Source organism: Undibacterium sp. GrIS 1.8 (genome assembly GCF_040544445.1).
Taxonomy (GTDB): Bacteria; Pseudomonadota; Gammaproteobacteria; order Burkholderiales; family Burkholderiaceae_D; genus Undibacterium.
The window spans coordinates 1-57,671 of sequence record NZ_JBEONQ010000016.1 but is presented as its reverse complement, the minus strand read 5'-3'; the positions used below and the strand labels follow the sequence as shown (position 1 = coordinate 57,671).

Annotated in this window: 46 protein-coding genes (1 of these 46 running past the window's edge); 12 read left to right on the top strand and 34 right to left on the bottom strand. The window is 45.5% G+C overall.

All coding sequences use genetic code 11. From position 1 onward, the window contains the following. Positions 1–364, top strand: partial view of a PhnE/PtxC family ABC transporter permease gene (locus AAKU64_RS09640; RefSeq protein ID WP_354330349.1) — the final stretch only. The gene continues 485 nt to the left of window position 1, outside the view; the window shows 364 of its 849 coding nt (coding positions 486–849); its start codon lies off the left edge, out of view; the stop codon is at positions 362–364. Between the two features lie 35 nt (positions 365–399). After that, the gene (gene phnE, locus AAKU64_RS09635; protein ID WP_503012584.1) at positions 400–1,209 is read left to right on the top strand and encodes a phosphonate ABC transporter, permease protein PhnE; all 810 of its coding nucleotides are present in this window, start codon (positions 400–402) and stop codon (positions 1,207–1,209) included. 121 nt (positions 1,210–1,330) lie between these two features. On the opposite strand, the gene AAKU64_RS09630 is transcribed toward phnE, so the two are convergent. From AAKU64_RS09630 to AAKU64_RS09610, 5 genes are all read right to left on the bottom strand, one after another. Then, a complete protein-coding gene (locus AAKU64_RS09630; protein ID WP_503012700.1) occupies positions 1,331–2,323 on the bottom strand; it encodes a YeiH family putative sulfate export transporter in 993 nt (330 codons plus the stop codon). A gap of 608 nt (positions 2,324–2,931) precedes the next feature. Continuing rightward, on the bottom strand, positions 2,932–4,131 hold the full coding sequence (locus AAKU64_RS09625) for an alginate O-acetyltransferase AlgX-related protein (protein WP_354330353.1): 1,200 nt from the start codon (positions 4,129–4,131) through the stop codon (positions 2,932–2,934). A gap of 11 nt (positions 4,132–4,142) precedes the next feature. Beyond that, on the bottom strand, positions 4,143–5,552 hold the full coding sequence (locus AAKU64_RS09620; RefSeq protein ID WP_354330355.1) for an MBOAT family O-acyltransferase: 1,410 nt from the start codon (positions 5,550–5,552) through the stop codon (positions 4,143–4,145). Between the two features lie 12 nt (positions 5,553–5,564). Further along, positions 5,565–6,239, bottom strand: coding sequence for an alginate O-acetyltransferase AlgF (locus AAKU64_RS09615; RefSeq protein ID WP_354330357.1), 675 nt, complete (start codon positions 6,237–6,239; stop codon positions 5,565–5,567). 126 nt (positions 6,240–6,365) lie between these two features. After that, positions 6,366–7,025: an SGNH/GDSL hydrolase family protein gene (locus AAKU64_RS09610; RefSeq protein ID WP_322119492.1), complete on the bottom strand. Its 660-nt coding sequence runs from the start codon at positions 7,023–7,025 to the stop codon at positions 6,366–6,368. 529 nt (positions 7,026–7,554) lie between these two features. Here AAKU64_RS09610 and argF point away from each other — a divergent pair. The 3 genes from argF to ppnP all read left to right on the top strand — a co-directional run bounded on the left by argF (position 7,555) and on the right by ppnP (position 10,249). Then, a complete protein-coding gene (gene argF, locus AAKU64_RS09605) occupies positions 7,555–8,478 on the top strand; it encodes an ornithine carbamoyltransferase (protein ID WP_354362057.1) in 924 nt (307 codons plus the stop codon). A gap of 108 nt (positions 8,479–8,586) precedes the next feature. Beyond that, a complete protein-coding gene (locus tag AAKU64_RS09600) occupies positions 8,587–9,819 on the top strand; it encodes an argininosuccinate synthase (protein WP_354330360.1) in 1,233 nt (410 codons plus the stop codon). Positions 9,820–9,934: 115 nt separating this feature from the next. Further along, the gene (ppnP, locus tag AAKU64_RS09595) at positions 9,935–10,249 is read left to right on the top strand and encodes a pyrimidine/purine nucleoside phosphorylase (RefSeq protein ID WP_354330362.1); all 315 of its coding nucleotides are present in this window, start codon (positions 9,935–9,937) and stop codon (positions 10,247–10,249) included. A gap of 173 nt (positions 10,250–10,422) precedes the next feature. Here the strand turns inward: ppnP and murB are convergent, their stop codons facing one another. After that, positions 10,423–11,451 carry a UDP-N-acetylmuramate dehydrogenase gene (gene murB / locus AAKU64_RS09590; protein WP_354362056.1) on the bottom strand — a complete coding sequence of 343 codons (1,029 nt, stop codon included), beginning with the start codon at positions 11,449–11,451 and terminating at the stop codon, positions 10,423–10,425. Between the two features lie 86 nt (positions 11,452–11,537). Between murB and AAKU64_RS09585 the strand changes: the two genes are divergently transcribed. Further along, complete coding sequence (locus tag AAKU64_RS09585; protein ID WP_322119497.1) at positions 11,538–12,029, top strand: YajQ family cyclic di-GMP-binding protein; 492 nt, start codon at positions 11,538–11,540, stop codon at positions 12,027–12,029. A gap of 96 nt (positions 12,030–12,125) precedes the next feature. Continuing rightward, positions 12,126–12,770 carry a retropepsin-like aspartic protease family protein gene (locus AAKU64_RS09580; protein ID WP_354362055.1) on the top strand — a complete coding sequence of 215 codons (645 nt, stop codon included), beginning with the start codon at positions 12,126–12,128 and terminating at the stop codon, positions 12,768–12,770. Between the two features lie 100 nt (positions 12,771–12,870). On the opposite strand, the gene aroG is transcribed toward AAKU64_RS09580, so the two are convergent. The 11 genes from aroG to AAKU64_RS09525 form a co-directional block, all read right to left on the bottom strand. Further along, positions 12,871–13,932, bottom strand: a complete 1,062-nt coding sequence (aroG, locus tag AAKU64_RS09575) for a 3-deoxy-7-phosphoheptulonate synthase AroG (RefSeq protein WP_354330368.1) — start codon at positions 13,930–13,932, stop codon at positions 12,871–12,873. A gap of 404 nt (positions 13,933–14,336) precedes the next feature. Next, on the bottom strand, positions 14,337–14,750 hold the full coding sequence (locus AAKU64_RS09570; RefSeq protein WP_354330370.1) for a tetratricopeptide repeat protein: 414 nt from the start codon (positions 14,748–14,750) through the stop codon (positions 14,337–14,339). A gap of 6 nt (positions 14,751–14,756) precedes the next feature. After that, positions 14,757–18,923, bottom strand: coding sequence for a cellulose biosynthesis protein BcsC (locus AAKU64_RS09565; RefSeq protein ID WP_354362054.1), 4,167 nt, complete (start codon positions 18,921–18,923; stop codon positions 14,757–14,759). Positions 18,924–19,190: 267 nt separating this feature from the next. Continuing rightward, the gene (gene bcsA / locus AAKU64_RS09560) at positions 19,191–23,588 is read right to left on the bottom strand and encodes a UDP-forming cellulose synthase catalytic subunit (RefSeq protein WP_503012699.1); all 4,398 of its coding nucleotides are present in this window, start codon (positions 23,586–23,588) and stop codon (positions 19,191–19,193) included. 122 nt (positions 23,589–23,710) lie between these two features. Continuing rightward, positions 23,711–24,478 (bottom strand): cellulose biosynthesis protein BcsQ, encoded by a 768-nt coding sequence (gene bcsQ, locus AAKU64_RS09555; RefSeq protein WP_354362053.1) that lies wholly within the window; start codon positions 24,476–24,478, stop codon positions 23,711–23,713. After that, positions 24,475–25,104 carry a BcsR/BcsP family cellulose biosynthesis protein gene (gene bcsR, locus AAKU64_RS09550; protein ID WP_354330378.1) on the bottom strand — a complete coding sequence of 210 codons (630 nt, stop codon included), beginning with the start codon at positions 25,102–25,104 and terminating at the stop codon, positions 24,475–24,477. Before bcsR ends, bcsQ (AAKU64_RS09555) begins: the two co-directional genes overlap by 4 nt. A gap of 39 nt (positions 25,105–25,143) precedes the next feature. Further along, entirely contained in the window at positions 25,144–25,641 is a 498-nt protein-coding gene (bcsD, locus tag AAKU64_RS09545; protein ID WP_354330380.1) for a cellulose biosynthesis protein BcsD, read from the bottom strand. Positions 25,642–26,080: 439 nt separating this feature from the next. Then, positions 26,081–26,860, bottom strand: coding sequence for a cellulose biosynthesis protein BcsQ (gene bcsQ, locus AAKU64_RS09540; protein WP_354362052.1), 780 nt, complete (start codon positions 26,858–26,860; stop codon positions 26,081–26,083). Positions 26,861–26,921: 61 nt separating this feature from the next. Continuing rightward, the gene (gene tldD, locus AAKU64_RS09535; protein ID WP_354330384.1) at positions 26,922–28,382 is read right to left on the bottom strand and encodes a metalloprotease TldD; all 1,461 of its coding nucleotides are present in this window, start codon (positions 28,380–28,382) and stop codon (positions 26,922–26,924) included. A gap of 154 nt (positions 28,383–28,536) precedes the next feature. Continuing rightward, entirely contained in the window at positions 28,537–29,349 is an 813-nt protein-coding gene (locus AAKU64_RS09530) for a carbon-nitrogen hydrolase family protein (RefSeq protein WP_354362051.1), read from the bottom strand. A 265-nt stretch (positions 29,350–29,614) separates the two neighbouring features. Continuing rightward, complete coding sequence (locus AAKU64_RS09525; RefSeq protein WP_354362050.1) at positions 29,615–33,979, bottom strand: YhdP family protein; 4,365 nt, start codon at positions 33,977–33,979, stop codon at positions 29,615–29,617. A gap of 445 nt (positions 33,980–34,424) precedes the next feature. Here AAKU64_RS09525 and glnE point away from each other — a divergent pair, with 445 nt between their 5' ends. Continuing rightward, positions 34,425–37,199 carry a bifunctional [glutamate--ammonia ligase]-adenylyl-L-tyrosine phosphorylase/[glutamate--ammonia-ligase] adenylyltransferase gene (gene glnE, locus AAKU64_RS09520; protein WP_354330390.1) on the top strand — a complete coding sequence of 925 codons (2,775 nt, stop codon included), beginning with the start codon at positions 34,425–34,427 and terminating at the stop codon, positions 37,197–37,199. A 128-nt stretch (positions 37,200–37,327) separates the two neighbouring features. On the opposite strand, the gene pbpG is transcribed toward glnE, so the two are convergent. The 3 genes from pbpG to AAKU64_RS09505 form a co-directional block, all read right to left on the bottom strand. Beyond that, the gene (gene pbpG / locus AAKU64_RS09515) at positions 37,328–38,332 is read right to left on the bottom strand and encodes a D-alanyl-D-alanine endopeptidase (protein ID WP_354330391.1); all 1,005 of its coding nucleotides are present in this window, start codon (positions 38,330–38,332) and stop codon (positions 37,328–37,330) included. 293 nt (positions 38,333–38,625) lie between these two features. Beyond that, positions 38,626–39,321, bottom strand: a complete 696-nt coding sequence (locus tag AAKU64_RS09510) for a nitroreductase (protein WP_354330392.1) — start codon at positions 39,319–39,321, stop codon at positions 38,626–38,628. 130 nt (positions 39,322–39,451) lie between these two features. Continuing rightward, positions 39,452–39,883 carry an acyl-CoA thioesterase gene (locus AAKU64_RS09505; protein WP_354330394.1) on the bottom strand — a complete coding sequence of 144 codons (432 nt, stop codon included), beginning with the start codon at positions 39,881–39,883 and terminating at the stop codon, positions 39,452–39,454. A gap of 439 nt (positions 39,884–40,322) precedes the next feature. Between AAKU64_RS09505 and AAKU64_RS09500 the strand changes: the two genes are divergently transcribed. Beyond that, positions 40,323–40,889 (top strand): phasin family protein, encoded by a 567-nt coding sequence (locus AAKU64_RS09500; protein ID WP_322119513.1) that lies wholly within the window; start codon positions 40,323–40,325, stop codon positions 40,887–40,889. Between the two features lie 99 nt (positions 40,890–40,988). Here the strand turns inward: AAKU64_RS09500 and AAKU64_RS09495 are convergent, their stop codons facing one another. From AAKU64_RS09495 to AAKU64_RS09470, 6 genes are all read right to left on the bottom strand, one after another. After that, entirely contained in the window at positions 40,989–41,711 is a 723-nt protein-coding gene (locus tag AAKU64_RS09495) for an ABC transporter ATP-binding protein (RefSeq protein WP_354330396.1), read from the bottom strand. Further along, positions 41,711–42,481, bottom strand: a complete 771-nt coding sequence (locus AAKU64_RS09490) for an ABC transporter ATP-binding protein (protein WP_322119515.1) — start codon at positions 42,479–42,481, stop codon at positions 41,711–41,713. The genes AAKU64_RS09495 and AAKU64_RS09490 overlap by 1 nt, the downstream gene beginning before the upstream one ends. Positions 42,482–42,492: 11 nt before the next feature. Continuing rightward, positions 42,493–43,689: an ABC transporter permease subunit gene (locus AAKU64_RS09485; RefSeq protein ID WP_354330398.1), complete on the bottom strand. Its 1,197-nt coding sequence runs from the start codon at positions 43,687–43,689 to the stop codon at positions 42,493–42,495. A 10-nt stretch (positions 43,690–43,699) separates the two neighbouring features. Next, positions 43,700–44,629 (bottom strand): branched-chain amino acid ABC transporter permease, encoded by a 930-nt coding sequence (locus tag AAKU64_RS09480; RefSeq protein WP_322119517.1) that lies wholly within the window; start codon positions 44,627–44,629, stop codon positions 43,700–43,702. Positions 44,630–45,167: 538 nt separating this feature from the next. After that, positions 45,168–46,103, bottom strand: a complete 936-nt coding sequence (ispH, locus tag AAKU64_RS09475; RefSeq protein WP_354330399.1) for a 4-hydroxy-3-methylbut-2-enyl diphosphate reductase — start codon at positions 46,101–46,103, stop codon at positions 45,168–45,170. Between the two features lie 8 nt (positions 46,104–46,111). After that, a complete protein-coding gene (locus tag AAKU64_RS09470) occupies positions 46,112–46,567 on the bottom strand; it encodes an FKBP-type peptidyl-prolyl cis-trans isomerase (RefSeq protein ID WP_354330401.1) in 456 nt (151 codons plus the stop codon). A gap of 504 nt (positions 46,568–47,071) precedes the next feature. On the opposite strand from AAKU64_RS09470, the gene radC reads away from it, so the two are divergent. From radC to rpmG, 3 genes are all read left to right on the top strand, one after another. After that, on the top strand, positions 47,072–47,746 hold the full coding sequence (radC, locus tag AAKU64_RS09465) for a RadC family protein (protein ID WP_322119521.1): 675 nt from the start codon (positions 47,072–47,074) through the stop codon (positions 47,744–47,746). A 159-nt stretch (positions 47,747–47,905) separates the two neighbouring features. Beyond that, a complete protein-coding gene (gene rpmB / locus AAKU64_RS09460; RefSeq protein WP_322119522.1) occupies positions 47,906–48,142 on the top strand; it encodes a 50S ribosomal protein L28 in 237 nt (78 codons plus the stop codon). 26 nt (positions 48,143–48,168) lie between these two features. Then, the gene (gene rpmG, locus AAKU64_RS09455; RefSeq protein WP_110257750.1) at positions 48,169–48,336 is read left to right on the top strand and encodes a 50S ribosomal protein L33; all 168 of its coding nucleotides are present in this window, start codon (positions 48,169–48,171) and stop codon (positions 48,334–48,336) included. A gap of 274 nt (positions 48,337–48,610) precedes the next feature. Here rpmG and AAKU64_RS09450 read toward each other — a convergent pair whose 3' ends face one another. The 8 genes from AAKU64_RS09450 to AAKU64_RS09415 form a co-directional block, all read right to left on the bottom strand. Then, positions 48,611–49,795, bottom strand: coding sequence for a DesA family fatty acid desaturase (locus AAKU64_RS09450; RefSeq protein ID WP_354330448.1), 1,185 nt, complete (start codon positions 49,793–49,795; stop codon positions 48,611–48,613). Between the two features lie 116 nt (positions 49,796–49,911). Continuing rightward, a complete protein-coding gene (locus AAKU64_RS09445) occupies positions 49,912–51,267 on the bottom strand; it encodes a mechanosensitive ion channel family protein (protein WP_354330404.1) in 1,356 nt (451 codons plus the stop codon). Between the two features lie 39 nt (positions 51,268–51,306). Beyond that, entirely contained in the window at positions 51,307–52,578 is a 1,272-nt protein-coding gene (locus tag AAKU64_RS09440; protein ID WP_354362049.1) for an RsmB/NOP family class I SAM-dependent RNA methyltransferase, read from the bottom strand. 111 nt (positions 52,579–52,689) lie between these two features. After that, positions 52,690–53,298: a phosphoribosylglycinamide formyltransferase gene (gene purN / locus AAKU64_RS09435; protein WP_354330408.1), complete on the bottom strand. Its 609-nt coding sequence runs from the start codon at positions 53,296–53,298 to the stop codon at positions 52,690–52,692. 169 nt (positions 53,299–53,467) lie between these two features. Continuing rightward, on the bottom strand, positions 53,468–53,866 hold the full coding sequence (locus tag AAKU64_RS09430) for a barstar family protein (protein ID WP_322121609.1): 399 nt from the start codon (positions 53,864–53,866) through the stop codon (positions 53,468–53,470). Positions 53,867–53,984: 118 nt separating this feature from the next. Continuing rightward, positions 53,985–54,407: a guanyl-specific ribonuclease gene (locus tag AAKU64_RS09425; RefSeq protein WP_503012583.1), complete on the bottom strand. Its 423-nt coding sequence runs from the start codon at positions 54,405–54,407 to the stop codon at positions 53,985–53,987. 391 nt (positions 54,408–54,798) lie between these two features. After that, positions 54,799–55,968: a patatin-like phospholipase family protein gene (locus tag AAKU64_RS09420; protein WP_322121610.1), complete on the bottom strand. Its 1,170-nt coding sequence runs from the start codon at positions 55,966–55,968 to the stop codon at positions 54,799–54,801. A 480-nt stretch (positions 55,969–56,448) separates the two neighbouring features. Beyond that, positions 56,449–57,207, bottom strand: coding sequence for a 3-hydroxyacyl-CoA dehydrogenase (locus AAKU64_RS09415; protein WP_354330410.1), 759 nt, complete (start codon positions 57,205–57,207; stop codon positions 56,449–56,451). Positions 57,208–57,671: the final 464 nt, after the last annotated feature.

Sequence of the window (57,671 nt, the reverse complement as noted above, 5' to 3'; positions counted from 1 at the left end):
AATTGCCCTCACCTATGCGGGCATGCTAGGAAAAGTGTATGCAGAAATTTTAGAAACCAGCGATCCGCTGGCAACCGATACCTTGCTGCAAAATGGGTGCAGCCGGCTCACCGCCTTCTTCTATGGCGCTTTGCCCAACGCTGCGGCAGAGCTGACTTCGTACACGATTTATCGATGGGAATGTGCGATCCGAGGCTCGGTCGTGATGGGTTTTGTAGGCGCGGGTGGCTTAGGGCAGCGCATGGATGAGTCGCTCAAAATGTTATCTGGCGCAGAAGTGTCGACCATGTTGCTGGTGTTTGTGGTGCTGGTCGCGATCGCCGATGGTGTCAGTAAATTATTCAGAAAAGGACTGGCGACATGAGTCACCCTGATCTGGATGTGAATGCGCTTGTAAATATGAATGCGGCCAAGTCAGCAGTCAATTTACCCAAAGTACCACCGATGATGCGCCCTGTCACCGCCATCACATTATTACTTTTGTTGGCGCTGGTGATTGCCAGTTTTATCAGCTTGCCGTCCAAATGGAATGAATTATTCACCGCAGACGCTGGTAGCAAAACAATCGAATTTCTACAAGGATTTGCACCGCCTGATCTCTCCACCGGCATGCTACACAAAGTGGGCATTGCCACGTTTGAGACCTTGGCGATGTCGGCTTTAGGCACCTTGATTGCGGCAATCTTAGGATTGCTACTGGCGCTACCCGCCAGCGGACGCTTTGGGATCATTGCCATGAGCACGACCCGCTTGTTTCTGAATGTCGCCCGTGCCATACCGGAACTGGTGTGGGCATCCATCATGCTAATCGCCGCAGGTCTAGGACCATTCGCCGGTACGATTGCCTTGGCCGCACATACCACCGGCGTGCTGGGACGATTATTTGCAGAGAGTTTAGAAAATACGTCGCCGCATGCAGAATCCACTTTACGCATCAACGGCGCCACCGCGATCAACGCATTTTTGTATGCCAAGCTACCGCAAGCCTTGCCGCAAATGCTGTCATACACCTTATACCGCTGGGAAAACAATATCCGCGCTGCCGCCATTTTGGGCGTAGTCGGCGCTGGAGGCTTGGGGCAAATGCTGAAGTATTTTTTATCCTTATTCCAAATGCAAAGCGCTGCCACAGTGATCATTGCAATGCTGATGTTAGTAGCAATGGTCGACTGGCTTAGCTTTGCTCTACGACGCTGGCTGGTGCATTAATTCGCCAGACTATTCACTTAAGCAGTTCCATATACTCCATCCATGTATATATTGACTGTCCATACATTCTTTGGGCAATAAGCTATTTTCTATAAAAATAATGGGGAGTATATGAAACTCTCTATAAAAACATACTGACAACGCAGTTAATCCCCAGCCCGCCTATCGTCAACCAAAGGAACAACACAGCGGCAAGCAATAAAGGTTTGACGCCAGCTTTACGAATCGCGGAAACATGTGTGGTCAAACCTAATGCGGCCATCGCCATGGCTAAGATCACAGTATCAACATCAATTGCGGCGGATACGACAGGATGCGGTAAAAAAGCTAAAGAGTTTATGCCAGCGACAACAACGAAGATCAGTGCGAACCAAGGAACGACGATCTTGCCTGGCTTGTTGCTGATCATTTGATCGGCAAGATCGTTGTCATGCGATGCGGATTTGCTACGGGATAGATACGCCGACAAGATGATTAAAAACGGTGCCAGCATCATCACTCTGACCATCTTGGCGATCACAGCAGTGTTTGCAGCATCTTCACTAATCGCATGGGCTGCGGCAACGACTTGGGCAACCTCGTGTACGGTGGAGCCAGTAAAAATACCATACGCAGTTGGGCTGACATTCAACCAATGCAGTTGTGTATTCAGGTGATACAGCGCTGGATATAGGAAGATTGCTACAGTGCCGAAGACCACCACAGTTGATACAGCGACCGTCACTTGGTCTGCCTTGCCTTTGATTACAGGCTCCGCCGCCATCACTGCCGTAGCGCCACAGATAGAACTACCGGCGCCAATCAGCATGGCAGTTTTTTGATCAAGCTTAAAGACCTTAGTACCGAGAAACCAGGCGAGGCAAAAAGTGCTGCTCAAAACCGCAGCATCAATCACAACTCCGCTGATACCGACCCGGGTAATGTCTTTAAACGTCAGCCGCAAGCCATACAAAATAATCCCGAGCCGGAGTAAATTCTGTTTAGTGAAAGTGACACCAGCACCGCTAGCCACGACGATACGTGGATAAATCGTATTACCAACCAGTATACCCAGCACAATCGCCAGCGTCAGCGCGCCAATACCGTTGGCTTGCAGGAGGGTGATTTTGCCCATCGCTATCGCAATACTGGCGATCAAAAGCGACAATGCGATGCCAGGCAAATAATGGGGTATTTTCGTGAAAAACCTATTTAAACGAAATGCATTTGAACTCAATAAGTTTGAACTAAAGCTGGCTGAATTAGTGGCAAAGCCGGAACCAGATTCTGTATCCGTCTTTATATCGTTGGTCTGTCTGAAAGCGGCTGTCGAAGTCATGTCCATCTTCTTGGGTCTATCTAGATCGGATTGGATCTAATTGGAATATGGCTTCACTTTAGCAGTCGATTAAATACCAGTAAAACGAATAATTTATGTATTTATTAGCTGTTTTTTGGGTTGATTATTTGAATAGATGAAATTCCGAGCCGTTGTTTGATTCACCGACGCCGGCGGATCGCGGCTAAAGACATGCGGAGATGGTAATGCCGACACAGTAATACCTCGACATTGCGAGTCTTTAGGAATTTACGATAAAGCGACGCGATACGTCCGAGTATGTTTTTTGAAATCCTCTTTCAGACGTCCAATAAAAATGCGGCTACTGGCATGATTTCACGCCAGTAGCCGCATTTTTATTGGACTTTAGTGGGAACTTCTAAAAAATTTTTGCACTATTTCATTTACTTCTGGTAATCGAGCCATTGTTTTTCGGCTGCACTCAAAGGCTTTTGTAGCATGCGCTCGGGCACTTCCCATAAGACGACTTTTGGAGGACTTTGCTGGAAAGTTTTCCCGCCTAAGTAGGCAAGAGCAGATCCTTCGAAATTACCTCCTTCTTTTGCAAAACTAGCGACGGGTGCACCTAGATAATGACCTAAAAATGGAACGAAATTCGCATTTCTGGAGAATGAGGTACCGATCAAGGCAACTGTCGGCAAACCGGTATCACCGAACAAATCATCGCTGGTGTTGGAGTTGATATCGGAGCTGGTATTGGAGCTGCTATTGGAGCTTGCACCAGAGTCTGGTGTAGCGCTGGCAACAATCGTCGTCAACTGGGTCTGTTCCGGCTTCGGGCGCAAAATAGCAGGTAAGCCTTGCAGATTGGATACCCGTAACAAATCACCATCTCGCGCTATTGTTGTACTGTGTAATGCTGCCTTGTCAGGAGCTACAGCTGGCATCACTTGCATTTTTTCTGCTTGCAAATAACTTGCGATAGCGGCAGCAGCGGCATTTGCGCCGTTTTCATTCCAGTGCGAATCAGTACGGTAATAACGCTCACCGGGAGTAGCGGCCAACACTGGCTCCAGATTAATCGTATTAATTTTTGATTGTTTGAGTAAGGCGACCCAGTTATCGATGCGTCCTGCAAAACTGGCGGGTCTGTGCAAACCGCACAAATGCGCTTGCTCTATGCGTGACTTGTCTGGCACAACGGCGATCACTAATTGTATGCCGCGCCCAGCCAGATTTTTCGCCAAAGCTTTGACAATATTGGCACGAGCTATTGCGGAATGATCAGGATCCGGGAAAGTTTCTAATTCATCACTAAGAAAAAACCAGTCTTTGCAACCAGTGCTGACTGCCGTACCAGTATCACCGGCGATGGTCCAGGTAACAGCGCGCTCAATTTGGCTGAATGGCTTACTGAGTAAAAAATGCTCGTTCAACTGCGCTGAAAACCGACGGGTAGATTCGCCACCGAATAATTGCTGTGGCTCGGTAATGCCTGTCCATGCGTTTTCAGGCACATCCCGCAAAGAGGCAATCGTCACGCCAAAACCAGCGACCAATACAATCACAAATGCGATTGCTGGTAAGAAGCCGATAATGTTGGCACGGCTGGTTTTTGATGTATTTGGAGTAAGTTCGCTCATGGTGATATTCCTTAAAACTGGAAGTACAGAAAAGGAATGGCTTTTTGCCCGGCCAACACAATGACGCCATAGACAAAAGTGAGTATCGGCCAGACTGCGCGCCACACACCACTCCAACCCACAGTAGCTAAACCGCCGCGCTTGGCAAAACTGCTGGCGGGATAAATCACGCACAACAAACCAATCGCAAAAATCAGTAGCAAGCTGGGTCGCAAAGCTAATCTGATCGCATCACCCATGGCAAAGCCATTGGCTCCGATTTGTCCAGCCAGCATGCCTAGGGCGGCATCAAAACTGCTAGAGCGAAACACCGTCCAAGCCAGCATCACCACCAACAAGGTCAAAGTGCGTGACGCGGCATTGGGCATGGAATAACCACGCATCGTAAACGCGCGGTCACAACACAATGCAGAACCTTGAATAATCCCCCAGATCAGAAAATTCCAGTTATCGCCACCATGCCACAAGCCGCCAATCGCCATCGTCAACATCAGGTTGACATAGGTGCGGATTGCGCCACCGCGATTGCCACCCAGAGCTATATATAAATAGTCACGTAGCCATGACGACAACGTCATATGCCAGCGTCGCCAAAAATCTTGGATTGATACTGCCAGATAAGGATTATTGAAATTTTCCTGAAAACGGAAACCGAGCATCAAGCCTAAACCAATCGCCATCGCACTGTAGCCGGCAAAATCAAAATAGAGTTGCAAGGTATAAGCAGCGCAGCCGGCCCAGGCATCCATAAAGGACGGTTGATGCAAGCCAAAAGCGATTGATACAAACGGCGACAAGGTATCGGCAATTAACACTTTCATCGAAAAGCCGACCATAAAACGACGCACGCCAGCAGCAAACTCTTCCGAGGAAAAAACCCGCTCACGCAGCTCTTTGTCGATGACTTTATAACGCACTATCGGCCCTGCAATCAGATGGCCAAACATCGCCATGTACGCACTAAAAGAAATGATGCTGTACTGCGCCGGAACAGTCTTACGACGGACATCGACCACATAAGAAATCGCATGCAATACCGTGAATGACAAGCCAATCGGCAACATCACGTTGACCCACGGAATGGCGGGCAAGTCATGTCCGGTAAAAAAAGTATTCAGGGATTGCACCACCATATTGGTATATTTATACCAGACCAAAGATGCCAGATTGAGGACGATGGTGGCCGCCATGATTCTGGTCTTAACGCGTTCATTCTGAGCTTTGTCGATCAAGATTGCGGCGCCCCACGCGAGAACGGTCAAGGCAATGATCAACAACAAAAATTTAGGTGTCCACCAGGCATAAAATAACCAGCTACCGACCAACAAGGTGTGGTTGCGAAAACGCTGTGGTGTAATTAAATAAAACGCAAAGAAAATAGGTAGGAAGATAGTTAAAAACTCAAGGGACGCGAATACCATAACTGCTTTCGCTTAAGAGTTATTATCGCGTACAAAAAACGCTATTCGTCCTACTTTGAGCGGCAGTACAAATACGCTGTATCGCTCGCCAGCCTGCAGTTGTGACATGTCTAGCGCTGTGCCGACGGACTTGCCATCGCAACTGGCCTGTACTGAGAGTTTTACAGGATTAATTAAACGACGTTGTACAGTCGCTGGTTTAACCGCTTCTAAAATTGCTGTATTTTTAGCGCCGCCAGATAAGGCAGCGCTAGCGCATTTTTCATCCAGATTAGACAACGATAAGGACGAGCGCATTGCGTTGAAATCTGTTGGTGATTCTCTGACGATCACGCTCTTGGCGGATGCATCTTTACCCACCACCGCAATCGTAATGAACTCACCAGGTTTAGCAGTAACTTCCACCGGTACTTTGTGACTACCGATTTGTACCGTCGCAGTTAATTTACTGCCCGCTTTGACAGGATAAAAACGGGAAACACGTGCATCACCCTGATTGCCCAAGGCAATTTTGGCCGCGCCATTGACTACGCTGGCTTTATCGTCACTTGCATTCAAAAAACGCACAAAGGATGAATCTTCACTGGGGCCGGTTTCATACAGTTGCGTGTCGGCATAGGCCGCAAGTGGATTGATGGCAGCCAGCGTTGCGAGCGTGGAAATGCATGCGACGAAAAGTTTTTTCATAATATTGGGCAAAGTAAAGAAAACGAATTACCTACGAATTCATAGTCAGGATTAGTGTGTAAGCGCAGTTCCGACGGTTGCCCTTTTACAAGGCAATCGTCAACAGTATTCACCGCTAACAACTAATTAATGCTTGATGGTTGCCAACACAGCTGGGGCAGCAATCGCATTACCAATCGCAGCACCCCAGGATTGGTAGCCCGAAGTCGTGAAATGCTGACCATCGATCGTGCTCCATTCACCTTGCTTGGACATTTTTTGAGAATCGATATAAGTACATGGTGCGACGATATCAGCAAGATAGGTCGACATCTCTTTAGCGCGGGCATAAGTCTTGTTAAATGGGCCGCCTTCGGTACCCCAGGCTGGACCTACCCAAACGCAACTAACACCATTATTTTTGATCCCCTTGGTCAAGCGAGATACTTGCTGCCAGATCCAGGTTTTTGGTAATTCTGGCTGGGTGTAAGCTGCCATCGTGTCAGCATTGACAACAACAACTAGATTAGGCTTGTAGGTTTTAATCAATTCATTGAAAGGACGTGTCGCAGCGTCAGGACCAGTTTTAACTTCGACCGGACCGTCTTTAATACGTACAGCACCACCGCATGAGGACTGAGTTTTAACCATCCACTCACCGGCAGCTACACCGCAGGCACCATACGAATATACGACCGCACCTTTGCTCATTAAATCGTCGTGCAAAGTGGTGATCAGATAATCCGGTGTGGACATGTGGCTGTCACCAATAATCAACACAGTTAAACCAGCAAGAAGTGCGCTCATAATTGATCCTTTTTAATGAATGAGATGAAGCTTGGATTATAAATTTGATGCACTCTTTAATTACAAATTTCTTAGAAGAATTACCTGAAATCATCAAAATAGTCTTCGTTGTGACACAAATTTACAAAACACAGGTGAGCAGACGATTCCACACGGAAACAAATTGCAATTAGAGTATCGAAAAAATCACGAACCCTAACGCGCGACGAATCACTTTGATTCACTTAAGACTTATTTGCCTGATTCAATTTTTTAGTGCGTCTACATTCATCACCGGCTCAATCAAAAATCAATACATCAGGACTTGCGCAAAATTGTCCCGACAAGGCCTGGTGACGACGACCGTACTTTAGGGCAGACAGGATGCCGCAGCGCAGCCAGGGCGATTTTTGTGTTAGCCCTATTCAACTAGAAAGTTGAAACAAAGAAGCATTTTCCACAATTTATATGGCTTAGATAACTAAATCCCTTATAATGAAGCAGTTATAACAAGCGGCGGCAGAATTTCCTCTTGCCGCCGATTTCATTTATGGCTATCAAACATTTCCTGCAGTTCTCTGATTTCACACTGGCTGAATTCAATTATGTGATGGAGCGCGCGCGCATTATTAAGCGCAAGTTTAAGCTCTATGACCCTTATCATCCCTTGCTAGATCGCACCTTAGTCATGGTGTTTGAGAAAAATTCTACGCGTACCCGTTTATCGTTTGAAGCTGGCATGCACCAGCTTGGCGGCGCTGCGATTTATCTTAATACGCGTGACAGCCAACTCGGTCGTGGCGAACCGGTCGAGGATGCTGGTCAAGTCATGTCACGTATGTGCGACATCATTATGATCCGCACCTTTGAACAAGAAATGATAGAGCGCTTTGCAGCCAATTCGCGCGTACCTGTCATCAATGGACTGACCAATCAACATCATCCCTGCCAGGTATTTGCTGATGTATTTACCTACATCGAACATCGCGGCTCTATTGAAGGCAAAACTGTAGCGTGGATAGGCGACGCCAACAACATGTTGTACTCATGGTTGCAAGCAGCAGAGATTTTCGATTTCCATCTTAATATTTCCACCCCAAAAGGGTATGAACTGGATTTGGCGCAAGTCACAGTGGATAGTCAGTTTTATACTTTATTTGATCCTCCATCAGATGCTTGCGAAGGCGTTGATCTGGTCAACACCGATGTGTGGACTAGCATGGGTTACGAAGAAGAAAATCAGGCACGCCTGAAAGCATTTGATGGCTGGATCGTAGACGAAGCCAAAATGGCTCGCGCCAAACCTGATGCCTTATTCATGCATTGTCTGCCGGCACATCGTGGTGAAGAAGTCTCAGCAGGTGTCATCGACGGCCCACAATCAGTCGTCTGGGATGAAGCAGAAAATCGTCTGCATATACAAAAAGCCTTGCTGGAATATCTGGTCGTTGGAACAATTGCCGAGGCAGTCTAATCGCCCAGCCGACATGAAGATCAGTTAAACCTCACTGAATTTTTAAAAATTGAAGCAAGTAAAGTTAGTCAAATTCAACATCGTAATAAAGTACACAGAGAGCACATCATGAGCGATATCAAAAAAGTAGTGTTGGCCTATTCCGGCGGCCTGGATACCTCAGTCATTCTGAAATGGCTGCAAGATAATTATCAATGCGAAGTCATCACCTTTACTGCCGATCTTGGTCAAGGTGAAGAGCTGGAACCAGCGCGTCAAAAAGCGATCAAATTTGGCATCAAGCCTGAGAATATTTATATCGATGATGTCCGTGAAGAATTCGTACGTGATTTCGTTTTCCCGATGTTTCGCGCCAACACGATTTATGAAGGTGAATACTTGCTGGGTACATCCATCGCCCGCCCCTTAATTGCTAAACGCCTGATTGATATTGCCAAGGCAACAGGTGCCGATGCGATCTCACACGGCGCGACCGGCAAAGGCAATGATCAGGTACGCTTTGAACTAGGTGCATACGCGTTGATGCCGGGCGTAAAAATCATCGCGCCATGGCGTGAATGGGATTTATTATCGCGTGAAAAATTGATGAAATATGCGGAAGATGCCGGCATTGAAATCGATCAAAAACATAAGAATGGCGGCGCGCCCTACTCCATGGATGCCAACCTGCTGCACATCAGTTTTGAAGGTCGCCATCTGGAAAACCCTAGTGCCGAAGCAGAAGAAAGTATGTGGCGCTGGACTGTCAGCCCAGAAGCGGCTCCCGACCAGGCCGAGTATCTGGATATTGAATTTGAGCATGGCGATATCGTCGCACTCAATGGCGTGCGTATGTCACCAGCAACTGTATTAACCGAGTTAAACCGCTTGGGTGGCAAGCACGGCATTGGCCGTCTGGACTTGGTAGAAAACCGTTATGTCGGCATGAAATCACGTGGCTGCTACGAAACACCAGGCGGTACCATTATGTTGCGCGCACATCGTGCAATTGAATCCATCACATTAGATCGTGAAGTCGCACATCTAAAAGATGATCTGATGCCACGTTACGCCAGCATGATCTACAACGGTTACTGGTGGGCGCCAGAGCGCGTCGCACTACAAACACTGATCGATCACACACAGCAAACAGTCAATGGCTGGGTACGCCTGAAGCTGTATAAAGGCAACGTGATCACCGTGTCACGCGACTCCAAAACAGATTCTCTGTTCGACATGAATATTGCGACTTTTGATGAAGATGGCGGCGCCTACAATCAGGCAGATGCAGGTGGATTTATCAAACTCAATGCATTACGTATGCGGATCGCCGCGAATGCGCGCGCAAAACGCGGTCAATAAAAGCCTTTTTAAAACCCGCAAATTTAACAGCTCGTGATTTCTATACGGGCTGTTTTTTTAGGGCTTTCCACTGAATTTATCTTCAAATAACTCTTAGCACTTATAGGTCACAGCCATGACAACTCAATTCGATCAAGTCAGTGTCGTTAAAAAAGCGAATATCTATTTCGACGGCAGATGCGTTTCACATACCGTTTTATTCGCCGATGGCAGCAAAAAAACGATAGGCGTTATCTTCCCATCCAGTCTGGTGTTTAACACAGGCGCACCAGAATTAATGGAAGTCACCGCTGGCAAATGCCGCATCCGCTTAGCGGGCGAAGATCAGTGGAACGAGTATCAGGGCGGACAAGAATTCAGCGTACCCGGCAACTCCAGCTTTGCAATTGAAGTGATCGAGACATTGGATTACGTTTGTCACTTTGAGTAAACGATTAATAGAATAAATGGGGGAGTATAGGAAGAAACATATGCTAATGTCCAGACTTTCTCTGGACGATTAAAAATACACCCCAGTAGTATATTTTAAGGACAGAGCGCAAACTGTCCGTAACATATGAAATTTGTAAGAACAGATCGTGAACCTAGGTCACATGAACTCAGCTAGGCAAACACGGGCTCAATCTCAAGATCAACACCAAATTTTAACGCGACATCATGTTGAATTTGCTTCGCTAATTGACGCACATCCTCCCCTGTAGCGCCGCCGCGATTGACCAATACCAAAGCTTGTTTCTCATACACCCCGGCTCGCCCCAGTGATCGCCCTTTCCAACCAGCCTGTTCGATCAGCCAACCCGCAGCTAATTTAAATTGCCCATCCGGCTGCGCGTAACTGACCAAGTCTGTGTAGCTTTGTAATAAGCGCTTACGCAGATCCGCGCTCACAATCGGGTTTTTAAAAAAACTACCTGCATTCCCGATCACTGCAGGGTCAGGTAATTTATTTTGGCGAATAGCGATAATGGCGTTGCTAATATCCACGGCTAGCGGCGCATGAATATGTTGATCAGTTAAAAACTTCGCTACGTCGGCATAGTTGATATGTGCTTGCCATTGTTTTGGTAACGCAAACGTGACATCCAGAATCAGCAGTCGGTCTTTATATTGATGCTTAAAAATGCTATCTCTATAAGCAAATTTACATGCCTCTTTATCCAGCACAACAGTCTCACCAGTGACAAAATCAAACGCACTCAGACTATAAAAATAATCCTGCATTTCTACACCATAAGCACCGATATTCTGAATCGGTGCAGCGCCTACCGTACCTGGAATTAACGAGAGATTTTCTAAACCACCATAACCTTCTGCCAATGTCCACAGAACAAACGCGTGCCAGTTCTCGCCAGCTTCGGCTTGTAAGTACACATACTCAGCATCCTCTGCTAACTTGTGCTTTCCCATCAAGCTCATTTGTATTACCAGTGCATCAAGCTGATCGGATAGTACGAGATTGCTACCACCGCCCAAAATCAGACGTGGTAAAGCAGACAAAGTATGATCTGCATGCAAGCTAAGCAATTGTTCGCGCGTTTGAAGTTGCAAAAAAGACCTGGCCTTAGCTGCAATCCCGAAGGTATTGAGCTTTTGCAGCGGATAATCGTGTTGAAGAGGAAGTTTGTTTGCCATAAGCGCAGAATTATAGCCTTTGGCCTGTCGTACCTGCCTGCATTTGCTAAAATGATGCACGTTAATTTTTTCACTAAGGAAGCATCATGCCCTCATTTGATACCGTCTCTGAAGCCAACATGGAAGAAGTCAAGAATGCGGTGACGCAATCGAACAAAGTCATCACTAACCGCTTCGACCTTAAAGGCACTAGCGCCAAAATCGAACTGAAAGACAAAGAACGCGAAATCATTATTTTTGGCGACTCTGATTTCCATCTTGAACAAATCATGATTGAAGTAACGCAAACTTTAGGCAAACGTAAAGTCGATGTGCGCTTCCTTGACATGGGTAAGATCGATAAAATTGGCGGCGACAAAGTCAAACAAGTCATCAAAGTTAAAAATGGCATTGAGACAGAGGATGCAAAAAAAATCGTTAAGGCACTCAAAGAAAGTAAGCTCAAAGTACAAGCGACAATCCAGGGGGATGCAGTACGGGTCACTGGTGCCAAGCGTGATGATTTACAAGAAGCGATGGCCTTGCTGCGTAAGGATATTAAAGATTTGCCGCTGGAATTTAATAACTTCCGCGATTAATTATTAGCAATGAGTTTTAAATATAGTTTTCAGGAACTGCTTTAAACTCGCTGCTCCCCTTTGCTTTTACGATCAATTTTTAGCTGCAAACCACTTATGAAAATTCCCTCGCGTTTGCTCTGCTTACCACTGTTGTGCTGCGCACTATCATCAGCATTGGCAGCGGAAATTGGCGTAGTTGGTTTGTTCCCAGGTAAAGCCGTGCTGGTGGTAGAAGGTAATCAACCGAAAACGTATTCCGTCGGCAGTACCATCACCAATGGCATCAAATTAATTGCGGCGGATAATGAGACTGCCACGGTTGACGTCAATGGCAAACGCCAGGTATTAGCGATCGGGCAGTATGTACACAGGGCGGCGGCCAGCACCAGTAATAACGTCGTATTGCAGGCAGATTCTCTCGGTCATTTCACCGCTAAAGGCCAGATCAACGGTGGCAGTAGCTTAAATATGTTAGTGGACACTGGCGCTAGCCTGATTGCCATTCCGGCGGCAGATGCAGTACGACTTGGTCTCAACTACAAAGCTGGTCAGTTAGGTCGTGCCAACACGGCGAATGGTATTGTGACAGTCTATAAAATCAGACTAGATTCGGTCAAAATTGGCGACCTGGAACTACAGCAGGTAGATGCATCCGTGCTCGAGGGTGGACTTACATTTACTCTGCTCGGCATGTCATTTTTAAACCGTGTAGAAATGCGGCGTGAGGGCGATCAAATGACTTTGACCAAACGCTTTTAGAATAAACCCAGATTTATTTGGAAACGTGAAAAAGGCTGAAGAGTAATTGACTCATCAGCCTTTTTCATCTCTAAGCTTAGGATTTTTTCTTAGCTTGCTCTTATCCCTGCTGTTTAAGACGACGTTGCTTCACTGCCTCGGCCAAGCCTTCTAATACCTTGATGCTGTCATCCCAGGCAATGCATCCATCGGTTACGGACTGGCCATATACCAACTCTTTACCGGGTATCAGGTCCTGCCGTCCTGCAACCAGATGTGATTCCACCATAACACCGACAATACGATTGTCTCCGGCAGCGATCTGGCTGGCAATATCAGCGCAGACCGGAATCTGATTCGCTGGATTTTTAGAGCTGTTCGCATGTGATGCATCGATCATCAGCCTTGATGCCAGGCCATTGCTGGCGATATCTTTGCATGCGGCATCAACACTGGCGGCATCAAAATTAGGGGCTTTACCACCGCGTAAAATGATGTGGCAATCTTCATTGCCATTAGTGGACACTATGGCGGAGTGACCACCCTTTGTGACTGACAAAAAATGATGCGGATGCGAGGCAGCTTTAATCGCATCGACTGCAATCTTCACATTGCCATCCGTACCGTTTTTAAAGCCGACAGGGCAAGATAAGCCCGAGGCTAATTCACGATGAATTTGTGACTCCGTAGTCCGTGCGCCAATCGCGCCCCAGCTAATCAAGTCAGCAATATATTGCGGGCTAATCACATCCAGATATTCGGTTCCGGCAGGCAAGCCAAGCTCATTAATATTTAAGAGTAATTCACGAGCAATGCGCAAACCATCATTAATACGGAAACTATTATCCATATACGGATCGTTGATCAAACCTTTCCAGCCGACTGTCGTGCGTGGTTTTTCGAAATACACGCGCATCACAATTTCTAATTCACCGGCAAAGCGCTCACGCTCCTTGACTAGCTTGTGCGCATACTCCATCGCAGCTTTGGTGTCGTGAATCGAGCATGGGCCAATGACAACCATGACGCGATCGTCTTGTGCATGCAAAATACGATGCAAGGCAGTACGTGCATTGGCAGCGGTATCTGCGGCTTTTTCTGAACAGCCAAACTCACGGATCAAGTGTGAGGGTGGGATCAACTCCTTCATTTCCCGTATACGTAGATCGTCAGTGCGTAGCATGGTGTAGCTCCCTGTTAGTGTTCAATAAGTGTTCAATAAATACTCAACAAACGTTCAATAAAAATTCAAAAACTGATTCATCGAAATGATCAAAAAAAAACCGCCATCGCTGGCGGTTTTTTAGAAATTTGGTTGGCTCTTTTTCTTCGTGCGCTTACCGTTTTTCCACCGCCTTTGGCTGGGAATAGCTAAAATAAAAGAAGAAAAAGAAGTGTGTGAGTTTCATTTAATTAGTGGCTTTTTATTTATTTCTAAAGACTGACTATAATTATTTCAACAATATTTATGGCTAGGAAAAATAAAGCGAAACTCATAGTGCATTAAAAACTGGCATTTGGCAAGCGCCTGCATTATGAAATTATGTACGCGCATTTTGAGACCACAATAAGACACAGCGATATGATTTATTTTTTCCAAAGTGCGGGTGGTTCCGGTGGAACGTTCGACTGATTAGGATACACATTCATAATCGGCTCTTTTCTCTGCGCAAGTAACTGGGGTGTATGTCGGCTCATCCAGGTACGCAATTCATTTAAATTAGCCGCGATATCAGTGCGATTAGGACTAAGTTTATTTGCGCGCTCTAATAAAGTTAATGCTTTTTCATTATCGCCCTGGGCAGCATAGGCGACGGCCTGATTATTTAATGCAGAGGCATCAAAAGGATTACTTTTTGCCGCCTCTGCAAATTTTTTCACTGCGTTATTGTTGTCCCCTTGCGCCAAATAAGCCCGCCCCTCTTTTTGAGGATCATCTGCGAGTGCAATTGCCGGCACTATCATCAGCATCGATATCAATAATATAAATTTTGAATGCATCACGGTTTAATTCCCCAGATAATAAGGTTTAGGCGCTACCGGAGGAAAGGCAATTGGCTTTCTTTGTGGCTCAAAGTTATAGCGCAAATAAATGGCGCCAGAACCATCGGTAAAGTCACCGGAGTTGTCTATAGAAAAACGTCCGCCAACAAAAAACTGCGGTGCAATTTGATACTCTAATCCGCCTAATAATTTGTACTGTATGCCACTATGTGATTGCCCGGGATAGGTCGTTGCGATATTCAGCGTTGGATTAGCGGCAGCAAATGCCTCTAGTTCAGACTGATCTGCTTTTGAGTTCGGATAGTAGAGACTACTTTCTTCAGTAAAGTGTTGAATACCAATTGAAGCACCAATCTGATAAGCAAGATTTCCTTTACGTCCGCTCAGGTCTATTGGCACACCAAGCGCAACATAATTTTTTGGGCTGAAGTAACCACCTTGTCCGTAGCTGAAATAACGTAAATTCTTTTTATAAAAAAACGACGTCATGTTCAAACCGGTAGTCGCTACCATATCGCGACTACGCAAGAAGCGCCAATAGGCGCCACCGCCAAGATCAAAGGTACTGTTCGAGGCGACGTTTTTCCCATTGACTGCTGCATAGCCGCCACTGGCATACAGACCGCCATCGTCAACATCATAAGAAGTATCGAGATGGACACCCGTCTTTGTCACACCACCCCATGTCAGTCCATACAAACTGTCGGTAGTCCCTGCATATGACAAGTAACTATCCGTCACCGAGCGACGCGCGACTTCGACAGTAAAGCTAACATCATCGACTTTACTAGACCAGCGCAGACCACCGACCACATTACGGATCGGAAAGCCGACCGGACTAGAACCTATGTCCACTTTCAACCCGTTTAATTCATAACTCAAGCTAAGCGCAACACCATTCGACTTCTCGGCTAATTCTGCGACATTCGATAATCCTGCTTTTTGTGCAGTAGTTGAGAAGGATTGTTTCGCAAACTTAGCGCGCTCATTAGTCTCTATATTTTTTCCGAATTGTCCGGCGACGTTAGGATCGTTTAAGTTCAGAATACCTGCGTCCAATGACACAGGGATAATCTTTAAGCCAAGCTGCCCTTTACCCAGAGAATTTAACTGCAACTCTATGGGTGTTTCCAAGTCTTTTAATTGCGACAATCCAACCTCACCACTGCGCGCTCTGGCAGCAAAGCCAATGGCAAGTTGTGAGCGATTTAAGGCATTCAAGGCATCAATCTCATTAATTAAGGATGCCTCTTCTGCACTGACCGGAGCTTTATTTATTGATGTACGCGCCATGGGATCGGTATTACTTAATCCTGAATTTGTATTTTGTATTACATTTGGTGTGATTGATCTGTTCACGATTGGCGGGAAATTGCCTGCCGGTTTAGGTGCAATTACTTGAGTCAATTGAGGTGTGCTGCCCGTGACATTTACCAATACAGGTGAGGTTTGGATTGGTACTGGGCTGGATGTAGTTCCTATCGGGTTAGTGCCGATCAATTTACTGTTACTTGGCACTTCCCTCAATACAGGACGTGACACTACCATGTCGATAGTGCGCTCCTTCTTTTCTGTAAATGGATTAATGGCGAAATTATCAATACTGGTAGCGGGTACTTTCTCAACTAACCGAAGTCCATTCGCACCTGTGCCTGCTAATGTTTTTTGTGACTGTTCCAGTGCTAGTGCCTGTTTAAAATACGATAATGCTTTACCGTTCTGTCCCTGCGAACGTGCCACTCGTCCCGCCAAGGCAATGAAGCGAGGATTATCTGGCTGGAGTGCCATCAGCGCAGATAAGTGATTCTCTGCGCTTGGAAAGTCTTTGATGTCCAATGCGGCATATACCAGACCCTGCCGGACCTCAACATTGTCAGGTTCTGTTTGCAATACTCTCGTGTATAGCTCTTTTGCAGAGTCCATTTCTCCCGCAGATGCATACATTCGGGCAAGAGCGAGAAGTAAGAGATTATCCTCTGGATTGGCGATTAAGTAAGGTTGAATATAGCTGTATGCGGTAGCTAGATCACCTGCTTCGCGCGCTTTTTCAGCGGATCGTAAGGCAATTACACGTTGTAGATTTTTAAAAGCAAGCGTTTCTGTCTCTGATAATTTTGGTATGGCAGCAATCTGTTTTATTACCGGATCTAACTCAGCGTCCTGATTAGTCCGTACCAACACATCTGCGTACTGCAGCAGCAAACCGATTGACGGTTGCGGTGTCTTCTTTACGGCTTGACGTATCAATGCGAGACCACGCTCTGGATCACCATTTTTGATATAGAGATTGGCAACTGCGCCAATAAATTCAGGCTCATTACCAGCGGCAGCTTCGACCAGATCCAGCGTCTCTTTGCCTTGCCTTAAATCACCTTGCTTAAGCAATATATTAATGCGATCTAACTGCACATAAACCCACATACGTTTTTGCAAAGCAAACATTTCTGGCTTGCGAGACTTAGCGGGCACTCTCTCTAAAGTGCTCAGTCCCTCCCACCACAACTGCTGCTGAGCACTTAATAAAGCACTCACATAAAGAGCGTCTGGCTGTGGGTTCTCAACACTGGTCAAGGCATCAAGCAAAGAGCGAGCTTGTCCTGGCATGTCATGTTTTAGGTAAAGCTGCGCTAAAGCGAGACGTAGCCAGACATTATCGGGAGCAATCAAAATAGCATCTTCTAACGCTAACTGAGCACCAGCAATATCACCCGCAGCTTCCGCTACTTTTGCTTTCTCCATCAAATCCGTGGCTTTCATATCTGCCAGGCTGGTAAGCTGAGCCGGTGACATATAGCTACTTAATGCATCTAAATCCTTAATTCGTTTTTGTAGCGTTAGAACGTTAATTAAGCCACTCAACGCTTTTAAATCTGTTTTATCTCCATCAAATACATGACGATAATTTGCTTCTGCACCCGCTAGTTCATTATCAGCCAAAAGCGCGTCACCTAGCTGCAGATATCCTGCAGACTCTTTGCTATTGAGCTTAATTGCATCTCTCAGAAAACCAATACCTTTAGCGCTATCACTATCCTCAAATGCGGTTCTGGATTCTTCAATCAGAGCCCAATAAGATGCACTCTCGTAAGCTTGCTGCCATTGATGTTTGTACTGTTTTGGAGATAAATCGATAGCACTCTTTATTAGCTTACGCGCGGCAATAGAATCTTCTTGACGCATTTTTACCAAGCCCATGCCACCGGTGGCGGTTGGATCTTTTGGGTGAACCTTCAATATTTTTTGGAATTCAGCTTCCGCCGTTTTAATATCGTTGTCGTCTAATGCCTTGAAACCTGCCGCCTGAATTTTTACCAGTGGATTTTCTCTAACTACTTTTGGTTTGATCTGAGCGCGCTTCTCCGTTGCTGTTGTGTGGACTTCGGGTCGACTTAAGTTAGTCAAACGATCTTGTATAGTTTTATCGTTAGGATGTTTTGCGAGGTAGTCTTGAAAGTATTTAGTATTGCCATTCCGGGCTCCCATCCAGCTTAACGTCTGACGCCAAGACTCATCCGCTTGTTTGGCAACATCTGGCTTACTGCTCAGCGCTTCTAACATCGACAAACCCTCACGACGAGTTGGTTCACGATAAGTGAGTACCTGCGCTAAAGCTAGAGCATACTTATTGTTACCTGGATTTTCTTTGCTCAGTTTTTCTATGCCACGCTTGGCCTGGTTGTAGCCAGCTAAGGTACCAGCTAGTGTCTGGTAATACTCCAAAGCTGCATCACCTTTTAGCTTGCTAGGATCTCCCATGAGTTTATAGGTCTCGACCGCCGCCTCAGCATCCCCTTGCTGCGCCAAACGTCGGGCATCATCTAGTTGCCCTTTACCACCAGTAGCACCGCGGCGTACCGCTTCTTCTAAAATACGAATTTGCGCGCTGCTTCCTGGTACTTGTTTTAATTTAGATAAATAGGATTTCGCTAGCTCAGCGTTTCCACTTTGGGCCTCAATAACGCCTAGTGCTCCTAATGCCTCTACACTATTAGGATCAATTTTCAGTAATTTACGCCATGCGTCAGTGGCATTATCATCCCGCCCTCTTTGCGACCAATATTGTGCTTGCTCTATCAACTTCTGATTTAAGGAGGAATCAGCGAACGCGACGTCACTCTCGACAAGTATCATCAAAAGCGCTAGCGCCATCGCTTTTTTCTTAAAAATCATTCATTTCCCCTATTCATCAAGCTCTTTGATCTCAAAGTCATTATATTGACCGATGCTCAAAATGGCATTCAATTCCTATTAAGAGCAAGCATTATGCTTGCGTGCAATTAATAGTTTGGTCTTGTCTTTCGTAAGAATGCAAATGTTTTATGTATTTTCTACATAAAACATTTGCATTCAAATCGGCTTGAAAACACAGCTAAAACATAACTAAGTATGTGAAAACTACTTAAACCAGAAGTTTAAGTAGCCGACTTACTAATAGCTTTAATTCTTTTCTTTAATGGTCAATCTAGAGGCAGCTTTTTTACGTAAGAAGCGGAATAGAATTGTCGCAACGATCAATGACGCCAACATCAAGAACGCAATCAAGATCATAGGATGATTAGATAAGTACCATTTGACCCACGTCCAAAACGGTAAACTACCAACATAGTAAGTATCACCAATCTGGACACTCTCTATTTTCTCACCCTTAACTATCACCAAATCACCTTGATATTTACTTCTAAGATCGGGTTTTGATAATGCTTTTGTCAAACCCAAGAGACTATCTCCATCGCCCGAAGTCAACACCAAAACGCTGCGACCGCTAGTAACTGGCGATTCAAATTGCATCATTGCACCGAATGCACCTCCAGTGCTAGCAAGCATGTCTCCTGTGCGGCGTTGGATAGCATCTATATCTCGGCCGGTCCAATTTGCAAGCAAGCGTAAAAAACCTGAAGGAAGCTGTAGCTTGTTACCATTTTCATCAATTGACAAAGGCATATATTTAGCCCATTGCTTTAGCAGCGGGGCATTGCCATTAGTACCAATCACAATAATATCTTTACCACTTAATTTATCCGTATCGGTGCCGCGGACTAAAGTGTTGTTGGTAACAGGGTAGCCTGTAGACTCACCCATACGACCCATCAAATCGAGAAATACTTCCATCTCTTGAAGGCTTGGTCTTTCCGGCATAACAATCGCCGTTTCGGACAAATCTGCCATTCGGGTGAACGGAAAACCGCCATTCGCGACATGTGCCAGATTAGGCATGGCGGTGTAATGTGGCATACCAGAAAAATCAATCGTGGAGTCAGGGTCAATCGCAGAACTGATATTGTCCAGGTATACATCTTTACATGGCCCCTGCTTTACATAATCATAAAAAAATTGGAACTGCAGTTGATTTTCTGCACCAATCTGAAAGGTTGGAACCTGCACTTGTTCTTGCGAAACACGATTTCCGTCTTTAAACAACAGTAATACAGATTCCTTGATTTTGCCCTTATCTACCTGGGCTCCAGAAAGTGACAACGACCGAATAAATTCACCATTGATACTAATATTCAAAGTAGATTTATCTTGTGTTGGACGAGGAGTAAACCGATATCGAAGATCTATAGGTACGCCCTCTCTTTGCCAAGTGAATAAGTCCGGTGCAACTCGCATATTGACGCGAATTAAATCTGGATATAAGCCATTTGCTTGCAAATCTTTACGCACGGCCAACTCGCCAAGTTTTACTGGTCGGTTAGTTGGAAGCCAGTTTGGCGCGTCATATGGCTTACGTTGATCAGCTTCTTGGAAATTCTTAATCAAGGCTTTATCACCGGATAAGGCTAATTGCCCAAGTGTCAGAGCTTCTGCTGCTATTTTCAGTTCGGCTGGATTTCTACCTAATACTAATAAGAATTTTTTACCTGGATTAGCGGGATTAGTAATAATCGCCAAGGTAGGACCAGCGATCACGGGCAAGGTAATGCCTGCTGGTGCTTCGGTAGAGGTAGCAAATACCACTGCATTACCTTGTGGTAGCGAGGTAAAAACTGGGAATTTCGCACCGCGGTAAGAAGCTAAATTACCGAACCAGGATGCAACAACCCCGGCGTTACGCAAAACGTCTAGAGATGGTGCAGATGGAAAAACAAAAGGCAACTCTAATAGCTTGGCATCGCGGCTATCAAAAAAGGGCGTTGGTAATAAGGCCAAATCATTTTGCAAAGGGATAGAAGCAATGGTTAGCTCAAGATTGGATGTGTTTCCAATATTCGCCCACAAACTTGAATGAGACGGATCTTCACACTCCCTGGTGTAATGACCAATTAGTTTAAAACTTAGCTTATTAAAATCTGCAAAAACACGCGGGTCTATAACATTCTCACGAACGATGCCGCTGGCAGTTTCTTTAGGTAAAGCAATAACATTGATCAATTCATTATTCACTGACACTTTGATATGCGATAAATCAGATAACAAAGCGGGCGAATAAGCCAGACCATATTTCAGTTTGGCAGCAGTGATAACTTCATCACTACGAACTGTAAAAGGAAACGAACGCTCGCCCTCTACACCTCGCAACTCAACATCAGCAGCTGAACCCATTTGCTTTAAACTGATGTTAATTGTTCGCTGCGGCAAGCTTGATTTTGGACTAGCCTCAGCCTGAGCCATAACGACCTCACTAGAGGACTCGCTAACAACCTCAGACTTGGCATGCTTGGTCTTTGCATCGACCTTGTCCTGACCAAGTAAAAAAAGACTGCAGATTAAGGCAATTGCGGTTGTTCCACGCTTGCGTAGCAGCTTGCTCTTTATTATTTTCATCATGGTAGAGTTTGTCATTTTTTTGTTAAAGGGCATGGTCTTACTTCCTAAGTACTGAATGATGCTTGAACCGAATCTGGAAAAACCAACATAACTGTGCATCGTGATTTCCTTGAGACCATTTAAAGGATGATCAAAATCACGTTCTTTAGCCCAGTTTAGCCACACGTCTGCACGGCCGACGGTACAACTAACCAGGTTAATTTCCTGCTCTAAAGTTAATTTTTTAAACTGAACACTCAGCAAACCTTTTTTGGCAAAAACAGCCGTTGCAGGAAAAACATTTTCGCCAGTTGTGCCATACAAAGACACATAAATCTCTTCATCCTTACCAACGGAAACATCTTCTGGCAAACGCAAGGACATACCTCCAAGCGAAAAATCTTCTGTTTCACAAACAACCGAATGTCCGCCAGGCAAGCGTAATATAGCGCTCAATCTTGCTTTAACCCTATGCGTCCTGCGCACTTGCTTAGACTCTGTTGCAACTGCTAACGTAGCACCTAAGATAATCAGATTATAAAAAGTCCACAACATGTTCAGAATTACGGTGTCAAGCTCGTAAGAATTCCACCACAATGCCCTGCCAATACCTATGATAAATCCGAGTATGTTTAAACCCAGCATAATAAGATAGGGCTTAGAAATAACCCAGTCAAAATGCTCCTGCTCTACTAAACCACCTTTAGCGGTAACGTTAAAGGTTCCTAATTTTGGATTAATCAAAGCGACTAAAGTCGGACGGAAGATATACCAAGCCAAGGTAGCCTCGTACACTTCAGCCCAAAACGAATGTCGATGTGCACCTTGAATACGCGAGTTGGTCATATTGGCATGCAACAAGTGTGGTAAAGAATAAGCCGCAATTGCAAGCGCAGAGGCCTTAATAAGATGTACCTCAAAAAATAAATACGCAATGGGTGCCAACAGAAAAATCATCCGTGGCAGGCCGTAAAAAAAATGGAGCATCGCATTGCTGTAGCAAAGCCGCTGACCAAACGATAGCCCCTTACCTAGCAACGGATTATCCGTCCGAAAAATCTGCGCCATGCCCCTCGCCCAGCGAATACGCTGTCCAACGTGAGCCGACAAACTCTCGGTAGCTAACCCAGCAGCTTGAGGCAATGCGAGGTAAGCAGTGTTGTATCCCAACCTTTGCATCTTAAGTGCGGTGTGCGCGTCTTCCGTTACTGTCTCAACCGCAATACCACCAACTTCCATCAGACAAGAACGGCGTAGAACAGCACAAGAGCCACAAAAGAAAGTCGCATTCCAGAGGTCATTGCCATCTTGTATCAGGCCATAAAATAATTCACCTTCGTTTGGTACATTGCGGAAAGTATTTAAATTACGCTCAAAAGGATCTGGAGATAAAAAATGATGGGGTGTCTGTACCATCGCCAATTTTTCATCGACTAAAAACCAGCCCATCGCATATTGTAAAAATGACCGTGTGGGCATGTGGTCACAGTCGAAGATAGCAACGTACTCACCAGTCGTTCTGGCAAGCGCGGCATTAATGTTGCCTGCCTTTGCATGTTTATTGTCAGCTCGCGTAAAACATTTAACACCAACAGATTCAGCAAATACCTGAAACTCAGGACGTCGTCCATCATCAAGGATATAAATATTGAGCTTATCTTTAGGCCAATCAATACCCAAGGCCGCCAATACAGTTGGCTTTACGACGCTCATATCTTCGTTATACGAAGGTATGAACAGATCAATGACTGGCCAGGTGCTTGTATCCGCTGGCATCATCACTGGTTTGCGCTTCAGCGGCCATGCAGTTTGCAAGTAACCCAATAACAATACCAGCCAAGCATAAATTTCAGCAGAAACCAAGACGAGAGCAAATGCCAGATCAACCATGTTTTCAGCATCAATGGTAGAGTGCACGCGCCAGTAAATATAACGACTGGTAGCACTGACTGAAAACATAATCATGACCAGCGATACCAAGGTACCGGAGTAGCGGCGTAAATAGGTAGCGGTCCCAAATACCACCACAGAAAATAAAACCTGATAAGGAAGCTCAAGCGGAATGCTGATACTAGTCCAATACAGCATGCCAGCTAAAACCAATGCAACAGCACGAGTAGATTTAAGCTCCCAGCCTGGCCAATTCACCAACGCACGGCCCAATTCGTTGAGCCGGCCATATAGGTATCGAGAGTTGAGAATGGAGCGCATCAGGCGATCAAATTAAAATGTGTTTGCAACCAGCTAGCAATCTGCTGCAAATCTTGGTTAGCGGAACAATTCTTAGCGTAAAAAGCTACCGGCGACTGGCAGGCAAGCGCCTCACACACAGCCTCGTCTTTATGAATACTGGCCGGAACCAAATAATCCCCTAAATTTTTTCTCAGCATTTGATAGACATCTCGGTGTAACTGCTTAGTGACATCCATTTGATTCACAATGTAGCAAGTCCCCAAAAAGTCTTTCCTGTCGCGGCAATAATAATGAAGTAAAGATTCGATCGATGGAATCGTGGAATAAGAAGCAGCGTCAGGCTTTAAAACAATAAGTGCGATATTTGCGCAGTGCAATACCTGTTGCAAATAGACGGTAGGACCCGGAGGAGTATCAATTAACACGATATGATCATCAGCCAAATTCAAGGACTGTAACTGCAACGACAGCCAGGTCGATTTGATTTTGATGTGGTGTTCTAGCCTGCGCCGATCAAGCTCATTCACAATGCCATAGGGTAAAAAATCGACCCCGTAAGGGCTGGAATGCAAGGCATCTTGCCAAGGCTGGTCTAAGGTACTTTGACGAATAACGCCATTAACATCGTCATAGGGCATGCCGTAGTGCAAACGTAATGCATTTTGCGGATCAAGATCTAGAACAGTGACTTTGCCACCCAAAGCGACAATCTCCGCAGCAAGGTTTGCTGTTACAGTGGTTTTTCCAACACCACCTTTTGGGGAGACGACGGCAACTACCCTCATGGTTTAAATATTTTTTTAAAAAATGAATTGACGGGAGACTCTGGCAATTTTTCGGGCTCAGATTTTTGAGCTAACCGATCAAACAATGCATGCAATGAGGATTCTGTATTTTTAGTCGGCAATACCAACGGAACCGCATGTGCTTCGTGAAAATTCGACTGAAGATTAGACGAAGCTACACTAGTCAATCCTCTGTTTACTCCGCTGCTAATGACAGGAACGCCCAAAACAGGCACCTCTGGAGCTGATGAAGTCTGCAAATCTGGCGTTCCCATATTGTGCGCCGCACCGACCGCAACTTTTGATGCGAAAGCTGAAAATGGCTTTCTTTCATCTGGAACCGGGAGACTATTCAAGGTGCGAGATTTGATTCCAGCGTCAGCTAAAACTGGTGACGTAGCGACTGATAAAACCGTAGGACCAGGCTTAGCTTGGGTTTCGATGCCAACGCCGGCCAGTGCCGGAGCATTCCGCAAAGGATGGGCGAATGCAGTGTTAGCGCGTACATCTCTCAATAACGGCCAGCGCTGCTTAGCTTGCTCGTTTAATTCATCACGATGTATCTCTTGATAGGTATCTGTTTTACCATCAATTTTTTTAAACAGATTTTTAATATCATTTTCCATAATCTCAGACCTCAACTTTGTTCTGCAGACAATATCTACTCAGCGACGAGTGAAGAAAGTAGTCTCTTCCACCTGTTTTTTTAATTGAAAAACAATCAGATGACCGTCTTCCAATACTGTGCCGTGTTGTGACAACCGCAAAGACTTATCAATACCCAGAGACTCAAACCAGGTTGTGTAGATACCTTCTAATAATGCTGGGGACCAATCCAAGGCCTGCTCACCAAAAGCGACTTTAAGTGGGCTGGCGTTATGTTCTATCAATAAACAATCAGATTCATCACTTAAATGCACCCATCCCCAATCAAGATCAGCCCAGACTTTATTGATGCTAGCCTCGAGAGTTAGCAAAGTATCGCCACCTTCTACTTTAAAACTGGCGGCCATCGTCAGCCCCAATTTATACATAAAAGCACGTAAATCATGTACATCACCCTGAGCCGCGAACTCCACAGAAAAAGCGTTTAAAAATGCTTTCCACTGCTTGGAGCATTGCTGCTGCTCGTAGTAATTAATATTATTGAACGCGTTACTCACATCGTACCTTTGCAGACATAATTAGACGGTCATTTCTGACGGAAAAACATATTTTTATCATGGAGGACTGTAGCATTTAGCCAAGAGAACAGTCTAGTAAATAGGCAACAGTAAATGTTAAGCATTTATAACTTACTGTAGAAATATTTAACAATTTAGATTGAGGTATCGGGCAAGAACATACATAGCTAAGCAACGATCAGGCCACACCTACACAGTTTCGGGACAAAACAATGTTCTAATTACATGAATTTATTGTTTATTGAGGCGACCGAGCATTTTTGATGCTACTTATTTCATCAACAATATGAGGAACGTATCGAGAACTGCTATTACCAATCCGAAAAGTCTCTTAAGTAACTGACGGAGTTGTCTAATCACTGCCTGATTTAATACGTTTGATTTAGCGTTACAGATTCAAAAAAACAACAAAAAATATTTATTGTCTTATCCACATCTCATTCAGGATATGCATTAAATGTGTGATGAGCTCTTGTATAGCCTGTGCTGCAGGACTATCGGGTGCAGATTGAAGGATGGGGTACCCATATGCGAGCGCTTCTTCCAGTTGTGTACTTTCCGGGATAACACAAGGTAGCATTCTGTCACCCAGACGCTCAGAGAAAAGGGCAATCACATCTTGCGCCAGTTGCTTATTTGAACCTTGATTCACTACATAAGCAGAAGGTTTGAACATAGTTGATATGGCGTTATGGGAGTCCATCAAGGATTCCATCTCTGGAATAGTGGCATACGAGGCAGCATCGGCCAGTAATACGACTAATAGAAAGTCCGCCGCATTTATTGCTTGAGTTAAGTAGATAGATGGACCAGGAGGTGTATCTAAAAAGACAAACGTGTCTTTTGGCAAATTAGCGCGCAATAGCTGGTTGAGTAGCCAATCCTCATCTTGCTCCAGCACTTGTTCAAAAGCGATGCGCTGTTGCTCGCCTGCACTACCGTAGGGCACAAAATCAACCCCAAAAGTACTTGAGTAAGCGGCATCCCATAAACGGGAAGTAGCTCGGTTAGCAATGGTGCTAATTCCGCTAGTGTCTGACTGATCTCCCCCACCCATATGCCATTGCACAGCATTTTGTGGATCGAGATCAATCACCAGACTTGGGTAGCCGCGTTGTGCGATACCCGCACTCAGGTTGGCGGTGGTCGTCGTTTTACCCACGCCGCCTTTGGCAGAAACAATAGCGATAACAATCATGAGCCGTACCTTTGGGCAAGGCTAAACCAGTTTAGAATTTCATCTATCAACATCGTTAAGATCAAGCTGTGCCGCCCACAGTAAGACCATCAATACGCAAAGTAGGCTGGCCAACACCAACAGGCACGCTCTGCCCTTCTTTGCCGCAAACACCGATACCAGAATCCAGACGTAAATCATTACCAATCATTGACACACGATTTAAAACATCGGGGCCGTTACCGATCAAGGTTGCACCTTTTACCGGGTAGGTGACTTTGCCGTTTTCTATCATGTAGGCCTCGCTCGCGGAGAAAACGAACTTACCATTCGTGATATCGACCTGTCCGCCACCAAAATTAACGGCGTAGATACCATTTTTAACGGATGCCAAAATCTCAGCGGGATCTTTGTCGCCAGCCAGCATGTAGGTATTAGTCATACGCGGCATTGGTAAATGGGCGAAAGATTCACGACGAGCGTTGCCAGTGACTGGCATTTTCATCAAACGGGCGTTCATGGTGTCTTGGATATAGCCTTTCAAAATGCCGTCTTCAATCAAAGTCGTGCATTGAGTCGGATTACCCTCATCATCAATATTCAATGAGCCACGTCTATCCTGAATGGTACCGTCATCCACTACGGTCACGCCTTTTGCCGCAACGCGCTCTCCGATACGACCTGAAAAGGTGCTAGAACCTTTGCGATTGAAGTCGCCCTCCAGTCCATGACCAATGGCCTCGTGCAGCAAAATACCAGGCCAGCCAGATGCAAGCACAACCGTCATAGGACCAGCAGGCGCTGGTCGGGCATCCAGATTCACCAATGCTGATTTGACTGCCTCGTCCGCATATTGATCAAGTAAAACATCGGAGAAATAACCGTAGTCATAACGACCGCCGCCACCGCTGGACGCCATCTCGCGGCGTCCATCTTGTTCTACGATCACGGTCAGGGAAACCCGTACCAGTGGGCGGATATCTGCAGCAATCACGCCATCGCTACGCGCGACTAACACGACGTCGTACTCACCGGACAAACTAGCCATTACCTGCACCACACGCGGATCTTTAGCTCTGGCGATTTTTTCTAAGCGCTCTAGCAAAGTGACTTTTTGAGTTGCATCTAAAGACGCAAGCGGATCGTTTTGCAAATACAAACTACGGCCACCGACACCTTGCATACTAGAAGCAACTTTGATTTTTCCTGCGCCCTGGCGTGCAATCGTGCGGGTTGCGTTGACTGCATCTTGCAAAGCTTGCTCAGAAATCTCATCCGAATACGAGAACGCTGTTTTATCTCCAGAAATTGCCCGTACGCCTACGCCCTGATCTATAGAAAAACTACCGGTTTTGACGATGCCTTCTTCCAGGCTCCAGCCCTCGCTTTTGGTGAACTGGAAATATAGATCAGCGTAGTCAACCTTGTGGGTAAACATGGAACCAAGTACTTTAACCAGCTTGGATTCATCCAGACCGAACGGGGTTAATAAAATATCGCGGGCAATAGCCAGGTGGCGCAGATTGGGTTCAAATGGTGTCATAGTGTTCTATCAGTGTTTTTGAGTATTCTAAGTGTGCCAATTACAGAATAAGAATGGCGAATGAATAGATTGTAGAGCATGTCTGGCATATAAATAAATTTGCGCAAAGTATGGTTTTGTATCGATTGACGGATGGGACAAATTATCGGACAAATTAGCAGGCCAATTTTCTATGCTTTAAAGCAGGCAAGCTAGTCCTGACGGCGCTCAGATTAGCCCAATCTAACTCACCGCCAACCACACCTTCGCCTTCCGCTAGCACATCCACAATCTTGCCCCAAGGGTCGATCAACATGCTATGCCCCCAAGTACGGCGACCATTAACATGCTGCCCACCTTGCGCCGAGGCCAGCACATAACATTGGTTTTCTATGGCTCTGGCACGCAGCAGGATTTCCCAATGCGCTTGTCCTGTCGTGAAAGTGAAAGCTGCCGGGACCACAATCAAAGCACAATCTCCCATGGATCGATACAGTTCTGGAAAGCGTAAATCGTAGCAAATCGATAAACCAATTTTGCCAAAACCAGCATCAAAACTCACCACATCATCGCCCGCCGTAATAGTGCGGGATTCTTCATAGGACTCTGTGCCTTTGGTAAAACCAAATAAATGAATTTTGTCGTAACGACTAACTAGCTCGCCTTGCGGGTTATATACCAAAGTCGTATTCAAGACTTTATCCGACTCTGTTGATACCAACGGCAAAGTACCACCGATAATCCAAACGCCCAAACTGCGTGCGCTATCCGCTAAAAATTGTTGAATCACACCCGGCTGCTCAGGGTTGCCAATATGCTCGGCAATCTTAAATTTATCCGCTTCATGCAATCCCATGATGGGCCAGTATTCCGGCATCAATATCAATCCGGCACCTGCATCGGCGGCCTGCTTTAGCAAGCGCTGCGCAGTCGCCAGATTCTCTTGTAAGACAGGCGTAGAGATCATTTGTATCGCGGCGATTTTCATTTATATCCTCTGAAAAAAACAGCAGGCTCAGTTGGCAAAACCAAGCTACAGATTACGAGGGATTTTAATATACTCCCCATAATTTTTAACAAATACATCTTATTGCCCAATAATTACCTGGACAACTACAATATACCCATATCCAGTATATTTAATTACCTAGGTAGTGACCTTGCAATACTCAGTCAAAATCCTGATCAAACTAGAGCAAGCTTTACCGGTTCCAAAACTTCCGCCGCCAATCATCCAAGCAGTGTTCTAATACCTATTTAACTAATATCGCCTCAGCTTTAGGTAAGGTATTTTGTGCTTCTTTATGATCCATCTTGGTGACTGTCGGTTCTTTCCATGAGCCAGCCACAGCGTACTCGTACGTGAAGGCTCTCGCCAATGGTTCACGCAAAAATAGTTGTGCCAAAAATGTACCCAGACCAATCACAGGATTAACAGCCAAACCGTAGACGACTGAAGCAGTGCCCGCATTAATTTCGGGAATCACTGCCACGTGCAGATTTTGCGACTCCTTCACAAGATCGGCGGTGCCGTCCATCAATACGGTTGCGTTCACGCTACGCATTTTTAAGTTTTCTGTTCTTGCCGTGCCCTGCTGAATTTGGGCTGTTCCCAAAATTGAATCAAACGCAAACCCATCTGAAAAGACATCCCGAAAATCCAACGTCAAACGTCGCGGCAAGGATTGCAAGCTCAGCACGCCCAATAACTTAGCCGCACCTGGGTCCACTTTTAAAAACTGCCCTGCGGCCAATTCCAACTGTACTTGGCCCGTCATACTTGGTACATCCAGTGCAAACGGCAAACCGTTCCACGTTACATCGCCCTGCAATTTGCCACGACCGCCACGTAACACATTAGCAAAACCTAATCGATCTAATAATTTGCCAGCATCGCTAATATCTAAAACGTAATTTAAATTAGTTAAGCCTTCGCCAGCACGACTACTCCATTTGCCAGACCCCTTTAACTCTGCATCCTCGTTCTTAAGCGATATCTTTTGCATGCGCCATTCGCGCCCGGTCGCCAACGGGAAATTATTAGCAATCAACTCCAGGCGACCCAATTTTTTATTAAACAGCTCAAAATTATCCGCCACAATATCTAAACTTGGAATTTGGGTACCACTGCTTTTGCCTTCCAACAAATCAGTCACGTCTGAAGCTGCCGACTGTGGAATGGTCAACTTACTCAAGCGTGCCAGTACGTTGCCCAAGCCTTGCACATTTGCGGACTCGCTCCAGCTCAAATAACCCGAGGCTTGGCTGGAATCAATATTTGCCTGCCACAATCCCTTTTGATGCGTAGCACCCAACACGACGTTATCCAGCTTTTTACCCATCACGTGTAGCTCGGCAGTACGCACTGCCAACACGCTCGGCTCTAAATAAGCAGACACATCAAAATCAGCTTGGGTATTTGTATTGCCAATAGCTCCGGCAACAATGTCGCCACTCTCGTTAGTGTTGACACCCTCTTTAGTAACGGCAAGGTTAGTGTTTGCATTAGCACCCAGGCTAATCAAACTACGCCATTCATCCACATGCAGAGATTTAAAATCGATATTTGCATTCAGCCCGCTATCTGGCTCTGGCGCAGGAGCATTAACGCCAATCCCACCACGCAGAACTTGCCAATTGGCATTATTCTCAACGGACTTTTGGCGTTGGTATTTGATGGTAATAACATTCCCTAAATTGAGCTTCAGCTCATCGCGTATTAGATTCGCATCATTAGAAAGCTGCGGCAGCATTTCAAAACGTAATGCCATATTCTCGTTAGCAAGCTTGCGTAAAGGCGCCGGGAAATTCAGCGCTAGTCCTTGTAGGGACGATTCAATCAAAATTTCTGGCTGACGTTTTTTGACGGAGATACTGGTCGTGTAATGCGCAGAGCCTTGTATCTTGTCAACCAAACGCTCTTTGGCTAAGGCCGGAAAGTTTTTACGTAAGCCGTCGGCAGTCGCAATACCATCTAGTTTGACGCGGATACTGCCGTCTTTTTGAGAGCCGCCTGTGACCACCGCAGCGCCGCCTAATATTGTGCCTTTAAGCGTATTTAGCGCTACGCCTTTTTCATTAAATTCCAGCTTGCCATTGACGCCACCGATCATGGGAATACTACTTTGCAGCAGTACGTCATTACCTGCAAACTGCAAGGCTCCCTGGACTTTGGAGTCGACCATATGACGCAAAGGTAGTTGCAATTTCAAGCCTAGTTGCGCCGTCGCGCTAGCCTTGCTGTCTTTAAGAAAATGTCCAAGCCAGCCGTCGACCGGACTAGCGTTCACATACTGCAACATGGTTTGCAAATTGCCATTGACTGTACCGTCAATATTCAAAATCCCATCATGCGACAACAGATCAGGAATTACCGCTTTCACTTTGCTTAAATCGGCACCATTGGTTTTTGCAGTCTCGCCACGGATTTCCATTTTGGCGCGGTCAAATATAAAGCTACCGTTAATACTATCAATCACTGGCCAGAGCGGATTCTTGCCGTCTTCCGACAAATGTCCGGGAGCGAAATCGAGTTTGCCGTTGACTAAATTGCCTTTAACCCAAAATTCACCCTGATGATTTGGGCGCCCCTCATGGATAGCAAACGGGAAATGTGCCAGATCGCCTTTAACCCGCAAAGTCACATCATCTGCGCGACCATCCAGCAAGGCTCCGATCAGCCAGTGACGCAAATCCTCTGGCGCATTGGCCGGGATAAAGCGATCGATTTGCTTGAGGTCAAAGCCCGAGAGTTTGCCCATCAGATCGACTTCACTGGACTGCGTAGCAGTAGCGGATTGATTAGCCTGATTAGGTGAAGATAGATGGTTCTGCCGCATCGACATAATGTATTTTCCAGACAAAGAACCCGTCATCTGGTCTTGCTGAAACTCCATCTGATTCAACTGCACGGCTAATTTATCTTGCGCTAAAAATTGCCAGCTCGCTTGCATTTGCAGCTTTTTAAACGGCATCAAAGGATCGACAAAATACCCCGACATTTGCAACGCCAGGTCTTGCGAATCAATCGTAAAGTTGCCGCCTTTATCGCTGGCATCTAAAGTGCCGGACAAATTATCAAAACCAGGAATCGCAGGCACCGCAGCTTTGGCAGACGTATTACCGCTTTTGGCTTCTGCCAAACGCGCCGATTGCGGCTGCATGGACAGATTATTGAATTCACCAGTGACGCTGTAGGATGCAATCGCTGGATAACTACCCTGCCATTTCGCTCTAAAATTTTTGAGCTGTCCCTTGGGCGCAAAATCAATTAGCATGCGACGCTGATCTGCTGGCAAAGGCAAATGTTCGGCGAAATTTGCTAAAGTTTGCAGATCTAATTGCTTGGCGTACAGCTCCACTTTTTCTGGCCGTCCGTTTTCACCGGGAGTAAAGTTTTCGGTAATACTGGTTGCTGGCAACAACTGTCCGTCCCGCGCCTTCATAGAAAAATTAATCAGCGCAATCTGATGTCCAGCCTGACCGAATAAACTAGGCAGATAGCGCACGCCTAAGGCCGCACGCTCACTCGCCACAATACGTCCACTGACTTGCTGCATATCCAGCACGGGCAAGTCTTTGCGAAAGGTTCCCAGGACATCGGTCAATTTAATATCTGCGGTCAAATCGGCAATCCGCCCATCGTCCCAACGCACCCAGGATCGGACTGAGCCAAAGGCTGTTTTAATATCCGCAGGCAAATCGATATACGCTTTCACGGTTGCCAAATCGGATTGGCTCACATCGGCATATAAGTCGCCAGTCCAGTTAGAGAAATCAGAAATTTTTCTGGTAAAAACCGGATGCTGAAAATCACCACGGATATCCAGGGGCGCTGCCAACGTTGCAGGCGGAACTGCCTTAAAAGCAAACTGGTGCCGCCGCCATTGGTTGGTCAAGATAAAATTAACGCCTGACAATTGCAACGCAGGGGCTTTGCGCTGCAAATCCGTCCAACTCACGCTGCCGTCACGGATCACAATTTCATGTTGCGCTAAGACCCAATCGAGGCCTTTACTTTTATCCGCATCCTCTTCCGAGGGTTTGGTATCGATCAAAAAACCTGCGACATAGAGCTTGCCGTCGGGCTGTTTTTCTATCGCCAGCGATGGGCGCATGACTTCTAATTTATCCAACCTTAACTCAGCGAAAATCACTGATGTCCACGACAGGCTGGCAGATACTTGCGGCAGCACAAGAGCCACTTTACCCTGCTGATCGTGGATGATGGTATTGCCTAGCTCTAACACAGGATTAAGCTTATTCCAGGATGCATGCAAGGTCGTAATGCGTAGATCACGGCCTATGGTCTTACTGGCAATTTGCTCGATGTCGCCCTTATAGCGATCGACGTTGGGCAGTACGCCATAGCGCAGCACCAAAAACAAAGCGCAAAACAAGAAATAACAAATGACAAGCAGTTTAAAAGTTACCCGCAACAGGGCAAATAAAGCCAGACCGCATGCCCAGCCAAAAGAATTACAGGAACGCAACAATACACCGAAGGGGGAAGATCGGAGCTGTTGGGTTGGCAACGGCGCAGGCACATCAGTAGGCTGACCGATAGCCTGATGCGGATCGCTTGCAGGAGAAGGTGGCAAAGGCGGCGTATTTTTCATTACTTATAAGACTTACGCACAATTATTCCGGCAAGGTAAATCGAAGAAAACCACAAAACCGAGTGGCGAAACACTATTGAGAGCACAGTAAAGAAAGTAATGGGCACCAATCTGCGCAAACGGTTTTGCGTAAGCTCTACATTACACCAACGCATTTTCCAGAAAATATCGCCCGGCAATGACAAAAACTGATCTGCCAACACGCTGCTCTTTACATCAAAAACCAATATACTCCCCCACTAATTATAGAAAAATGTCTTATTGTCCAGGTTTTATATGGACGATTAAATATACTTATAGAGAGTATATTTTATTTATGCGTATTTCTGTACGCTAGCTCACTTATACAGACGATCGAAATTATCCTGAAAAATCTGCCTTCAAAATCCTACCGGCGCCTGTCATTTGCCTTAAAATCATTTCTCTACTTCACCAATACAAGCATATGAACAAGCTTACGGCAAACAATCCCGATGTATTTTTAGCTGGCGGCTCAGATGGCAGTTCAAATCATTCATCGGACCAACTCCCACATTGTTTGTCGCGCTTTGTAAGCCGCTGGCTGCAAGCGGACAGCAGCCGCATCACCATATTGCAAGAGACAGCTAGATTATCGTTGAGCCCAGTGATTTTTGCTCAGATTTTACAAAAAGAAATACAAGCAGGCGCCAGCTTGCACAAAGCGATGCGCCGCTTACGTAATCTGGTGATTTCTAGCCTGATTATCCGTGACTTAGATGGACAAGCCAATCTGGATGAAGTCGTCACGACGACTAGCAGTTTTGCCGATTTTGTCGTGCAACAGCATTTGACTGCCTTGATGCAAGAAGCCGTTGCCCTCTACGGCACGCCGATTGGAGAAGAATCCGGTGAGCCGCAAGAATTAATCGTGCTCGGTATGGGCAAGCTGGGGGGCGACGAACTGAATGTATCTTCCGATATCGACTTGATTTTTTGTTATGCCGAGAACGGCGACACCAATGCCAGTGCCGAACAACGTGGCTTATCCAACCATGAATTTTTTAGCCGGCTTGGTAAAAAATTAATTGCAGCAATTTCTGAAGTCACCGAAGACGGTTTTAGCTTTAGAGTTGATATGGCCTTGCGCCCCAATGGCAACTCCGGTCCATTAGTCGCTAGTTTTGCGATGGTTGAAGAATATTTTATGGTGCAAGGCAGAGAATGGGAGCGTTACGCCTGGGTTAAAGCACGTGCGCTCACTGGCAAGCCTTTGGATATTCTGGCACTAGATAAAATTATTCGACCGTTTGTATATCGACGTTATCTTGACTATGGCGTGATCGATTCGCTGCGCTCTATGCATGCGCAAATCCGTGCCGAGGTCATACGACAGGAAACCCGTCATCCAGAACGTAGCAACAACGTTAAACTGGGGCGCGGCGGCATACGGGAGATCGAATTTTTAAGCCAGGTATTCCAGTTAATACGGGGCGGACGCGAAGCCAGCTTACGCGACCGCTCTACTCGCAACACGCTACGTACGCTTGCAGAGAAAAATATCTTGGAGTCTGCCGTCGTCGATCAATTGCTGACCTCGTACGATTTTTTGCGCAATCTGGAACATCGACTGCAATATCTGGATGACGCGCAAACACACACATTCCCAGCCAAGGAAGAAGATCAGCTGATCATTGCGCAAATGATGGGCTATGGTTCTACCCGCGAACTACTCAATGAACTAAGCCTGCACAGACAATTTGTTGCCGAACAATTTGATGCTATTTTCAAAGAGAAAAAATCGCTGAAAAAAACCGGTGATGATAGCGTGCTGGCAGCGACTTTATCTGGTGCAGATGGTGACGAAATGCTGGAAGTTTATCTCGTCTCATTACATTTCCATGATGTGCCAAGTGCAGTAAAAAGACTAATGAGTACGTGGCGAGCGCCACGACTGCAATCGCTATCCGACAATAATCGTAATAAATTAGTCGCCATCATCAATAGCGCCTTAGCACTGATTGCCAAACAAAGTAGCGGTCAGCTGGCAACACTAAATCGTCTATTAGATTTTATTGAAGCGATTGCCAAAAGATCTGCGTATCTCGCGCTGCTGACCGAGTATCCGTACGCATTAGAGCGCGTCGTCAGGATGATGGGCGCGAGCGATTGGGCGGCTAAATTTTTAACCCGCCACCCGATATTACTAGACAGTGTTCTGGACGAAACAGCCTTGCACCAAGACGTCGACTGGGACAATTTTAGTACCGAGCTACAACAACAATTAGACCAGCACCAAGGCGATACTGAGCGCCAGATGGAAACCCTGCGCGAAATGCATCACGCGCTACTATTCCGTTTGCTGGCACAAGATTTAGAGGGTAAAGCCAGCGTAGAACATTTGGCCGATGCCTTGTCGCAACTGGCGGATGTGATCGTGGCAGCGACGATACAAGCAGCCTGGCAAACGATTTCCACTCGCCACCAGGAGCAACCGCAATTTGCCGTCATCGCCTACGGTAAATTGGGTGGTAAAGAATTGAGTTATGCCTCTGATCTGGATGTCATTTTTTTATATGACGACGACGATCAAGACGCACCGGCCAATTACGCCAAACTGGCGCAGCGCTTTATTACCTGGATGACTTGCCACACACCTGCCGGGATTTTGTTTGATGTTGATATCGCCTTGAGACCAGATGGTGCTAGCGGTTTGTTGGTATCGTCGGTTGCCGCATTTGCTAAATATCAGGAAAAATCTGCATGGCTATGGGAACATCAGGCCTTAACGCGAGCACGGTTTTGTGCCGGTGATGAGCGTATCGCAACGCAATTTGATCAGATTCGGGAACAAGTTTTAAGACAAGTACGCGACCCGGACAAGCTCAAAGAAGAAGTGATCAAGATGCGCAAAAAAATGCGTGATGCACATCCCAATCGCTCTAATTTATTCGACCTGAAGCAAGATGCAGGCGGCATGATAGATATTGAATTTATCGTACAATTTTTAGTCTTGAAGCATGCCCAAACCTTCCCCCAATTAACCGCGAATATCGGCAACATCGCGCTGCTTAAACTATGTGGAGAATTAGGCTTAATCGATGCTACTCTGGCAGATCAAAACGCCAATGCTTATCGACTGCTACGCAAGCTTCAACACAACCAGCGCCTGCAAGGAGAAGAGCAAGCCCGTGTTGCACCAGAACAGATTGCAAAGGAAGTTGCCAGCACGCGCGCGCTTTGGCATAGCTTGCTGGAATAAAAGTGGAGTAAGGCGGGAAATAAAAAACGGCTGACAAGGATCATGCTATCCCTATCAACCGTTTTTTAACTGCTTGCAAAACCCGATTCGCCAAATTAGCCGAGTCAGATTTAATTTAGATTGAAAAATTAGGCTTGCGGTTTAATTGTTTCTAACCACTTGCGGATACGTCCCGCATCAGCCAACCGGGAATATTTACCTTTGGAGTCAAGAAATACCATCACAATCGCACGGCCCTCTATCATTGCCTGCATGACCAGACAACGACCCGCCTCGGAGATATAACCAGTCTTTTGTAAGCCGATTTCCCAGGTAGGATTTGCGACTAATTTATTCGAACTTGAATACTGTAAAGGACGTCCGCCCGGAGAAACAATATAGCTGGTGTCCGTTGAATATTGGCGAATTACTGGATGCTGGTAGGCCGCGTTAACCAAGCGCACCAAATCCTGAGCACTGGCGACATTGTGGCTAGATAAACCGGAAGAATCGACGTAATGCGTTTCGGTCATCCCTAATTCTTTTGCCTTGGCGTTCATCGCAGCGACAAATGCTGGCAAACCACCGACGTAGTTTCTACCCAAAGCAGAAGCGGCGCGGTTTTCAGAACTCATCAAAGCAATATGCAATAGATCGGCACGGGATAATTTGGAGCCAATTTTCAGACGCGAACTAGTCCCTTTTTCTTTGTCGAGATCATCGTTCGTGATTTCAATCTCTTCACTCATGTCTTGCTTGGCCTCGACCACCACCAAACTCGTCATCAATTTGGTGATCGATGCAATCGGCAACGAAACATTCGAGTTTTTTTCAAACAGGACTTTGGAGCTGGCTTGGTCTACAACGAAGGCAACATTGGATTGCAAAGCCAAAGGATCTTGTGTGTGCTTGAGGCCTGCGATATCACCCATTGTTGCTTTTTCAGCGACAACGGCTAGGACCGGGACGCGTTGTGTGACCACACGCTTCTTGCCATTAACGATAATCGTGTGTGTCACAAATTTGCTTGCAGCAAGTTTTGTGACTACTTTTTTGTGCACGTGCTTCTTGTGGTGCACAACTTCGGCAAATACGGCTGATGCAGGTAGCATCGCAACGCAAAGAATAAGTGCCTTACGAGCAAATTTAAGCATCAATCGCTCCCAAATATAAATGTAGAAAATTTGATGCAGTGTAGCAAAATTGTGAAAATTCGCAAGAGAATTAAAGACTTATGCGCATTACTTGAACAAAAGTCTAGTGTCACGGATTAGTCATAATCAATTTTTCCCGACGTGGATCGGATAGTTTAAGCAATTGATAATTATCTCAAGCCGAAGCGATCTACAAAATTACCCCGGCAGGCGTAGCAACAAAGACAGCATCTTAGTCGAAGTGGGAGCTGCAACGCTACCGGGACGGTGGCAATGATGGCTTTAGCTAAGTTCTAATCTAAAAACTTAACGAAATCATCAACTGCATCACGTTCTGTGATCAAGGTATTTTCTATCTTGCTGTGATCTGCGTAGCCAAGCGACATGCCGCAAACCAGCATTTCGTTTTCTGGCAAGTTTAATACCTCTTGAATAATTTTATGATACTGAGTGAAGGCCGCCTGAGGGCAAGTATCAAGACCGCGCCCCCGTGCCGCCAGCATAATATTTTGCAAGAACATTCCATAATCTAGCCAGGAACCTTGCTCCATAACGCGATCAATCGTAAAAATCAAACCGACCGGGGCATCAAAAAATCCGTAATTGCGCCCGTGCTGCGCGTGGATGCCAGATTTATTTTCTCGACCGAGACCAAGTAAGGCGTATAAATCCCAACCGACCTTACGACGGCGCTCCTGATAAGGCGTGATCCACTTGACTGGGTAGTAGTTATATTCTTGTTTGTGCTCTTGAGCCTTCTCTACATCATTGTGTGCTGCGAGTATGCTGGCTGACAACAATCGCAATTTATCCCCGGTTAAGACATACACTTTCCAAGGCTGAGTGTTACTGCCAGAAGGCGCACGGGCAGATACCGTTAAAATTTTTCGCAGCTCTTCCTGATCAACTGGCGTAGGTAAGAAAGACCGGATTGAACGTCGGGAAACAATAGCTTCATCAACATATTGTTGGCTTGGGGAATTAATCATTATTACTCCGTGTATAGTTTTTAGGACTTATCAGAAATTGTCTCAGCAAAGCGTGGCGACGAAGGCCGTACATACAAGTACGACCAGGCGACGCGACACAGCTAAGGTTGTTTTGCGAGGGCTCTGCATTTTAAATTGCTATTGTTTTTAACAAATCCCTTACACGGTCTGGGATAACCACTGGCCTGCGGGTAATCCGGTCAACATAAACATGAACAAAATGACCTTGTGCTGAGGCAGTGTCTTCATCGTTTTTAAAAATGCCTACCTCGTAACGGACACTAGAATTACCAATTTTAGTGACGCTGACACCGGCGCTGACCACATCCGGAAAAGCTACTGAATCCAGGTAATTGCACTGAGTTTCAATTACTAATCCGATGAATGGACTTTTCTCGATATCAAGCACGCTGTTGACAATCAGAAATTGGTTTACGACGGTATCAAACCAACTGTAATACACCACATTATTTACATGTCCATAAGCATCATTATCCATCCAGCGGGTGCTGATGACATGAAAATGTTTAAATGCACTTCTCTGTTTTGCCTCTATTGCCATTTTGTCGCGCTCCACATGTGTGACTCATATTTAAGACTTACACAAAACTGCCCCAAAGCGTTACAGCACCTAGTCTTACTAAAGTACTACCCTCTTCGCTACGCCCTGCCGGGACAATTTTGCGTAAGTCCCAATCTTAATGAAATACCATTTCCTGTAAAAATAATACATGAAGCTGCGGGATGATTTCATCCCCTGGTCACAATTAGCTTCGATAATCGCCACAGATTAGAAAGAATTTGCCAACAATCGTTTATCTGCTATTTCTAATCGTGCCATTATTTTCAATAAAGACAATTTTGTTGCAATGCACAATTTTCTTGACTTCGCTCAATTAATCAATAAAATGCTCCATATTGCATTGCACAATATTAGCCATAAGTAGTTTCAAAAATGCAACCCCTGTCATCAAATTGAACGATCCTTTTAGGAGAAATCTATGTTTTCTGCACCAGAACAATTTTCCGCTGCCACTAAAGCAAATTTCGATGCTCAACTTGCCATGATGACTGCGCTAACGACTAAAGCATTTGAAAGCGTAGAAAAATTTGTAGAACTAAATTTGACCGTTGTTAAAACCTCCATGGAAGAATCTACAGCAAATGCCAAGCAATTAATGGCAGCTAAAGACCCACAAGAATTCTTTACATTATCAGCTGCCCACGCACAACCGAATACAGAAAAAGCTTTGGCATATGGTCGTCATTTATCAACAATCGTTTCCAGCACACAAGCAGAATTTACGAAGGCAGCAGAATCGCAAATTGCAGAAACAAATCGCAAAGTCGTAGCGTTATTTGAAGAAGTCTCAAAAAATGCACCTGCTGGCACAGAAGGCATGGTGACTTTCGTTAAAACTGCCATCACTAATGCCAACGCTGGTTACGACCAACTAAGCAAAACGACCAAACAAGCTGTCGAAGCGATAGAAACAAATATGACAACGGCAGTAGCGCAAATCACCAAAGCAACAGAAAAAGCAACGCCTAAAGCAACCAAGAAATAAGTTTTAATTTGAATTTGAAAATTCAAATTAAATAAACACAAAAAAGCCCCGAGTGAAATCGGGGCTTTTTTGTGTTTATCGCTTTGTCATTCGAGTAATTTACTCACCCAAATAAGCCGCCTGAACTTTAGGATCATTCAGCATATCTTTAGCATTACCAGACATAGTAATAGCCCCCGAATCCATGACGTAACCTCGATGCGCCGCTTGCAGTGCCAGCTTCGCATTTTGCTCTACCAATAAAATAGTTACCCCTTGAGCGGAAACATTTCTGACTACTTCAAAAATCTTTTCCACCATGATTGGGGACAAACCCATAGAAGGCTCATCAAGCAACAGTAAATCTGGATGACTCATCAAAGCACGTGCCATCGCCAACATTTGTTGCTCGCCACCAGACAAAGTACCTGCCAATTGCGCCGCACGTTCTTTCAAACGAGGGAAAACCGCAAACCACTTTTCTATGTCTGCATTAATTCCCGCTTTGTCATTGCGAATAAATGCACCCATCATCAGGTTTTCTAAAATGCTCATACGCGTAAAAACACCACGTCCCTCAGGTACCATAGCTAAATGGTTATTCACCAGTTCAAATGAAGTTACCCCTTTAATAGATTTGCCGTTATAGAGAATTTCGCCCTCTACTTTAGCGCTTGGTAGCGTACCGGTAATTGCTTTAAGCGTCGTTGTTTTACCGGCGCCGTTAGCACCAATCAAAGTAATTAACTCACCTTTGTTCACTTCAAGATCAATACCTTTGACCGCTTTGATACCGCCGTAAGCAACCTTGAGGTTGCTGATTTTCAATACGTTATCAACCATTAGTGAGAACCTCCCAAATACGCTTCAATCACTGCAGGATTTTTTTGTATGTCTGCAGGTACACCCTCGGCTATCGGTTTGCCGTAGTCCAGAACCGTAATACGGTCACACAAACCCATCATTAATTTGACATCATGTTCAATCAGCAAAATAGTTTTACCCTCTGCTTTGATTTTTACCAGTAATTCACGTAACGCTAACTTCTCGGTGGCGTTCATACCGGCAGCAGGCTCATCAAGCGCCAATAATTTTGGATCAGTCGCCAATGCGCGGGCAATTTCTAAACGACGCTGATCGCCGTAAGACAGAAATTTAGAAGTCCGGCTAGCAAACTGACCAATACCAACGAAGTCGAGCAGCTCCTGCGCACGAAGGCGGATTTCTGCCTCTTCTTTTACCGCCGCAGGGAAACGAAACACCGCACCAAAAACACCCTGATGAGTTCTGATATGGCGTCCAACCATGACATTTTCTAAAGCGGTCATTTCACCAAACAAGCGGATATTTTGGAAAGTCCGCGCAATACCCGCCTTGGCAACCTCATGCGGGGCAGATGGTGAATAAGGCTTGCCATCCAATTCAAATACACCAGAATCAGGCTGGTATAAACCAGTAATCACATTAAAAAAGGTGGTTTTACCCGCGCCATTAGGACCAATCAGGCCATAAATTTGGCCTTGCTTGATATTGATGCCGACATTCGATAAAGCCTGCAAACCACCGAAGCGTTTGTTTGCACCTTCAATTTTTAAAATAGTTTTTTCAGTCATGTCGATATCCCTTAAGCCTCGGCAGTTTTGTCATTGCTGCTAGTCGGTCGGTCTTCGTGTTTTGGCGCTGGCCACAAACCGGCAGGTCGATTCAGCATGATCAGGACCATCGCCAGACCGTATAACAATTGACGCAATACTTCGGCTTCAACCAAAATTTTGCCGAATAAAAGATTTTGCAAAGGCTCAACGCTGTGACGCAATATTTCAGGCAAGGCTGCTAACAAAATTGCACCCAAAATAACACCTGGAATATGTCCGATACCACCTAGCACCACCATCGCTAACACGACAATAGATTCAGTCAATGAGAAAGATTCTGGTGACACAAAGCCCTGGAATGAAGCGAACATTGCACCAGAAACACCACCAAAGGAAGCGCCCATTGAGAATGCTAATAATTTAATGTTGCGAGTGTTAATACCCATCGCTTTAGCGGCAATTTCATCTTCACGTATGGCAACCCAAGCCCGGCCTAAGCGCGAATTTTGCAAACGCAGTGAGACAAAAATAATGACAATACAAAGTGCTAAAAACAAGAAGTAGTAGGCATTCACTGAAGGCATGCTAAAACCAGCGATATTTAGTGTCGCATTTGAGCCAGCCTCACCGGACAAAGACACACCAAAAATCCGGATAGGGTCAATCATGTTGATACCTTGCGGACCATTCGTAATATTCACTGGTGAATTCATGTTATTCATGAAAATACGGATAATCTCGCCGAAGCCCAAGGTAACAATAGCGAGATAATCACCACGTAATTTGAGAGTAGGAGCACCTAACAAAGCACCAAACAACCCAGCCACAGCCGCTGCAATAGGTACGATTATCCAGACGGACAAATGTAAGCCAGTCTGAGCGATTTCGGGACCAAAGACCGCCATCAAGAAATTACCGACTACAGGGTAATTATTGACAAAAGATTCCAGCACTACAGCAAACTGCGGCGAGGCAAGCAAAGCAGCAATATAGGCACCAACTGCGTAGAACGCGATGTAACCTAAATCCAATAAGCCAGCGAAACCGACAACGATATTGAGCCCTAACGCCAACATAATATAGAGCAAAGCAAAGTCAATAATACGTACCCAGGAGTTACCAAAATTGGCGGCAACAAAAGGGAATATAACTAAAATAATGGCGAGGACTGCAAAGCTAGAGTAAGCCTTACTAGGATTTGCTTTTATATCAAATAAATTCGACATTGTTTTCTCCTTAGGCTCGGTCTGCAACACGTTCACCCATAATGCCGGATGGGCGCAGCGTCAACACAATGATCAAAACAACGAAGGCAAAAATATCCTGATACTGACTTCCCAGTAAGCCTCCGGTTAACTCGCCGATGTAGCCAGCACCGAGACTTTCAATCAATCCAAGAATAATGCCACCGACCATAGCGCCATAAATATTCCCAATGCCTCCTAGTACCGCAGCAGAGAATGCTTTTAAGCCGGGTAAAAATCCCATTGCAAATTGAGCAGAAGAATAGTTTGCGGCCCACATCACCCCTGCGATTGCAGCCAGTGAAGCACCAATCGCGAAGGTCGCGACAATCACTTTATTCGAATCGACCCCCATCAATCCGGCAACTCTTGGATTCTCTGCGGTAGCACGCATAGCACGTCCCATTTTTGTTTTTTCCACGAGTAAGACCAAACCAACCATGGCGAGCGTCGCCAGAACTAGCAGTAGTACTTGTGTTTGTGAAATCACCGCGCCGCCAATCGCGATCGGCGTGGACGGCATAATACTTGGGAAAGAAATTGGGCTGCGACCCCAGATAATCATTGCAAAAACCTGGACTAATTGCGAGATGCCGATCGCTGTAATTAATGGAGCCAGTCGCGGTGCATTTCGTAGCCTTCGGTAGGCTACCCTCTCAATCACCACGTTCAAAATAATACAAACTGGTATTGCGCCCAAAATCGCGATGATTAATTTGACAATCCCCGGGAGATCAGGAGCGACATGCTGAAGAAAACTAATAATCGTTAATCCTGCCATCGCGCCGACCATCAACACGTCGCCATGAGCAAAATTAATCAGATTAAGTACACCGTACACCATCGTATAACCTAGTGCGACTAAGGCATACATGCACCCTAGTACCAGTCCATTAATAATTTGTTGGATAAATGTATCCATATTGCTTCTCTCTTTAAGAACTAATCGGGATTTTTACTAAGATATCAACATATCTCAATCTGCAAAACACTCAGCAAAAACCATTCCTGATAACAAAAAACGGCACTCCGTCTTTCATGAGTGCCGCTCAATTTCGACGCCTGTTAGCCTAAACGACGTGTCATGTAATCCGGAGCAATAAAAATGTGCTGATAACGCATATGAAACTCTCCTCTGCAACTTTGAATAAAAAGCTTTTTGTAATATTTTTAGGTGCCACTTATATGCTACTTATATTTCATGCACTGCAATGATGCAGTTTATTAAAACAGGAGGAATTATAAAGAGATTGAACATCAACACAATGGCAAAAATATTGCAGATATGTTTTGTTCGTCCCCATACTACACCACCACTACCGCCTGTAAAGCAGAAATCAGCGTCACTGCCGATCAAAGCATAGCTATGTTAATGATGAGTAGACGAAATAAAATACTGAATAAAAACAGACTTGCAATTTAAAATTTGCAAGCATCGAAAGAACAATTCCTTTTGCTGATTACTTTATGCCCGTCAATCCTTTTGGCATAGGAAAAGTCACACTCTCCTCAGCACCGTCTAGCGTGCGTACGCTTAAGGCGCCTAACTGTTTTAAGCGATCAATGACTTGTTGAACCAGTATTTCAGGGGCGGATGCGCCTGCTGTGACACCAATACGGCGACAGTTCTCTAACCAATCAGGTTGAATTTGTGTCGCGTTATCGACCATATAGGATGCCGCACCCTTCTTTTGCGCAACTTCACGCAGACGATTAGAGTTAGAACTATTGGCGCTGCCAACAACGATCACTAAATCAACTTGCGGCGCCATAAATTTAACAGCCTCTTGACGATTTGTTGTTGCGTAACAAATATCGCCTTTTTTGGGCTCGCTAATTTGGGGGAATTTGCTCTTAAGCGCACCAATAATCTCTATCGTGTCATCGACAGACAAAGTAGTTTGTGTGACATAGGCAAGTAAATCCGGATTTGCAACTTCCAATAAAGCAACGTCTTCGACCGTTTCAACCAAGTGCATGCCACCCTCGGTTTGACCCATCGTCCCCTCAACTTCAGGATGACCCTGATGACCGATCATGATTATTTCACGGCCTTCTTTCCGCATTTTTGCAACTTCTATGTGTACTTTAGTGACCAAAGGACAAGTTGCATCAAACACGGTTAAGCCTCTTGCCTCAGCTTCTTTTCTAACCGACTGTGATACGCCATGCGCCGAAAAAATAACCGTATTTCCGGCAGGCACGTCATCTAATTCTTCAATGAAAATAGCGCCTTTTTCTCGAAGATCGTTTACAACATAAGCGTTATGCACGATCTCATGACGCACATAAATGGGCGCGCCAAATTGTTGTAATGCGCGCTCAACGATTTCTATCGCTCTGTCAACGCCGGCACAAAAACCTCTTGGTTGCGCCAATAAAATTTCTTTGTCCATTTGTCGCTTTATAAAATGCCGATAATTTTTGTTTCAAACAAAACAGTTTGTCCTGCAAGAGGATGATTGAAGTCAAACAACGCACCCTCGGCGTCGATAGATCTCAAAATTCCGGCAAAGCGCCCACCCGAAGGGGCTGCAAACTCAACCAAATCACCGATCACATATTGCTCACCAAAAGCGGAATTTTCTTTCAATGTAGCGCGCGACACACGCTGAATCAGCTCAGGATTACGTGGCCCAAATGCATTTTCTGGTGCCAGTTCTTGCGTAATTTGCGAGCCCTCTTCCAGACCCAATAAAGCGCGCTCAAGTTCTGGTGCCAGTTGGCCCAGACCCATTTGTAATGTGGCAGGACTTTCTTCGAAGGTACTAATAATATTTTCACCGTCCAAAGTAGCTAAACGATAGTGCAAAGTCAGATATGCATCTGATGTAACGACTGGAATGACGGGATTTGACATGATAATAAGGATGATCGATCAAGGCACTATTGTATGTCATTCCAATTCTAATGAAATAGAAGAACTCAGTGCGCAGGTATGCGTTCTGAGCAGACTTAATACAAAACGCATATAAACGGGGTGTAGATAAATGATTTTTCTTAAGATATTTGATTACTTCAATTTTCCATTTTTATATACTCCCCTTTATTTTTCTTAAAAATGCCACATTGTCCAATTAATATATGGACAATAAAAATATACCTAGTAGGAGTATATTAAATGAAGTAACTTGAAATGTTATTGGCGCGATGACAGAATTCAATCAAATTCGATAAAAATATCGTAGAAGATTGAATAATCTCACCGCATAGATTGCGACACATTCCTTGTTCTTACCTCAGATTAAATTACGCCATGATTAAGAAAAATTGCAATATAATAATTGCATTTTAATTAATATTGAAATTAATAAGCTTCGTTACCTTTAATAAAATCAAGCTCGTCGTTACTAAGGATAAATTTATGGCAATCACTGATTGGCCTGAAGATCAACGCCCAAGGGAACGGCTGATCAAGTTTGGAGCAAAAGCCCTGTCTGATGCTGAACTGCTGGCTGTTTTTTTACGTGTTGGGGTAACCGGAAAAAGCGCCGTTGATTTAGGGCGCGATATGCTGAGTCAATTTGGTTCATTGACTGGCTTGTTTGCCGCTGATATCAAAGAATTTTCGTCAGTCCATGGATTGGGTAACGCGAAATATGCGCAACTGCATGCCGTATTAGAGCTAGCGAAACGCTCTATTTCTGAAGAGCTGCAATCAGCGCCAATGCTGTCATCACCACAAGCCGTAAAAAGTTATCTACAACTTTTGATAGGAAACAAAACTTATGAATCTTTTGCCGTACTATTTTTAGATATAAAAAATCGCTTGATCACCTCAGAAGAACTCTTCCGGGGCACGCTCAGTCATGCAAGTGTCTATCCAAGAGAAATTGTGAAAGCGGCACTTCACCACAATGCTGCCAGCGTTATCCTTGCTCACAATCACCCTTCTGGCAACGCAGAACCTAGCGACGCCGATATCACGCTTACCAAAACACTAAAGCAGACCTTATCCTTGGTCGACGTTCGGGTGCTAGATCATTTTATTGTGGCTAATCCCAACGTTTATTCCTTTGCCGAGCATGGACAAATTTAAATATCCATATCAAAAGCGGTGCAATTAGTCATAATAGATTAAATGTTAAATTTAAAAATCAACTTAGACACAATTGTTTTTCGCAAGTCGTTGATAATTATTAGAATTTTCGTTATACTTCATTTTTTTCCAAATTCGGAAACCATTAAGGAGTGAAACATGGCGCGTGTCTGCCAAGTTACTGGGAAGGGGCCAATGGTTGGCAACAATGTTTCCCATGCAAACAACAAAACCAAACGTCGCTTTTTGCCTAATCTGCAAAATCGTCGCTTTTTCGTAGAGTCAGAAAATCGCTGGGTTTCCCTGCGTTTGTCTAACGCAGGCTTACGTGTCATCGACAAAATCGGCATTGATGCTGTTTTAGTTGATCTGCGTGCTCGCGGCGAAAAAGTTTAAGCGAAAACTATTGTTAGGAAAATATCATGGCTAAATCTGGTCGCGACAAAATCAAACTGGAATCGACTGCTGGTACAGGTCATTTCTATACCACATCAAAAAACAAGCGTACTATGCCTGAAAAAATGGAGATCATGAAGTTTGATCCTAAGGCACGTAAGCATGTGATCTACAAAGAAACTAAAATTAAATAATTTTGGACATCTTAAAAAAACCTGCATAAATTGCAGGTTTTTTTTCGTCTATTGCATCATGGGTGATTGATTCATGAATTAATACTTGGTCTAGCTCACTCAGTATCAAAATCCATTTAATGCGCATATCTACAAGAGATCGTTAATGCGCTTACGACAATTCAACCCATTGTAGAGCCACGCGCTAGTATTGATTTTTATATTCAAGTCTTCGTAAATACAATAAAAAAACGACGCCATCTGGCGTCGTTTTTTGTTTAACTACCCCATCAGATCAAGCGTAACTGCGCAATCTACGAGAGAAGTCATGTAAAGCCTGAATACCAGATGCCTCGGCACGAACGCACCAATCTTGCAACTGATGTACCAGTTGCTCGCGGCTAACAGTGGAGCGTTCCCAAATCAGGCCTAACTCAACGCGCATATCATGCATAGTCTTTAAAGCGTTGCTATGAGCTAAAACTTCAGACAAATGCTGTTTTTGCGGCGCTTCTAATTTGGTTGGCTCACGTTGCAAAAGCTTTTTAGCTGATTTCAAGAAGCCATCTTCAAAATGAGCTTTCTCACGCAACAAAGCAACTTCCTGAGACCAAGTACGACGCAAGGATTTTGTGTACTTCGCCATTACGTCATAACGGTTAGAAATGACCGCTTGCAAGGTTTCCATATCAATCGCTGATTTGATTTCAGCAAATTTAGGCTCAGGAGCAACCTTTTTCACTTTAGCAAGACCAACAATTTCCAGGCAGCGGATATACATCCAGCCAATATCAAACTCATACCATTTGGAAGACAATTTTGCCGATGTACCAAATGTGTGATGATTATTGTGCAACTCTTCGCCGCCAATCAAAATACCGAACGGAATGATGTTAGTAGCAGCGTCTGGGCAATCATAGTTGCGATAGCCCCAGTAATGTCCGATACCATTGATAATGCCGGCAGCTGTCACTGGAATCCACAACATTTGTACGGCCCAAACGGTGACACCGATTACACCAAACAACATGAAATCAATAATCAGCATCAGTGCAACACCCTGCCAACTGAAGCGGCTATAAAGATTTTTTTCGATCCAGTCGTCAGGTGTGCCATGACCATATTTTTGGATTGTTTCAAGATTTTTTGATTCTGCGCGATACAGTTCAGCGCCTTCTAATAAAACTTTTTTAATACCGCGTGTTACAGGGCTGTGCGGATCTTCTTCAGTTTCGCATTTAGCGTGATGCTTGCGATGAATCGCAGCCCATTGCTTTGTAACCTGGCCGGTAGTCAGCCATAACCACATACGGAAAAAGTGGCTAGGAGCCGCATGCAAATCTAATGCGCGATGCGCTTGGCAACGATGCAAAAATATCGTGACGCTGACAATAGTGATGTGCGTGACCACGGCGGTAAAAATAAATACCTGCCAGGCGGTTGCACGAGTCAAACCATTAGACAAAAAGTCAATTACCATATCAATAAAAGTGCTCAAAATGAGAAGTACTCCTTAGTTAATGACACTATCCTAGCTTAATTGATAAAAGCAAAGCGTCAAAATTTTTTGCGAATTTTCGTATTGTACGCGTTTTTTTAAGTTGACCCAAAAACTTTGTCTGGCGCATTATTTTCTGGTGCGCTGGTACTTGGCATATTAATCAGTGTTACAGCGCGTTGCGCGCAAGGTAATTCAATTTTGTGCTCCTGCAAAGCTTTCCAGATAGCACGATTTACCTCTGATAATACATTAGAGCGGCCGTTTTCAGGGTCGCCAATCCAGAATCCAACTCGTAACTCTAGTCCATCGGCACCAAACTTAAGTAAATAGGCCGACGGAGGAGATTCTTTTGAAACCCGTGGCACTTGCGCCACTACCTCGGCCAAAATAGGAAATAGCACCTCAATATCTGTCTGATAAGCAACAATTACATCGGTTCCCATGGCCACAGCACGATCACTGAGCGAGAAATTTTGCACAGGAGTAGACACCAGCATTTCATTTGGGATAACCGACTCACCACCGTCCAAGCCCTTTAATACCGTATAACGAGTATTGATTTGAGTAACCCGTCCACTAAATTTATCGACTGTGATCATGTCACCAATCGACATGCTTCGATCTAACAAAATAATGAAACCAGAAACATAGCTACTGGTAATTTTCTGCAAACCAAAACCCAGGCCAACACCCAATGCACCGCCAAATACGGATAAAACAGTAAGATCAATACCAACGATCGTCAGGCTGACTAAGATCGCCAGCAAAATGAGCACGGCTCTCCCGAAGCGAGATAACACCACCTTCAAGGAAGAGTGCATGCTCGGCAGCAACATCAAGCGCGCTTCTAAAGCGGCGCTAGCCCAGAGTGCGACGATCAAAGTCAAGGCGACAGAGACTAGAGCCTGCGCTATAGAAAGTAATGAGACTTTGTTATGACCGATAGGTAAAACGGTGTCATCCAGCGCAGTAAAAAGTTCTTGCCACAAACCGGTGAAGTGCAAAACCACCCCAAGCCAGACGATAAGTGCGAATAACTTCTCAAACGTCGCAAGAAAGCTGCCTATCTTGCCGTCTTTGGCAAAAGTACGGCGCACCACATAAAAACCAAAGCGTATCAGCGCCAGAGAGCCGATGATGGGAATAAGCAAGCTCAGCAAATGCGTATGCTGCCAACGCCCCAGGATAATCTTGGCGATAAAAATGAAAACTAAGGCCAGTAATGGAAATACCACCCGATGAAAACTACTCGCGCTAATCTGCAACACGCCTGCTGAGGTACCAGCTTTAGAGAAATTCCTCTTCAACAAAGTCGCTGCATACCATGCAAGTGCGAAACAAATACATACCGTCCCGATTTGCCAGAGAAAGTTTGTATTCTGCAAATCATCTGATAAATCAGCAATTAAACTTGCTAACAAGCTTGCGTTAGTAGTTACATTTTTATCCAAGTTTTTATCCTGATGTAAAAATTAATACGCGAGTAAATATTATGCAACTTGCGGTTTATTGCGCTCTAACACCGCAGCAAAGAAACCATCAGTCTGGTGTAAATGTGGCATTAATTTTAAATAATCACCCATTTCCAGGTCGATTTTTTGCTCTGCCAGAACTTGTGACATCGGGACCAGCGTGAAGTCGGGATGTGCTGCGATAAAAGCAGACACGATGGCTTCGTTTTCTTCTTCCAGCACGCTGCAAGTTGCATATACCAGTCGTCCACCAGATTTTACTAAGCGGGCGGCGCTATCAAGGATCGCTGTCTGTTTGACATTGAGTTCTGCAATACCGACCAAGTTCTGACGCCATTTAACATCAGGATTACGGCGCAAGGTACCGAGTCCGCTACACGGTGCATCAACCAAGACGCGATCCAGCTTACCGGCCAGACGTTTAATTTTAGCGTCACGCTCATGTGCAATCACGACCGGATGGACGTTAGATAAACCGCTACGCGCCAGACGTGGCTTGAGCTTGGCCAAGCGCTTTTCTGAAATATCAAACGCATACAAACGACCGGTATTGCGCATGCTTGCACCCAGCGCTAAAGTTTTACCGCCGGCACCCGCGCAAAAATCAGCTACCATTTCGCCGCGTTTAGCGCCGACTAATTGGGCTAAAAGCTGACTGCCCTCATCCTGCACCTCGATCGTGCCATCTTGGAATAAAGGTAAATTCTGAATCGACGGTTTTTTCTTGATACGCAGACCAAGTGCCGAATAAGGCGTTGGTTCTGCCACGATCGGTGCCAATGCCAGACTGGCGATCACTTCTTCGCGGCTAGACCCTTTAATCGAGTTGACTCGCAAATCCAACGGTGCCGGAGCGTTTAATGCCTGAGCCAAGACCAAGGCCTCAGTCTCGCCCATTTTTTCAACAAACTTTTCCCATAGCCAGGTAGGCAAATTTGATTGTAATGAGACTGGCAAATGAGCACGGTCGATTTCCATTACACGTTGCAACCAGCCCGTTTCTTCCTCAGTCAAACCACCTAAAGAATCAATCCCTGCAGCATCAGCCAAACCCAGTAATGCCAGGCGGCGCATAGAAGCACCACTACCAGACTCTGAAAAACTAGTAAAAACGCTCTTATTTCTTAACAAGCCGTAGATACTTTCTGCGATGACGCCGCGCTCACGAGAGCCCAAACGTTGATGGTCACGGAAGTAGCGTGATAAGACCATGTCTGCAGGTCCGGTAAAACGCAAAATTTCACGTAACACTTCTTCGGTATGGCCGACTAGGGCGGGAGGTAATCTCATGGTGTTTCCTTCTTTATTTCTTAATTAATTTCAATTTGCGGTGATGTCGTTAAAGATTGAACCGTGTTAAAGATCATGCGGCAAACAAACTATTCGCTGCGTATTTGTCACTTACTCGCCAACGACATGAACCCGATTTTCAATCATTTTTAGCTTACCCTCGATAAACCATCGCACCGCTCTAGGATAAATGACGTGTTCTTGTTCCAAAACACGCTTAGAAAGACTATCGACCGTATCGTCATTCAATACTGGAACCGCTGCCTGGGCGATGATGGGTCCATGATCTAGTTCCGGCGTCACAAAATGCACAGTAATCCCATGCAATTTAACGCCTGCATTCAATGCCTGCTGATGCGTCGCCAAGCCGACAAAACTAGGCAGCAACGACGGATGCACATTGATCATGCGTTCTACATAATGTTGTACAAAAGCGCTGGTCAGGATACGCATAAAACCAGCCAGCACGACTAAATCCGGGGCAAACTGGTCAATCTGCTGCTGCAATACTGCATCGAAAGCTTCGCGGGAGGTAAAGCTTTTACTCTCGACTACCACTGTGGGTATGTCCATCTTGGCTGCGTAGTCCAATCCGGGTGCATCTGGGCGATTACTGATGACAGCAACAATCTCGGCTTGCCATTGCTCTACTTTGGCTGCCTGGACAATGGCTTGCATATTGCTACCTTGTCCAGAAATGAGGATAACAATCTTTTTCATGGCGGCATTGTACAGTGCTGGAGGGGCTAGGTCTCATTAACGACAAAAGGTCAAGGAAAAAACCTATAAAAAAGCTGCGAGTACTCCATCACTTCGACTCAAATAATAATGCCGACTTTAAAAGTCGGCATCGCGTCTGGATTTCAGCTTTTTTGCTCTGCCGGGAGTCTTATTCGAAGGAGTAAAACACTCTGAAAGCAACTTTTCTGTCGGCCCAAAAATCGGCTGCATCACGGAATACATCGAGCAAAATTTCCCGCGCTTCTTTATCAAACTTAGGTGTATTCGGTAACTGCTCCAGCACGACAACAAAGCCCGGTTGCGGACCCGATTTATAAATTAAGTCCGTCAGACAATCGGATAAGGCATCAAAATTTTTCCCAAAATGTTTTGGGAAGCCGAACGAGGCTGCGATTTTACCCAACACTTGTTGTTTGGTCGTCGCCTCTAAACAATAGGCGTACAAAAAATGCTGCCCGAGTTGAGCTGCTTCTGCCTGTAAATCAGGCACACGAAAAGCGCGAATCGATTGCACGACATTCGGCGCTACGCTAGTTAGCAAACTCATTTCTCCCTCTGGTGGTGAGATTATTGTCATATTGATGTGGCTTGCTTTGTGGTGAATTGAATTTTGACTTAGTGCTACTTTTTTCCGCTACTTTTTTCTGCTACGTTTCAAACTAGGGCTATTCTTTGATTTGCTTAAAACTCTCGTAATGGTCATCGGTGTAATAGTACTCACCTGATGTTGCTGGCTCTCCACCGGCAATAATCCGGCGCGCGCCACGGTTTCTGGCTCTGGGAGTTTTTACTGTGTATTCGTGATAGTAACCACGCTTTTGCCTGGGTAATCTGGACTCATAGTTACCGAACACCACACCATCTTTGTCATACGCAAATGGACCACCTTGCTTGATAGCGATTAACGTCGCTTGCGCTTCTTTCGGTAGTTCTGCCAGCGCAATAGTCTGCATACTCGCGTTTGCGGCATTGGTTTCTTTGGCATGTAAAACAGATGCGCCAGAGAAAGCAAAAAAGGCCGATGTAAGCATCGCCACTGTGAGCAGCGCCAACCACTTTTTTAAGAATGTTGCTTTGAAATTATTCATTATTTTATGTGGCAACAGATTTAATTAAGTGACATAGATTAACGTTTTGTGTCGGGCGAATCAACCTTTAATGAACTAAAGACAACGAAATAATTCTCGATTTTGCTACAGTCATCCTTGTTTTTGGAGCATTTGCAGAGCGATGCTAAAAACGAGTGGAACAGGTGTCTCTAAGATCGAGTGCCAAGATTTTTTACTAGCGGATCATTCTTATCAATTAAATTACTCCCCTAGTGTATATATTAATTGCCCATATAAAGTCTGGACAATCAACCATATTTTATTAAATTAAAGGGGAGTATATTAATAACTCATCAAAATTCACTCTATTTTTAAAAAGGAATAGTAGATTTTCGAGCGTGAATATCGTCCCGTGTCTAGTTTGTAGCATCTACTCAGCAAAAAATTGAGATACATCTGCGCGCCGCGCCCAGGTGTCTTGCTTGCCCAACTCAATTAATTCTCTAGTGTAGCTAGATTCAAACAAGAGGTAAGACGCTAGCGCCGAGCCGCGTACCTCGGTTGCACCGATGCCGCCCAACATGGTTCTGACGGGTAATGGCAAGCTACCGGTATGGCGACTGGCGATGTCGTCCAGTCTTTGCGACGGTGCAATGACTAACAGATCGATCGGTTTTAGCGGCGTGTTTTTTAATACCTCGGGCGGCAACATGGACAGAGTTTTGTTAATACGCATTAAGCGTTCGATATCCACTGCCAGACTGTCCAAAAATATGCTGGACATTGCATGACCGGCAATTTGCGCCAGACTAGGATAACGGGCGATCTCGGTGTTCTCTCTTCTTGGCTCAGACAATCTGCCAGCACCGACGATCAACACTTTTTGTGCGCCCAGATGGATGGCAGGAGAAATTGGTGCCAATTGGCGCATGGAACCATCACCGCAAAACTCCAGAGAACCGCCCCAGTTCAGCGCCACCGCGGGAAACATGAAGGGAATCGCAGAGGACGCCAATAAATGGGGCACGCCGATGAAATCTCTTTGCGCCAGACGCTGGCTTCTGACCCATGGCTCGATCTCTGCCAGGGTTTGATAAAACGTCAGATGCTGACCCGCGGTGTAGGAGGATGCCGTCACCGCCAGTGCATGTAGCGCACCGCTGGCTAGCGCCTGATCTAGCCGTGGCAAATCCAGCATGCGGTTTAATAAATCTGCCAACGGGGAATTATCCAGCAGCGAGTTTGGCGGTGATTTACGCCATTTATTGAGCAGCCAGCCGAAGGACATTAATGACAACCAGCGCGCGCCGGAGCGTATCACTCCCAAAGAATCAGCGCGATATACTTGCGCCGCCTCGAAGTTTTCCCAGACGTGCACAATACTGGCGACAGAATGATTGAAATCGTCAGACCGGCAAGCCAGCGCCGTGGCATTAATGGCACCCGCAGAGGTGCCGCAAATGATGCCAAAAGGATTGCGCTCCGGGGCCCAGCCATCTTCTAGCAAAATATCGGCAATGGCCTTCAGCACACCTACCTGATACGCAGCCCGCGCGCCGCCGCCAGTCAAAATCAAACCTGTAGTTGCATTGCTATTCATAGGCATTTCTAAAGTAATAGGTGTGACGAAAACTGTTTCAGCATCGTTATGCTCGCGCTATTTGTATGGGATGCGCGAGTGAGCCTTGCAGAGAAAATTGCAGGCGTACGTCAACATCACGCCTAAATAAAAAGGGCAAGCTAAAAAGCTTGCCCTAGTGTATTGGCGGCGTCTCAAAATGTCATGCTGCAGGACGATATTTGCGACGGCGCTTCATAATTTATTCCGCAATTTACAACGGATGATCCTAGAAACGGTAGTTGAACCAGTCTGAGTGTGGACTTTTTCGGCTTCCCAGCAAGGCGAGACGAGGCGCAACCTTCACGTTGCAACGAGGAGCAACGCAGCTGGGGAGCCGAAAAAGTGTGCAATCAGATTCGTAGCGCTCTCAACAAAACGCTGACCGCGAGAGCACTGACATGATTCAATTGAATCTAATACTTATTAGCACTGACAAGCGGTCAACTGCCGTTTTTAGGATTATTTCGGTTGCATGCGGATCGCACCGTCTAAACGTATGGTTTCGCCATTCATCATCACGTTTTCAATGATGGTTTTTGCCAGATGCGCATATTCGTCAGGCTTACCGAGGCGTGGTGGGAACGGTACCATTTTGCCCAGAGCGTCTTGCACTTCTTGCGGCATGCCTAATAACATCGGTGTTTCAAAAATACCCGGAGCAATCGTCATCACGCGGATGCCACTGCGGGACAAGTCACGCGCCATTGGCAAGGTCAGACCGACCACAGCCGCTTTGGAAGAGGCATAAGCAGCCTGACCGATTTGCCCGTCGTATGCGGCAACCGATGCCGTGTTAATAATCACACCGCGCTCACCGTGCTCTGCTGCGTCTGTCTTGCCCATTGCATCGGCGGCCAAACGGCACATGTTGAAGGTACCAATCAGATTGATGTTGACGACGCGCTGAAAAATCTCCAGCGGATGCGGGCCATCTTTGCCGACCGTTTTGATCGCGGGCGCCACACCTGCACAGTTGACCAGGCCGCGCAAAGTGCCCATCGCGGTTGCGGCGGCAACGACTGCCAGGCCATCGACTTCGGACGTAACGTCGCATTTAACGAACTGACCTTGTAACTCGGCGGCTAGTTTTTCGCCCGCTTCGACCTGCACATCGGCCAGCACCACTTTGCCGCCATTGGCAACGATCATACGGGCAGTCGCTGCGCCCAGACCTGAAGCACCGCCGGTGATGATGAATACGCTATTTTGAATTTGCATTTGTTGTCTCTCTTTTTTGATGTGGGTCGTTTTACTGACGTTGATTGAGGTTGGAATTTAGGCTCAGATTGACGCTTACATTGACGCGTACATTGACGCGCACATTGACGTTTACGTAAACGTCATTATGGCAACATTGTACTCAATTTTATTCCAGCAAAACAGAGCTAGCTCAGACAAAAGTCTGATTAAAATACAGGCCGGTAGCCAGAAGTATGCCATTTTACAATTGGTTCAAAATGAGGAAATTCAATATACTCCCCAACTTTTTAACGAAAATTGCCTTATAGACCAATGATTATATGGACATCTAAATATACTTACCATGAGTATATTTATTGCAACTTAATCAGATCGTTAAAATAAAACGGCGGATTCAGCTACGAAGAGCAACGGGAGGTAAGTTTTAGTGGGAGTATATCCAAATTATAAAAAACCTCAAACGGCGTTCGATAGCCGAGGCA

Coding starts and splice junctions, on each gene's coding strand:
- phnE (WP_503012584.1), top strand. CDS start 400: ATGAATGCGGCCAAGTCAGCAGTCAATTTACCCAAAGTACCACCGATG.
- AAKU64_RS09630 (WP_503012700.1), bottom strand. CDS start 2,323: ATGGGCAAAATCACCCTCCTGCAAGCCAACGGTATTGGCGCGCTGACG.
- AAKU64_RS09625 (WP_354330353.1), bottom strand. CDS start 4,131: ATGAGCGAACTTACTCCAAATACATCAAAAACCAGCCGTGCCAACATT.
- AAKU64_RS09620 (WP_354330355.1), bottom strand. CDS start 5,552: ATGGTATTCGCGTCCCTTGAGTTTTTAACTATCTTCCTACCTATTTTC.
- AAKU64_RS09615 (WP_354330357.1), bottom strand. CDS start 6,239: ATGAAAAAACTTTTCGTCGCATGCATTTCCACGCTCGCAACGCTGGCT.
- AAKU64_RS09610 (WP_322119492.1), bottom strand. CDS start 7,025: ATGAGCGCACTTCTTGCTGGTTTAACTGTGTTGATTATTGGTGACAGC.
- argF (WP_354362057.1), top strand. CDS start 7,555: ATGGCTATCAAACATTTCCTGCAGTTCTCTGATTTCACACTGGCTGAA.
- AAKU64_RS09600 (WP_354330360.1), top strand. CDS start 8,587: ATGAGCGATATCAAAAAAGTAGTGTTGGCCTATTCCGGCGGCCTGGAT.
- ppnP (WP_354330362.1), top strand. CDS start 9,935: ATGACAACTCAATTCGATCAAGTCAGTGTCGTTAAAAAAGCGAATATC.
- murB (WP_354362056.1), bottom strand. CDS start 11,451: ATGGCAAACAAACTTCCTCTTCAACACGATTATCCGCTGCAAAAGCTC.
- AAKU64_RS09585 (WP_322119497.1), top strand. CDS start 11,538: ATGCCCTCATTTGATACCGTCTCTGAAGCCAACATGGAAGAAGTCAAG.
- AAKU64_RS09580 (WP_354362055.1), top strand. CDS start 12,126: ATGAAAATTCCCTCGCGTTTGCTCTGCTTACCACTGTTGTGCTGCGCA.
- aroG (WP_354330368.1), bottom strand. CDS start 13,932: ATGCTACGCACTGACGATCTACGTATACGGGAAATGAAGGAGTTGATC.
- AAKU64_RS09570 (WP_354330370.1), bottom strand. CDS start 14,750: ATGCATTCAAAATTTATATTATTGATATCGATGCTGATGATAGTGCCG.
- AAKU64_RS09565 (WP_354362054.1), bottom strand. CDS start 18,923: ATGATTTTTAAGAAAAAAGCGATGGCGCTAGCGCTTTTGATGATACTT.
- bcsA (WP_503012699.1), bottom strand. CDS start 23,588: ATGCTGTATTGGACTAGTATCAGCATTCCGCTTGAGCTTCCTTATCAG.
- bcsQ (WP_354362053.1), bottom strand. CDS start 24,478: ATGAGGGTAGTTGCCGTCGTCTCCCCAAAAGGTGGTGTTGGAAAAACC.
- bcsR (WP_354330378.1), bottom strand. CDS start 25,104: ATGGAAAATGATATTAAAAATCTGTTTAAAAAAATTGATGGTAAAACA.
- bcsQ (WP_354362052.1), bottom strand. CDS start 26,860: ATGATTGTTATCGCTATTGTTTCTGCCAAAGGCGGCGTGGGTAAAACG.
- tldD (WP_354330384.1), bottom strand. CDS start 28,382: ATGACACCATTTGAACCCAATCTGCGCCACCTGGCTATTGCCCGCGAT.
- AAKU64_RS09530 (WP_354362051.1), bottom strand. CDS start 29,349: ATGAAAATCGCCGCGATACAAATGATCTCTACGCCTGTCTTACAAGAG.
- AAKU64_RS09525 (WP_354362050.1), bottom strand. CDS start 33,979: ATGAAAAATACGCCGCCTTTGCCACCTTCTCCTGCAAGCGATCCGCAT.
- glnE (WP_354330390.1), top strand. CDS start 34,425: ATGAACAAGCTTACGGCAAACAATCCCGATGTATTTTTAGCTGGCGGC.
- pbpG (WP_354330391.1), bottom strand. CDS start 38,332: ATGCTTAAATTTGCTCGTAAGGCACTTATTCTTTGCGTTGCGATGCTA.
- AAKU64_RS09510 (WP_354330392.1), bottom strand. CDS start 39,321: ATGATTAATTCCCCAAGCCAACAATATGTTGATGAAGCTATTGTTTCC.
- AAKU64_RS09505 (WP_354330394.1), bottom strand. CDS start 39,883: ATGGCAATAGAGGCAAAACAGAGAAGTGCATTTAAACATTTTCATGTC.
- AAKU64_RS09500 (WP_322119513.1), top strand. CDS start 40,323: ATGTTTTCTGCACCAGAACAATTTTCCGCTGCCACTAAAGCAAATTTC.
- AAKU64_RS09495 (WP_354330396.1), bottom strand. CDS start 41,711: ATGGTTGATAACGTATTGAAAATCAGCAACCTCAAGGTTGCTTACGGC.
- AAKU64_RS09490 (WP_322119515.1), bottom strand. CDS start 42,481: ATGACTGAAAAAACTATTTTAAAAATTGAAGGTGCAAACAAACGCTTC.
- AAKU64_RS09485 (WP_354330398.1), bottom strand. CDS start 43,689: ATGTCGAATTTATTTGATATAAAAGCAAATCCTAGTAAGGCTTACTCT.
- AAKU64_RS09480 (WP_322119517.1), bottom strand. CDS start 44,629: ATGGATACATTTATCCAACAAATTATTAATGGACTGGTACTAGGGTGC.
- ispH (WP_354330399.1), bottom strand. CDS start 46,103: ATGGACAAAGAAATTTTATTGGCGCAACCAAGAGGTTTTTGTGCCGGC.
- AAKU64_RS09470 (WP_354330401.1), bottom strand. CDS start 46,567: ATGTCAAATCCCGTCATTCCAGTCGTTACATCAGATGCATATCTGACT.
- radC (WP_322119521.1), top strand. CDS start 47,072: ATGGCAATCACTGATTGGCCTGAAGATCAACGCCCAAGGGAACGGCTG.
- rpmB (WP_322119522.1), top strand. CDS start 47,906: ATGGCGCGTGTCTGCCAAGTTACTGGGAAGGGGCCAATGGTTGGCAAC.
- rpmG (WP_110257750.1), top strand. CDS start 48,169: ATGGCTAAATCTGGTCGCGACAAAATCAAACTGGAATCGACTGCTGGT.
- AAKU64_RS09450 (WP_354330448.1), bottom strand. CDS start 49,795: ATGGTAATTGACTTTTTGTCTAATGGTTTGACTCGTGCAACCGCCTGG.
- AAKU64_RS09440 (WP_354362049.1), bottom strand. CDS start 52,578: ATGAGATTACCTCCCGCCCTAGTCGGCCATACCGAAGAAGTGTTACGT.
- purN (WP_354330408.1), bottom strand. CDS start 53,298: ATGAAAAAGATTGTTATCCTCATTTCTGGACAAGGTAGCAATATGCAA.
- AAKU64_RS09430 (WP_322121609.1), bottom strand. CDS start 53,866: ATGAGTTTGCTAACTAGCGTAGCGCCGAATGTCGTGCAATCGATTCGC.
- AAKU64_RS09425 (WP_503012583.1), bottom strand. CDS start 54,407: ATGAATAATTTCAAAGCAACATTCTTAAAAAAGTGGTTGGCGCTGCTC.
- AAKU64_RS09420 (WP_322121610.1), bottom strand. CDS start 55,968: ATGAATAGCAATGCAACTACAGGTTTGATTTTGACTGGCGGCGGCGCG.
- AAKU64_RS09415 (WP_354330410.1), bottom strand. CDS start 57,207: ATGCAAATTCAAAATAGCGTATTCATCATCACCGGCGGTGCTTCAGGT.